The organism is Hoylesella pleuritidis, from assembly GCF_963541955.1.
GTDB lineage: Bacteria > Bacteroidota > Bacteroidia > Bacteroidales > Bacteroidaceae > Prevotella > Prevotella pleuritidis.
Map to the genome: position 1 here is coordinate 57,672 of NZ_CAUTUT010000009.1, position 56,735 is coordinate 114,406.

The 56,735-nt window shown below is 47.9% G+C and carries 47 protein-coding genes (1 of these 47 only partly in view); 33 read left to right on the top strand and 14 right to left on the bottom strand.

Translation table 11 applies throughout. The features are described from left to right. The 21 genes from RWY97_RS05280 to RWY97_RS05380 form a co-directional block, all read left to right on the top strand. Positions 1–293, top strand: partial view of a hypothetical protein gene (locus RWY97_RS05280; RefSeq protein ID WP_315565942.1) — the 3' portion only. 283 nt of this gene lie to the left of the window's left edge; only the last 293 of its 576 coding nucleotides appear in the window; the start codon falls outside the window, past its left edge; it ends in the stop codon at positions 291–293. 47 nt (positions 294–340) lie between these two features. Next, complete coding sequence (locus RWY97_RS05285; RefSeq protein ID WP_315565943.1) at positions 341–1,435, top strand: FlxJ family methyltransferase; 1,095 nt, start codon at positions 341–343, stop codon at positions 1,433–1,435. A 10-nt stretch (positions 1,436–1,445) separates the two neighbouring features. Next, positions 1,446–1,691: an acyl carrier protein gene (locus RWY97_RS05290; protein ID WP_021583943.1), complete on the top strand. Its 246-nt coding sequence runs from the start codon at positions 1,446–1,448 to the stop codon at positions 1,689–1,691. Next, positions 1,691–2,587, top strand: coding sequence for a lysophospholipid acyltransferase family protein (locus RWY97_RS05295; protein WP_315565945.1), 897 nt, complete (start codon positions 1,691–1,693; stop codon positions 2,585–2,587). The genes RWY97_RS05290 and RWY97_RS05295 overlap by 1 nt, the downstream gene beginning before the upstream one ends. Before the next feature lie 5 nt (positions 2,588–2,592). Then, the gene (locus RWY97_RS05300; protein WP_314739963.1) at positions 2,593–3,042 is read left to right on the top strand and encodes a hotdog family protein; all 450 of its coding nucleotides are present in this window, start codon (positions 2,593–2,595) and stop codon (positions 3,040–3,042) included. Between the two features lie 18 nt (positions 3,043–3,060). Next, positions 3,061–3,498 carry an acyl-CoA thioesterase gene (locus RWY97_RS05305; protein WP_314739913.1) on the top strand — a complete coding sequence of 146 codons (438 nt, stop codon included), beginning with the start codon at positions 3,061–3,063 and terminating at the stop codon, positions 3,496–3,498. Further along, on the top strand, positions 3,495–5,237 hold the full coding sequence (locus RWY97_RS05310; protein ID WP_315565947.1) for a beta-ketoacyl synthase N-terminal-like domain-containing protein: 1,743 nt from the start codon (positions 3,495–3,497) through the stop codon (positions 5,235–5,237). Before RWY97_RS05305 ends, RWY97_RS05310 begins: the two co-directional genes overlap by 4 nt. Positions 5,238–5,355: 118 nt before the next feature. After that, positions 5,356–5,613: a phosphopantetheine-binding protein gene (locus tag RWY97_RS05315; protein WP_021583934.1), complete on the top strand. Its 258-nt coding sequence runs from the start codon at positions 5,356–5,358 to the stop codon at positions 5,611–5,613. Then, positions 5,610–7,352 (top strand): beta-ketoacyl synthase N-terminal-like domain-containing protein, encoded by a 1,743-nt coding sequence (locus RWY97_RS05320; protein WP_315565950.1) that lies wholly within the window; start codon positions 5,610–5,612, stop codon positions 7,350–7,352. Before RWY97_RS05315 ends, RWY97_RS05320 begins: the two co-directional genes overlap by 4 nt. After that, on the top strand, positions 7,331–7,693 hold the full coding sequence (locus RWY97_RS05325) for an EamA family transporter (RefSeq protein WP_024992062.1): 363 nt from the start codon (positions 7,331–7,333) through the stop codon (positions 7,691–7,693). Before RWY97_RS05320 ends, RWY97_RS05325 begins: the two co-directional genes overlap by 22 nt. Positions 7,694–7,742: 49 nt before the next feature. Further along, the gene (gene lolA2 / locus RWY97_RS05330) at positions 7,743–8,375 is read left to right on the top strand and encodes a flexirubin biosynthesis/transport protein LolA2 (protein ID WP_311441445.1); all 633 of its coding nucleotides are present in this window, start codon (positions 7,743–7,745) and stop codon (positions 8,373–8,375) included. Beyond that, the gene (locus RWY97_RS05335) at positions 8,356–8,778 is read left to right on the top strand and encodes a hypothetical protein (RefSeq protein ID WP_315565954.1); all 423 of its coding nucleotides are present in this window, start codon (positions 8,356–8,358) and stop codon (positions 8,776–8,778) included. Before lolA2 ends, RWY97_RS05335 begins: the two co-directional genes overlap by 20 nt. Further along, positions 8,762–9,133 carry an ApeI family dehydratase gene (locus RWY97_RS05340; RefSeq protein ID WP_024992059.1) on the top strand — a complete coding sequence of 124 codons (372 nt, stop codon included), beginning with the start codon at positions 8,762–8,764 and terminating at the stop codon, positions 9,131–9,133. Before RWY97_RS05335 ends, RWY97_RS05340 begins: the two co-directional genes overlap by 17 nt. After that, positions 9,126–10,571, top strand: coding sequence for a glycosyltransferase (locus RWY97_RS05345; protein WP_390883263.1), 1,446 nt, complete (start codon positions 9,126–9,128; stop codon positions 10,569–10,571). The genes RWY97_RS05340 and RWY97_RS05345 overlap by 8 nt, the downstream gene beginning before the upstream one ends. A gap of 7 nt (positions 10,572–10,578) precedes the next feature. Next, complete coding sequence (locus RWY97_RS05350; RefSeq protein ID WP_315565959.1) at positions 10,579–12,075, top strand: phytoene desaturase family protein; 1,497 nt, start codon at positions 10,579–10,581, stop codon at positions 12,073–12,075. Then, on the top strand, positions 12,072–13,562 hold the full coding sequence (locus RWY97_RS05355) for a phytoene desaturase family protein (RefSeq protein WP_315565961.1): 1,491 nt from the start codon (positions 12,072–12,074) through the stop codon (positions 13,560–13,562). Before RWY97_RS05350 ends, RWY97_RS05355 begins: the two co-directional genes overlap by 4 nt. 86 nt (positions 13,563–13,648) lie before the next feature. After that, complete coding sequence (locus RWY97_RS05360) at positions 13,649–14,566, top strand: alpha/beta hydrolase (RefSeq protein ID WP_315565963.1); 918 nt, start codon at positions 13,649–13,651, stop codon at positions 14,564–14,566. A gap of 224 nt (positions 14,567–14,790) precedes the next feature. Continuing rightward, positions 14,791–14,970: a DUF8506 family protein gene (locus RWY97_RS05365; RefSeq protein WP_021583947.1), complete on the top strand. Its 180-nt coding sequence runs from the start codon at positions 14,791–14,793 to the stop codon at positions 14,968–14,970. 155 nt (positions 14,971–15,125) lie between these two features. Continuing rightward, a complete protein-coding gene (gene flxY / locus RWY97_RS05370; RefSeq protein ID WP_021583910.1) occupies positions 15,126–16,439 on the top strand; it encodes a flexirubin biosynthesis putative acyl-CoA ligase FlxY in 1,314 nt (437 codons plus the stop codon). Further along, positions 16,436–17,575 carry a 1-acyl-sn-glycerol-3-phosphate acyltransferase gene (locus RWY97_RS05375; RefSeq protein ID WP_315565967.1) on the top strand — a complete coding sequence of 380 codons (1,140 nt, stop codon included), beginning with the start codon at positions 16,436–16,438 and terminating at the stop codon, positions 17,573–17,575. The genes flxY and RWY97_RS05375 overlap by 4 nt, the downstream gene beginning before the upstream one ends. Before the next feature lie 8 nt (positions 17,576–17,583). Continuing rightward, a complete protein-coding gene (locus RWY97_RS05380) occupies positions 17,584–20,703 on the top strand; it encodes an MMPL family transporter (RefSeq protein WP_315565969.1) in 3,120 nt (1,039 codons plus the stop codon). Between the two features lie 485 nt (positions 20,704–21,188). On the opposite strand, the gene xerD is transcribed toward RWY97_RS05380, so the two are convergent. Then, positions 21,189–22,142, bottom strand: a complete 954-nt coding sequence (gene xerD, locus RWY97_RS05385) for a site-specific tyrosine recombinase XerD (protein WP_024992050.1) — start codon at positions 22,140–22,142, stop codon at positions 21,189–21,191. A 138-nt stretch (positions 22,143–22,280) separates the two neighbouring features. Between xerD and aroQ the strand changes: the two genes are divergently transcribed. Together aroQ and RWY97_RS05395 are read left to right on the top strand one after the other, a co-directional pair. Then, on the top strand, positions 22,281–22,718 hold the full coding sequence (gene aroQ / locus RWY97_RS05390) for a type II 3-dehydroquinate dehydratase (protein ID WP_315565971.1): 438 nt from the start codon (positions 22,281–22,283) through the stop codon (positions 22,716–22,718). Positions 22,719–22,757: 39 nt separating this feature from the next. Further along, complete coding sequence (locus RWY97_RS05395) at positions 22,758–23,429, top strand: O-methyltransferase (RefSeq protein ID WP_315565972.1); 672 nt, start codon at positions 22,758–22,760, stop codon at positions 23,427–23,429. 99 nt (positions 23,430–23,528) lie between these two features. Here RWY97_RS05395 and RWY97_RS05400 read toward each other — a convergent pair whose 3' ends face one another. The 5 genes from RWY97_RS05400 to RWY97_RS05420 form a co-directional block, all read right to left on the bottom strand. Further along, complete coding sequence (locus RWY97_RS05400) at positions 23,529–26,354, bottom strand: M16 family metallopeptidase (protein ID WP_314740819.1); 2,826 nt, start codon at positions 26,352–26,354, stop codon at positions 23,529–23,531. Between the two features lie 394 nt (positions 26,355–26,748). Then, a complete protein-coding gene (locus RWY97_RS05405; RefSeq protein ID WP_315565974.1) occupies positions 26,749–26,913 on the bottom strand; it encodes a hypothetical protein in 165 nt (54 codons plus the stop codon). Between the two features lie 135 nt (positions 26,914–27,048). Continuing rightward, positions 27,049–27,741 (bottom strand): 2,3-diphosphoglycerate-dependent phosphoglycerate mutase, encoded by a 693-nt coding sequence (gene gpmA / locus RWY97_RS05410; protein WP_314080266.1) that lies wholly within the window; start codon positions 27,739–27,741, stop codon positions 27,049–27,051. Between the two features lie 124 nt (positions 27,742–27,865). Further along, the gene (locus RWY97_RS05415) at positions 27,866–28,108 is read right to left on the bottom strand and encodes a DUF5117 domain-containing protein (RefSeq protein ID WP_315565976.1); all 243 of its coding nucleotides are present in this window, start codon (positions 28,106–28,108) and stop codon (positions 27,866–27,868) included. Between the two features lie 162 nt (positions 28,109–28,270). Next, positions 28,271–28,939: a Crp/Fnr family transcriptional regulator gene (locus tag RWY97_RS05420; RefSeq protein WP_024992047.1), complete on the bottom strand. Its 669-nt coding sequence runs from the start codon at positions 28,937–28,939 to the stop codon at positions 28,271–28,273. Between the two features lie 177 nt (positions 28,940–29,116). Here RWY97_RS05420 and hcp point away from each other — a divergent pair, with 177 nt between their 5' ends. The 4 genes from hcp (at position 29,117) to lipA (ending at position 35,425) form a co-directional block, all read left to right on the top strand. Beyond that, positions 29,117–30,766, top strand: a complete 1,650-nt coding sequence (gene hcp / locus RWY97_RS05425; RefSeq protein WP_315565977.1) for a hydroxylamine reductase — start codon at positions 29,117–29,119, stop codon at positions 30,764–30,766. Between the two features lie 422 nt (positions 30,767–31,188). After that, positions 31,189–32,877 (top strand): putative transporter, encoded by a 1,689-nt coding sequence (locus tag RWY97_RS05430; protein ID WP_315565979.1) that lies wholly within the window; start codon positions 31,189–31,191, stop codon positions 32,875–32,877. Between the two features lie 121 nt (positions 32,878–32,998). Further along, the gene (locus RWY97_RS05435; protein ID WP_315565980.1) at positions 32,999–33,925 is read left to right on the top strand and encodes a LysR family transcriptional regulator; all 927 of its coding nucleotides are present in this window, start codon (positions 32,999–33,001) and stop codon (positions 33,923–33,925) included. Between the two features lie 597 nt (positions 33,926–34,522). Further along, a complete protein-coding gene (gene lipA, locus RWY97_RS05440; RefSeq protein ID WP_273174953.1) occupies positions 34,523–35,425 on the top strand; it encodes a lipoyl synthase in 903 nt (300 codons plus the stop codon). Between the two features lie 61 nt (positions 35,426–35,486). On the opposite strand, the gene serB is transcribed toward lipA, so the two are convergent. Then, positions 35,487–36,722 (bottom strand): phosphoserine phosphatase SerB, encoded by a 1,236-nt coding sequence (serB, locus tag RWY97_RS05445; protein WP_390883264.1) that lies wholly within the window; start codon positions 36,720–36,722, stop codon positions 35,487–35,489. A gap of 785 nt (positions 36,723–37,507) precedes the next feature. On the opposite strand from serB, the gene RWY97_RS05450 reads away from it, so the two are divergent. The 6 genes from RWY97_RS05450 to RWY97_RS05475 all read left to right on the top strand — a co-directional run bounded on the left by RWY97_RS05450 (position 37,508) and on the right by RWY97_RS05475 (position 46,604). After that, positions 37,508–40,621, top strand: a complete 3,114-nt coding sequence (locus RWY97_RS05450; protein ID WP_315565983.1) for a SusC/RagA family TonB-linked outer membrane protein — start codon at positions 37,508–37,510, stop codon at positions 40,619–40,621. A gap of 34 nt (positions 40,622–40,655) precedes the next feature. Beyond that, complete coding sequence (locus RWY97_RS05455) at positions 40,656–42,212, top strand: RagB/SusD family nutrient uptake outer membrane protein (protein ID WP_315565985.1); 1,557 nt, start codon at positions 40,656–40,658, stop codon at positions 42,210–42,212. A gap of 27 nt (positions 42,213–42,239) precedes the next feature. After that, positions 42,240–43,340 carry a glycoside hydrolase family 18 gene (locus RWY97_RS05460; protein WP_021583862.1) on the top strand — a complete coding sequence of 367 codons (1,101 nt, stop codon included), beginning with the start codon at positions 42,240–42,242 and terminating at the stop codon, positions 43,338–43,340. A 19-nt stretch (positions 43,341–43,359) separates the two neighbouring features. Continuing rightward, the gene (locus RWY97_RS05465; RefSeq protein ID WP_315565986.1) at positions 43,360–44,523 is read left to right on the top strand and encodes a DUF1735 and LamG domain-containing protein; all 1,164 of its coding nucleotides are present in this window, start codon (positions 43,360–43,362) and stop codon (positions 44,521–44,523) included. 31 nt (positions 44,524–44,554) lie between these two features. Beyond that, positions 44,555–45,544: a discoidin domain-containing protein gene (locus RWY97_RS05470; RefSeq protein WP_315565987.1), complete on the top strand. Its 990-nt coding sequence runs from the start codon at positions 44,555–44,557 to the stop codon at positions 45,542–45,544. A 160-nt stretch (positions 45,545–45,704) separates the two neighbouring features. After that, the gene (locus RWY97_RS05475; protein WP_315565988.1) at positions 45,705–46,604 is read left to right on the top strand and encodes a DMT family transporter; all 900 of its coding nucleotides are present in this window, start codon (positions 45,705–45,707) and stop codon (positions 46,602–46,604) included. A gap of 388 nt (positions 46,605–46,992) precedes the next feature. Here the strand turns inward: RWY97_RS05475 and RWY97_RS05480 are convergent, their stop codons facing one another. The 7 genes from RWY97_RS05480 to RWY97_RS05510 form a co-directional block, all read right to left on the bottom strand. After that, a complete protein-coding gene (locus tag RWY97_RS05480; protein WP_273174940.1) occupies positions 46,993–47,850 on the bottom strand; it encodes an enoyl-ACP reductase FabI in 858 nt (285 codons plus the stop codon). Positions 47,851–47,937: 87 nt separating this feature from the next. After that, positions 47,938–49,797: a glycoside hydrolase family 13 protein gene (locus RWY97_RS05485; protein ID WP_315565989.1), complete on the bottom strand. Its 1,860-nt coding sequence runs from the start codon at positions 49,795–49,797 to the stop codon at positions 47,938–47,940. A 44-nt stretch (positions 49,798–49,841) separates the two neighbouring features. Beyond that, positions 49,842–51,767 (bottom strand): type I pullulanase, encoded by a 1,926-nt coding sequence (gene pulA, locus RWY97_RS05490; protein ID WP_390883261.1) that lies wholly within the window; start codon positions 51,765–51,767, stop codon positions 49,842–49,844. Between the two features lie 283 nt (positions 51,768–52,050). Continuing rightward, positions 52,051–54,753 (bottom strand): 4-alpha-glucanotransferase, encoded by a 2,703-nt coding sequence (locus RWY97_RS05495; protein ID WP_315565990.1) that lies wholly within the window; start codon positions 54,751–54,753, stop codon positions 52,051–52,053. A 393-nt stretch (positions 54,754–55,146) separates the two neighbouring features. After that, entirely contained in the window at positions 55,147–55,368 is a 222-nt protein-coding gene (locus tag RWY97_RS05500; RefSeq protein ID WP_004349202.1) for a DUF2795 domain-containing protein, read from the bottom strand. A 57-nt stretch (positions 55,369–55,425) separates the two neighbouring features. Continuing rightward, positions 55,426–55,980: a cob(I)yrinic acid a,c-diamide adenosyltransferase gene (locus RWY97_RS05505; RefSeq protein WP_315565991.1), complete on the bottom strand. Its 555-nt coding sequence runs from the start codon at positions 55,978–55,980 to the stop codon at positions 55,426–55,428. A gap of 9 nt (positions 55,981–55,989) precedes the next feature. Further along, the gene (locus RWY97_RS05510) at positions 55,990–56,574 is read right to left on the bottom strand and encodes a hypothetical protein (protein WP_314740841.1); all 585 of its coding nucleotides are present in this window, start codon (positions 56,572–56,574) and stop codon (positions 55,990–55,992) included. Between the last annotated feature and the right edge of the window lie 161 nt (positions 56,575–56,735).

Consider the following 56,735-nt stretch of genomic DNA (forward strand, 5'->3'; position numbering starts at 1 on the left):
CAGATCGCAAGAAACTACCGGTATTCACATCGAAGAAAGCCGATTATAAGTTGACTGTGGATTATAACAGATTGGATCGCAATGGACAGGCATCGGCAGAATATATCTTTACCGATAAAGGCGGCCGTAAAATCGCCGTCGTGCAATGGGATTCGCCTAAGGGAGGAACATTCGGAACCTTCAAGAATCTTATCGGAGATGCCGGTGAAAAGAATGGAAAAGATTTCGCAAAGTTCCTTTCTGCCAAGAAGGTGAAACGTGAATCAAACGACGATGTATTTAATCGCGAGTAATCGACTCATACCGGTTGAACAGACATTATTCCTAAACGGCAACACCAATGAATCTATTTCCTCCCATCGCCGACGCCTATACGCGAGAGCATCTGTCAGCGCGTGAAGCGCAACGGCAGGCTGAACTCATCGCGTGGGGACCTATTGTGTTTCAAGTTTCACGCCTAATGGTGAAGTTGGGCATACTCGATCTGCTGCGCGATAACCGTGACGGACTCACCGTGAGCGACATTTCGAAGCATACGAAGTTGTCAGAATACGCCGTGAAGATACTTACGGATGCCTCACTGAGTGCAGGAACAATTCTCGTAGACGCTGAAACCGACCGCTTCACATTGTCGAAGACGGGCTGGTTTTTACTCACCGACCCTGCCACACGCGTCAATCTCAATTTCAATCACGATGTCAACTACCGCGGAATGTTCTATTTAGAGGAGGCGCTTCGCCGCAGTAAGCCTGCCGGTTTGAAGACTTTAGGCCAATGGTCGACGATTTACGAAGGGCTGTCTCATTTGCCTAAGCAAGTGCAAGAGAGCTGGTTCAGCTTCGATCATTTTTACAGTGATCACTCGTTCGACGAAGCCTTGCCCATCGTTTTCACTCGAAAGCCCAAGCGTTTGATGGATGTCGGCGGTAATACGGGACGTTTCGCGCTGCGCTGTGTGGGCTTCGATGCCGACGTGCAGGTGACAATCGTCGACCTGCCCGGGCAAATCAAGATGATGAAGAACAATGTTTCAGAGTGTGCCGGAGCCGATCGCATCACCGGTTTTGCCACCAATCTGCTCGATGAGGGTAGCGAATTGCCCCGCGGCCAGTGGGATATCATCTGGATGAGTCAGTTTCTCGACTGCTTTTCCGAGGCCGAAATCAGCAGTATCCTGCGTCGTGCAGCACAGGCAATGACAGCCAATACGCATCTGTTGATTATGGAAACGTTCTGGGATCGACAGCGTTTCGAACCTGCCTCACTGTGTCTCACGATGACAAGCGTTTATTTCACGGTAATGGCCAACGGCAACTCGAAAATGTATCACAGCGATGATATGATCCGATTGATTGCTGATGCGGGTCTCCGAGTAGCCGAAGTCCACGACGGATTGGGCCAAGGACATACAATATTAGATGTTACATTAAAATAAAACAAATATTATGACACGTGCAGAAATAGAAGAAAAGGTACGTAATTTTTTGATTGAGGATCTCGAAATCGATGAAGAAAAGATCAAGCCCGAGGGCAAACTGAAAGACGATCTCGGCATCGACAGTTTGGATTTTGTAGACATCGTGGTGATCGTCGAGAACAACTTCGGCTTCAAAATCAAGCCCGAGGAGATGTCGGGAGTTGTCACCCTTAAAGACTTCTGTGATTATATCGAGCGCAAAGTGAACGCCTGATGCAGCAAGAATGGCAAGGATCGACCGACGGCAACAGGTGGATGCAGCAGCAACTCATCAACTGTTTCCGGTTTCTTAACCTCCGCATCTATTACGCGGGAGTAGCGGTTGTCGTGCCGTTCTATATGATTTTTGGACGCGGATTCCGTTCATCGTATAACTTTTTCAGGCATCGTATCGGCTGCGGAAGATTCTGTGCGTTTGCAATGACCTATCAGAACTTCTTCCGTTTCGGGCAAGTGATGATCGATCGGTTTGCTACTTACGCCGGCAAAAGATTCCGGATAGACGTCGACGATTATGAGTCGTTTGCCAAGTTGGCCGCACAGCCGGATTCGTTTATGATGCTCAGCGCCCATACGGGTAATTACGAGATGGCCGGTTACAGCCTTGTCTCCGAGCAAAAGCCGATTAATGCCATTGTCTTTGCTGGCGAAACAGAGACTGTTATGGCCAATCGCACGCTCCAGTTCGGCCGAACCAACATCCGGATGATTCCCATTCGCCCAGATATGAGTCATCTATTCGCCATCAATCGGGCGTTGCGCGACGGCGAAATAGTAAGTATGCCGGCCGATAGATGCCACGGGTCAGAGCGCACGGTGCCGTGTATGTTCTTCGGACAGACGGCCAAATTCCCGATGGGACCGTTTGCAACAATCGCCCAACGCAATGTTCCGGCCCTCGCCATCTTTGTTATGAAGGAGTCTATCAGTCGTTATCACGTTTTCGTTCATCGTCTTTCGATGCCCGAAAAGGACGTCTCCAAGCACGAATTGATCGAAAATATCGCACAGCAATACGCCGCTTGGGTAGAGAAAACCGTGCGGGCGTATCCCACGCAGTGGTTTAACTTCTTCGACTTTTGGGCCGATCCCAATGCTAAAAATAAATGAATCAGATGCAACCGAATCATTTTCCGCCTTTCAAGAGCATTGACATACACACGCTGTTGCCGCAACAACCGCCCTTTGTGATGATCGATCGCTTGTTGCATTACGATGAGACGCGCACAGTTTGCAGTTTCACCGTTCCGGAAGACAATCTGTTTTGCGAAGCAGGTGTGTTCAAAGCAGCAGGCCTGATCGAGAATATCGCACAGTCATGTGCCGCTCGTCTGGGTTTCATCAACAAGTATATTCTTCGCCATTCAGTGCAGATCGGCTACATCGGAGCCGTGCGCAATCTCGTGATTTCTCGCGAACCGCGTGTCGGTGAAACGCTCATCACCACCGTCGATGTCGAAGAAAGCGTAATGGGAATGACCTTGGCGTCGGCCGAGATACAAGTAGATGGTGAGCAAATTGCCACGACACAGATCAAAATTGCACTCGCCGAACAAACCATCTGACCCGTAAACGCATTGCAAATGGCAACATTGACAGCATCCAAAGAGTTTGAAATACGTTTCAGCGAGGTTGATTCGATGAACGTAGTGTGGCACGGTTCGTACGCGCTTTACTTTGAAGACGCCCGCGAAGCATTCGGAGCAAAATTCGGATTAGCGTATATGACCATCGCCGATAACGGCTGTTTCGCTCCACTTGTCGACCTTTCTTTCCAATATCTCAGGCCTATTCGCTACGGAATGAAGTGTCGCGTAGATATTATTTATCGCCCTACCGAGGCAGCAAAAATAGTCTTTGATTACGAGATTCATAGTTCAGCCGATGACGAGTTGATGGCAAAAGGCCATAGCGTGCAGGCGTTTATGGACAAGCAATACCGCCTGATGTGGTATCGTCCCGACTTTTACGCCGCATGGCAAACCCGTTGGGACGTCTTCAATAATAGCAAACAACAATGATTGAATGTATTAGCGATAATATCACTTCGCCTCTCGGCTGGACGACCAATGAGAATTTCGAGCACGTAAAACGTGGAGATACACGCTTGAAACGATATGACAGCCTATGGGGATTGCCAGAATCGTTTGTCGGTTCGATGTTCGACGACGGAGCCATTGAGGCCCGTTTCGCCGCCATCAGCCCTGACGGCGACGCTTATACACGGTTTGAGAAACTCGCCATCTTGTCTATTCGCGAGGCCATCGACCGACTTTCATTCAGCGTTATCAATGCAAAGACGGTCTTGATTTTATCTACCACCAAGGCCAATGTCGAACTCCTCGACCCCGATCAGCAGCCGAACATCCCCCGCGAACGGGCTTCTATCTGTGCGGCTGCACAACAAATCAACAACTTTTTCGGCTTTCACGCCCCCGTAGTAGTCGTTTCCAACGCCTGCATTTCGGGTGTCTCGGCTCAGGTTATAGCCAAAAGACTCTTGGAACGTGGCTATTATCGTCGTGCCGTTGTATGCGGATGCGATATCCTTTCCAAGTTTATCGTGTCGGGATTTCAGTCGTTCAAGGCGCTGTCCGACGCCGAATGCCGACCTTTCGACAGCGAAAGGCGCGGGCTAAACTTAGGCGAAGCCGCTGCAACCATCGTCCTGCAAGCCTGCGGAACAAAACGAACGAGACCGCAAAGTTGGGTCATCCAAAGCGCAGCTGTTCGTAATGATGCCAACCATATATCCGGTCCTTCACGCACAGGAGAGGGCAGTTACCGGGCGTTGAAGTATGTCTTACCACGCAACAAGGCGCAACTCGCCTTCGTCAATGTGCACGGCACGGCCACGCCATATAACGATGAGATGGAAGCTATCGCCCTTTCGCGCGCCCGTCTCACATCAGTTCCAGTCAATGCAATGAAAGGTTACTACGGACATACATTGGGAGCGGCCGGCGTTTTAGAGACGATCCTTTCAATGAAAGCCGTCGAAGAGGGTGTCATTCTGCCCACGCGAGGGTTCCGACAGTTAGGAGTGACACACCCGGTAAACATCGTTCACAACCTTGAAGCTACCAATCAGCACCAGTTTATCAAGCTCCTCTCGGGTTTCGGAGGTTGCAATGCCGCCGTAAGATGGACCAACGGACCGGCGAAACGCATACAGGAACCGGTTAAAAGTATGCGAGACCACATCTCGCACACCGTTTACCTCAGTGCGACCCATATCGTCCGCGACCACAAACCAATACCGAACGTACCCGAAGGAGCCACTCGTCTCACCTATTTATATAAGACCTACATCGGCGATTACCCAAAATTCCACAAGATGGACGGATTAAGCAAGTTGGGATTCATCACTACTGAGCTCCTACTCACCACGATCGACCCTGCGATCGACATCTCCAACAGCGCTATCGTACTCGTAGGCAACACCGGATGTCTAGCTACTGACAAGCGCTATCAACGTACGATACAAGACCAACAGCAGTTTTTCCCCAGTCCGGCCGTGTTCGTTTACACCCTGCCCAACATCGTAACGGGCGAGATTGCCATTCGACACAAGATTCACGGAGAGACAGCTTACTATGCACTTAGTACTTTCAACAAGACGCTTTTCCACCGAATCATCACGTCGACATTCGATGACGCCGAGACAGATAAAATCATCGGTGGGTGGATTCAATATGATAATGACGACAATTTCGAGGCTTCGCTCGGATTATATACAGTAAATAAGGAGATAAGTTAACGAGTAAACAAGGAGGCAAGGAGAAGTAAATGAGTAGACAAAGTAAACAAGTTAACAAGGCGGAAGCCTCTCGTCAACTTGCCAACTCGTTCACTCGTCAACTATAAACAAATAAAATATGGACACATTAAAAGACACTTTAAAGGCGCAAATCATTGAAGCGCTGTCGTTAGAAGAGATGACTCCTGCCGACATCGACGATGAAGCACCGCTCTTCGGTGAAGGTTTAGGCCTCGATTCAATCGATGCACTCGAGCTGATTGTATTGATGGAGAAAGAGTATGGTATACGACTCGACAACCCGAAAGAAGGAAAAGCCATCTTCACTTCCATCAATTCGATGACCGATTACATAAAAACCCACAGCAAACAATGATCGTTATCACCGGCGCCGGCATCGTTTCAGCCATCGGCAACAATCAGACAGAGGTTTGCCAGGCCCTACTCGAAGGTCGGGAAGGCATTCGTGGCGTGCGATTTTTAGCTACCGAGCACCGCGAATATCCTGTCGGCGAAGTGCAAATGAGCAATGCGGAAATCAAACAACGGTTAAACGCATCGCAACTAACTGTTAGTCGCACGACGATTAACGGTATATTGGCACTCAAAGAAGCGTTAAACGCAGCGTCATTAACGGTTAATCATTTAGCAACTACGGCTTTGATCTCCGGCACGACGGTCGGAAGTATGGATCTGACAGAACTTAGTTACGTTGCCGGTCAGGACGAATCGGCCATCGGAGACTGTGGAAAGACTACGCAAGATATGGCCTCCTATTTCGGCGATTGGGGCTTGGTTACGACGTGCAGCACAGCTTGTTCGTCAGCTGCCAACAGCATTTTGGTGGGCGCCAACTTGTTGCGTAGCGGCCGATTCGAACGTGTTGTGGTCGGCGGCAGCGAATGTTTATCGCGCTTCCACTTCAATGGCTTCCGCACGTTGATGATTCTCGACAAGGCGCCTTGTCGTCCGTTCGATGCCGATCGGGCCGGTCTCAACTTGGGCGAAGGCGCTGCTTTCCTCGTGATGGAGACCGAAGCGAGCGCCCACCGACGCGGTGTGAAGCCCTTGGCAGTACTCTCAGGTTGGGGCAATGCGTGCGACGCATTCCATCAAACGGCCTCATCGGATGAAGGCGAGGGAGCCTTTCGGGCTATGACAAAGGCGCTCGAAAGGGCCAGTTTGACCCCATCGGACATCGATTACATCAATGTTCACGGTACGGGAACGCCTAACAACGATGCCAGCGAGTGTCGGGCGTTGCAACGGATATTTGCAAACGCAATGCCACCCATATCGTCTACCAAGTCGATGACGGGTCACACCACGAGTGCTTCGGGGGCTATCGAAGCGGTAATTTGCCTTTTGGCCATTCAGAACAAGTTCATTCCGCCTACACTCCATTGGCAAACGCCGATGCCGGACGGCATTATACCCGTGACGAAAACCATCCGCAACCGACGCTTACAGCACGTTCTCTGCAACTCGTTCGGGTTCGGTGGCAACGATACTTCACTCATTCTCTCCGATTATGAGCACGCGAAAGCGATACCTCAAATGGTCGAGCGCCGCCCTGTTTACGTGAAAACGGTGGTAAAGTATCAAGATATTGCCCCCGAAACAATGCCTAAGATTCCGCCGATGGTGGCCCGTCGATTGAGCAGTTTACTGAAACGCGCCTTGCTGACAGCACTTGTCACCTTGCAGAGAGTGGGTATATCAAGTCCAGATGCCATTGTTACGGGCACGGCGATGGGTTGTGTTCACGACACAGTTTGCTTCTTGAAAGAGATCAAGGAACGCGGAGAAGAATTGCTGAAACCCACTCATTTTATGCAGTCTACACACAATACGATCGGTAGCCTCATTGCAATCTACACGCATTCGCACGGTTATAACAACACGTTTTCTCACGGACGGGAGTCGTTGCACAGTGCGTTGCTCGATGCCCAACTGCAAATCGAAATGGGAGAAAGCCGTAATGCACTTGTAGGTCTATATGACGAGCAAGACGAAACAAGCTTATGCATCTTCCTGAGTGGTGATAACAACGGCCAATCAGTCGTTCTTGACGACGCGAAAATTTGTGAATTATGTGGGGATTATTGCCATTAGCCTTACTGCAATCAGCATTGTTGGCCTTGGGTCAAGTAACGTTGAAGATCTCATTACAGCAGATCGGCACGTTCAGTTGGTCTTGGCAGTTTTTCGCGCGCACGTTCACCAATGTGTGGTTTGCCCTCTGCGGACTTTGTTTCGGTGTGTCATCGCTCCTTTGGATGTACATTATCAAGCACTATCCATTAAGTATGGCCTACCCGATGATTAGTCTCAGCTACGTGATGGGGATGCTTGCCGCCGTACTGATATTCCACGAACACGTACCCGTTACACGTTGGATCGGACTTGGATTGATAATCATCGGAGTAGTATTAGTTGTTCAAAAAGGCTATTAAAGCATAATTCACAAACTTAAAAACTGATAAACTCAGAAACTCAAACAGTATGAAACAAGTTCTTTTGATAGTCTTCATACAGTTTCTCACTGTGAGTGCAACTGCGCAGACACCTGTCAATGAAGCGCAGGCACGACAGATGACGGAGCAAGTAAATAAAGCCGCACAGGCGATGAAGACGTTGCAATGCACCTTCCGACAGACAAAGACGTTACGAATACTGAAAAACAAGATGGTAGCCAAGGGCCGGATGTGTTACAGCCAGCCCTCGCAACTGCGCTGGGAATATACGAGTCCTTATCAGTATGTATTCATTGTGAACGGCAACAAAGTACTGATGAAGAACAGTAAACGTACCGATGTCATCGACGCGAACAAAAACAAAGTGTTCAAACAGATAACATCCATAATGATGAGTAGCGTTACCGGCAAGTGTTTAACAGATCAGCAGAACTTCAAAACGCAGATGTCGACGAGCGGAACAAGCTGGATTGCACGCCTCACACCGGTTAAAAAGGAACTGAGACAGCTGTTTTCACAACTCCTCATCACGTTCGATACTAAGCGGATGGTGGCCGTTCGCGTTGAGATGATTGAAAAAGGAGGCGACAATACAGTGATAGAACTGCTCGACCCAATTAAAAATGCATCTGTCAACGGCAATGAATACAAGATTGATTAAGTGTCTCTTACTGAGCATCTGCTTGTTGGTCAGTCTCTCGACAGCGGCTTCCCGGCAAGACACTTTGCAGCTTTCGGTGCAGATCGGAATGAAAAAAGCAGTACTTTCGGGCATCTGTATAATGGCTATCGATAGCAATCGGATGGTCAAAGGAGCCGTTATCAACGAGTTCGGAGTGAAAGCTTTCGATTTCATTTACAACGAACGGAAACACAAGGTACGCCTAATCGATATAATGCCGATGCTCGATAAGTGGTACATCCGTCACATTCTGCGTCGCGATCTGCGGAAAATCATTCCGCAACTCATCACCCGCGGGTCATGCGAATACACTGATCTAAAATACGGGATCGACTATATCTTCAAACCCTTAGAACAAGAACACAATGCGATTAGCGAATGATTTCTACCGTATCGAGACTTACGAAGAGTGTAAAAGTGGTGCTGTAGCCCGACTGAAACTCAACAGCGAGCACGTGATTTACCGTGCTCACTTCCCCAATCAACCCGTAACGCCGGGAGTATGTATGATCGAAATGCTTACGGAATTGATGGAGAAACGTATCGGGAAACCGTTGTTCCTGTGTAAAGTAAGGAACATCAAGTTCCTGAATAAATTGAGTCCGGCTGCCGTTCCGGTTATTTCGATATCTTTTTCCTATCAAGTCGAAACCGGAGAAACCGCAAAATATGCTGTGAAAGGCGAAATCTTCGGCGATGAACAAGTATTTGCCAAACTGTCTGTTACATATGAATAAACGCGTGTGTGTAGTCATTCCTACCTTCAACAACGCCCGAACGTTGTCCGAGGTGATTCAGGAAGTAAGCCGATATGTGGCCGATATTATCGTGGTTGACGATGGTTCGACCGACGCTACGGCTCAACTGCTTGCCGACTGCACGTTACCCATCACCGTGATCACGCTTCCGCGTAATGCAGGTAAGGGCCGAGCGCTTTGCAAAGGATTTGAGGAAGCACGCCGACAAGGCTTCGATTATGCCATTACTATCGACAGTGACGGACAGCATTACGCATCAGATATCCCCAAATTCATCGCAGCCATCCGCCGATATGCGGGCTATCTTATCGTCGGTAACCGTTTCGACCCATCCCTTTTCAATGAAACCACAGGCCGAAATATGAATACCGAGAGCCGATTTGCCAATAAATTCAGCAACTTTTGGTTCCGTTTGCAGACCGGTATACGGTTAGACGACACGCAAACAGGCTTCCGCGCTTATCCGCTCAGGCAGCTTCGCTGGCTGAATGGCATCACTTCGCGTTACGAAGCCGAGTTAGAGCTGCTGGTGTTTGCCGCTTGGCACAACGTCGGCATCCGCAGTATTCCCGTTCAAGTGTACTATCCGCCACAGTCGGAGCGCGTCAGTCACTTCCGACCTTACTATGACTTCGCCCGCATCTCTGTATTGAATACCGTGCTGTGCGGCATTGCCCTCGTGTACGCTTGGCCCAAACGACTCATCCGAACGGTGCTCACCGTGGGTATGTTGTTGCTTCTTTTCATTGTGATGTTGTTCGTCCAGCTGGCCCTTTTCATCTTCTTCAACTCGCATCGGGTAACCGAACACCAGCGACTTCGTTATCATTCGTATATCCAAAAAGTATCGCGTTGGTTGCTGAAACACGTTCCCGGCGTTACGACACGCGTCCTCAACGAAAGTGGAGAAGACTTTCTCCGCCCCGCAGTCATCATCAGCAACCACCAGAGTCACCTCGATTTGCTGTGTATTATGATGCTCACACCTCGCTTAGTCATAATGACCAAACGTTGGGTTTGGCGCAATCCGCTCTACGGTTTGGCCATTCGCTACGCCGAATATCTACCCGTAACACACGATTTCGATACGAACGAGCGACTGCTTCGGCGTCTTTCCGAGCGCGGTTATTCGATAATGATCTTCCCAGAAGGCACTCGTTCGGCCGATTTAGACGTGCATCGGTTCTCGCAAGGAGCGTTTTACTTAGCACAAAAGTTCGCTCTCGACATTGTACCTGTCGTACTTCACGGTACCGGAGTGGTGCTCAACAAACGGGCAAAGCACATCACTCCCGGCGAGATTACGGTCGAAATCAAGCCCCGAATACGCATAACCGACTCTGAATACGGCTCGACACCGATGGAAATAGCCAAGACTTTCCGTCGGAAATATATCGAATGGACTCAAAACGAATGATATTTCAATGAAGCGTTGCATTATTATTGGCAGTGGATTAGGCGGTCTTTCGTGTGGCGTTATCCTCGCTCGGAACGGCTATCAGGTAACGATTCTCGAACAAGGAACACAAATCGGCGGTTGTCTTCAATGTTTCCGGCGAGACGGAGTGAAGTTCGAGACAGGGATGCATTTCATCGGAAGTGCCGAAAGAGGGCAGACTTTGCACCGTCTGATGCACTATCTTGAAATGGATAATATACCTTTGAGCAGGCTCGACAAGCACGGTTACGACGTTATTTCACTGTCAGGCGAATGCTTCCGGCTGGCTAACGATCGGGGGCCTTTCATCGAACAATTATCCGAAAGATTCCCGCACGAAACCGATCACATTGTTAAATACTACGATTTAATTGAAGAAATTGCCCGCGCCTCATCGCTCCACTCCCTGCGACAAGCCGACAGCAATGCTGCCATCAATACCGAGTACCAGATACGGAGTATCGACAACGTCGTCGATTCGATCATTACCGACCCAATGCTTCGCAATGTTCTCGTGGGAAATTTGCCGCTCTACGCTGCCGAAAAAGGTAAGACTCCCTTTGCCACTCACGCCTTTATTACCGACTTTTACAATCAAAGTGCCTTCCGAATACCTGGCGGAAGTGATGCTATTGCACATTCGTTGACCGACACTTTGCGACGTTATGGTGGCGATGTGATGACTCGAAAGAAAGTCACCCGCATTCTTTGCAATAGCGAAAAAGCTACGGGTGTGGTCACAGAAGACGAAAGCCATTATGCAGCCGACCTCATTTTAGCCTCTGTTCATCCCTCCCGATTAGTAGAAATGCTACTTGATATTCCACTGATACGTCCTGCTTACAGGGCCCGTATACATCAGTTGCCCAATACCACGGGTGGTTTCGCAGTCTATATGAAGTTCAAACCGGGTACAATGCCTTATTTAAACCACAATTATTACGGCTATCGCGATCCCTCGCCGTGGGCTTGCGAGCAATACACCGACGACGATTGGCCCCGCGGATTCTTATATATGCATATGTGTCCGACCGTAACTGACGGTGCGATTCCGCGTTTTGCCGAGTGTGGCGAACTGCTGAGTTATATGCGATTCAATGAAGTAGAACATTGGAAAGGCACCCAAGTGGGACATCGCGGAGCAGATTATGAAGCCTTCAAACAGGCTAAAGCCGAGCGGCTTATCGATGAAGCGAATCGCCAGTGTCCCGGTTTGAGGGCGGCGATAGCGGCTTATTGGACATCTACTCCACTCACTTACCTCGACTATACAGGTACGGAAGCAGGCTCGATGTACGGTGTTGCCAAAGACATTAACAAGGGAGCGGCCTGCCACGTACAGCATAAGACGAAGATTCCGAACCTTTTACTCACCGGGCAGAACATCAATTCGCACGGAATGTTGGGCGTACTTGTAGGCACGATTGTCACTTGCAGCGAGCTACTTACGGCCGAAACCATTTATCAACAGATAAAAGAATGAATGCAGACATTATTATAATAGGTGGCGGTTTGGGCGGACTGACAACCGGAGCGTTGTTAGCCAAAGAGGGATTACGCGTTATCGTCTTAGAGAAAAACGCCGTTATCGGCGGTGGTTTGCAGACTTTCAGACGCGGAAACGTCGAGTTCGAGACCGGAATGCACATACTCGGAGGATTCCGAAAGGGTGGAACCCTGCACCGAATCTGCACGTATCTCGGTATCATCGACCGTCTTCGGCTGCGCGATATGGACGAGTGGTGTATGGATGAGATTACTTACGGCGAGGATAACGTCACTTATCGCATTGCGTCTGGCAGACAAGCATTTGCCGAAAGTCTTGCAGTCTACTTCCCTAAGCAGCGCGAACAGTTGCACAATTATGTCGAAGCGCTCTACAAACTCACTGATGAGATCGACATATTTCATCTTCGTCCCGCCCGTGAAGACATCATTCAGCACAGCGAACAGTTTTTTTGGCCGGTCGATAAATGCATTGCCCACTATGTCACCGACCCAAAACTGCGCGACCTTCTGGCGTATATGAATCCGATGTATGGCGGTATTGAGGGACACACACCTGCTTACATACACGCACTGATCAATGTTCTCTACATCGAAGGACCGTCTCGTTTCGAGGGCGGAAGTCTGCAAATGGCCCTGGCTTTACAGTCGGTTATCGAGCAGGCAGGCGGTCGTGTCATTGCCAATGCACCCGTAGAGCATATCGAAGTGCGTGAGAAAGCAGTGCAAAAAGTGGTAACACACGACGGAACCGAATATCAAGCCGATCGTTATATAGCTGCTATTCATCCATCAGAACTATTCCGTATCACCGACGAAAACGCTTTCCCGCGTGCTTATCGCAATCGTTTGGAGAGCCTTCCGAATACTTATTCCACCTTCAACTTATTCATTGAGCTGCACGAAGGAGCGTTCCCCTATATCAATCACACGTGTTATTACGAGCGCGATTACCGTCATATCTGGCGCCTCGGAGAGTATGTGGAGGGCCAATGGCCTGTCGGTTTTATGTTTATGACGCCCACTTCGGCCTGTCAAGGACCGTTTGCCACGCATATGATCATCAACAGTATTATGCCATATGAGGCCGTGGCGCAATGGGAAAATACATTGACGGGTCGGCGGGGAGCCGATTATGAGGCGTGGAAAAAAGCCCGGCAGGAAGATATTATCCGGCTGATGGAACTGCGTTATCCCGACTTTCGCCGTGCCATCAAGCACATTTACACAGCTACACCGCTTACTGTTCGCGACTATTTCCACACCAAACACGGCTCGTTGTACGGTTATGAGAAAGACTGCGAGAACTTTCTGCGCTCGCAAGTACCGATATTCACCAAAGTAAGCAACCTCTTGTTGACGGGCCAGAATATCGGACTTCACGGCATTTGCGGCGTTCCTCTCTCGGCGATTAACACCGCCGAGGCAATCGTGGGAATGAATCAGATTATCCGAAAAATGTAAAGTGAGGCAATGAGTTGGTAAGTTTTTGAATTTATATGGATATTAGTTACATTATCAGATCGATGCTAAAAACCATTATTTTATGGATGTTGATCCTTTCAGCCACCGCCGCTCGCGCCCAAATTCGTATTTGGGCGGATACTGACGAACGTGCACCGAGTGTGACGCTAACGCCTTATCTCCCAGCCACGGGCGATAAACACGTGGCCGTAATCATCTGTCCAGGCGGCAGCTATCACTGGCTCGACCGTCAGGCAGAGGGTATAGACGTGGCGCATTGGTTGCAGTCACAAGGCATTGCGGCCTTTGTATTGAGCTATCGGACGGTGGGCATCATCCCGTTTATCACCCATTCGCGCCTCCTTTTCAGAGGAGTGAGACATCCGGATATGTTCCGCGACGTTCAGCGTGCCATCCAATTGGTGCGCGAAAGGGCACAAACGTGGAACATAGCAACCGACAGTGTAGGCATGATGGGCTTCTCGGCAGGGGGACATCTGGCAATGGCGGCGGCCGAATTTGCCGCAACCGACTTCCTGGCTCCAATCGGAATACACGCCAACGTGTCGTTACGGCCCAACTTTGTAGCCGCTCTTTATCCCGTGGTTACACTCTCTGACAAGCGATTCGTGCACAAACGGTCGCGCAAGGGACTGCTCGGTGAGTGGGGAAAGAACAATAGACAAATGCGCGACTCACTCTCGTTAGAGCGTCACGTGCCATCAGACTGTCCACCGGCATTCATTGCTTGCTGTGCTGACGACCCTGTCGTGCATCCCGCAAACGCCGCTTTGCTCGACTCGGCACTCACTGCCCGCCATATCGATCACCGTTACATCCGCTTCAATACGGGCGGACACGGCTTCGGAGCAAGTGCCACGCGTGGCACAGAGGAGTGTCGCCGATGGAAAGAAATGTTCCTGTCGTGGTTGCAGGAGATTTTAAGCCGCCAAGCGCAACACGACCTTTCGACTCGCGATACAACACAACACAGCAATGAATAAAAACGACTCACTTTATTCGCGAATGTAAAAACAAAGTGTTACTTTTGCAAAGAAAGATATGCTATGACGCGAATGCAGAGCGACTATAATCTGCAAACGGCAAGAAAAAATGGGAAAATCGCAGGTCGTTTTGCCGAGATTCGAAAGATTGCAGCATTGTTCTAATGATATAGAAAATGCTTTTAACAGAAAAGAAAAAGAGAAAAGCGAGAAAGTAAAGCGTTATGTCGGATAAAGAAATAGAATTATATCTCAAAACACTCGATGAAGGGTTAAAGGCTGCCGAACGGCAAATGTTGGAAGAAGAAACCCTTTATAACGAGTCGGTTACGATTAGAGATGAGAACAATCAGATTGTAAACATTCCGGCAAAGGATCTACTTGCCAAACACTTCTATAATTAACTGATTGACAATAAGATAGAAACAGCATTACAACTAACGGTTAATCACTGTGCATCTAACGGTTAAACGTACGACAATTAACCGTTAACCGACGTGCGAAAAGCCGTTAATTAAAATGCAATGAATATCAACGTATAAGAAAACAACCAATAAGTATGTCACAAGACATCGAATTTCAATCGCCTGAAGCCATCAAATGCTTTCAAGAAAAGCTGCTTCATAAACAGTTGGCGTACCTCAACACACATTCAAAATACTACCAACGGATGTTCGATCAGCACGGTATCGACATCGCAAAGGTGCGGTATCTTGAAGACTTAACACGTCTCCCCTTCACCGAAAAACGCGACTTACAGCTCTTCAACGACGACTTTTTGTGTGTCGCGAAGAATGAAATCATCGACTATATTACCACTTCCGGCACCTTGGGCGACCCAGTAACATTCGGCTGTACGGATCAAGACCTGGATAGATTGGCCTTCAATGAGGCCAAGTCTTTTGAATGTGCGGGACTCAAAAAGGGCAATATCGTGCAACTGATGACCACACTCGACAAGCGGTTTATGGCCGGAATGGCTTACTTTCTCGGGCTACGCAAGTTGGGTGTAGGCGTTATTCGCGTGGGCAACGGCATTCCCGAACTGCAATGGGACACCGTAATGCGCATCCATCCGGACACCATTATGTGCGTGCCTTCATTTATTTTGCGGCTCATCGAATATGCAGAAGAACACGGAATCGATTACCGACACTCCTCCATCAGGCGCATTATCGGTATCGGCGAGGGACTTCGTGAACAGGATTTCACACTCAATCTGCTTGGCAGGCGCATTCAAGAGAAGTGGCCCGAAGTACAACTCTTCGCCACTTATTCAAGTACTGAGATGGGTGCAACGTTTTCCGAGTGTGCGTTTGGTTGTGGCGGACACGTCCATCCCGAGTTAATCATTGTCGAAATCATTGGCAACGACGACCAGCCTGTGGCTGACGGCGAAGCGGGTGAGGTCGTCGTGACCACGCTCGGCGTGCAAGCAATGCCGCTGTTAAGATTCAGAACAGGTGACATTGCAGCCAAACGTGTGGACAAATGCGAGTGCGGCAGGTGGGCATATCGGCTTACTCCGCTCGTGGGTCGTAAAAACAACCTCATCAAACTCAAAGGAACCACGCTCTATCCGCCCGCTATCAACGACGTACTTGACAATACTTCTTACATAGAGAACTATGTGGTCATCGTGCGAGAGTCGGCGGCCGGTACCGACGAAGTGGTTATTCGCGTCGGAATCAAGCCCACCGCAACAAACAAGTCGGCCGAAAATATCGTCAAAGACCTTAAAGATCACTTCCGTTCACGCATTCGTGTGGCACCGATTATCGAACTGTTGCCGGTCGGAGAAGTGCAAAAAATCAACTTTCCGGCCAAAAGTCGCAAGCCCATTAAATTCATCGACGAACGCAAAAAACAATGACACACACCGCAGAAAACCATTATTCGCCCAGCTTTTTCGATGATATCCGACCCTATAACAACGCAGAAATACCCGCAGCAATGCACCGGATTGCCGACAGCGAACTGTTGCCGAAGTTGGCAGCGTTTATCTTTCCCGGCGTTTCTGTCGACGAAATCCGAGCCCTGTTGCGTGAAATCAAGACATCGGACGAGTTTCAACACAAGGTGATGTACGATTTCAACGTACAGGTAATCAAACATTCGGTAACGCAATTCACCTGCAACGGCTTGCAGAATTTATCGCCGTCGCAGTCTTATATGTTTGTAAGCAACCATCGAGACATCGTTCTCGACGCATCACTCTTGCAAATGGCACTCACCGATGCGGGATTTCCGACCAGCGAAATCACGTTCGGCGCCAATCTGATGTGCCATCCATTGCTCATCGATATAGGTAAAAGCAACAAGATGTTTCGTGTAGAACGCGGTGGAAATGCACGCGAGTTTTATCGCAGTTCGCTGCATTTATCGCAATATATTCACTATGTTTTGACGCACAAGAAGTCGTCAGTTTGGATCGCACAGCGCAACGGGCGCACCAAGAACGGCATCGATGCGACCGACCAAGGACTAATTAAGATGTTCTCGATAGCAGGCGGACACGATAAGATGAAAGCACTTTTGGAACTTCACATCGTGCCCGTTGCCGTGAGTTATGAGTGGGAACCCTGCGACATCTTAAAGGTTCGAGAACTTCATCGGGCACGAACCGAAAAGTATGTAAAGCGTCCCGGCGAAGACATCGACAGTATTCTGACGGGCATTTTACAGCCGAAAGGGCGCGTACATTTTGAGGTTTGCGAGCCTTTAACGGCCGATGAGCTGTTCGCTTACCGTTCGTTGCCGGCCCACGACGCCGTAAGCAGCGTGGCAAAGCTCATCGATCGCCGTATCATCAGCAATTATCGGTTGATGACAAACAATTACATTGCCTATGATTTGGTGAACAATGCACCCAAACCGACTGCTCCTTACACGGTAGAAGAGCGCTCGGCGTTCGTCGACAGAATGAATTCGCTGTCCGACTCGGCATTGCGCGAAATCTTTCTGGGCATTTATGCCAACCCCGTTATCTCTCAACGAACGCTCAAATAAGTAGGAAGATGACGACCTTTGTACTGCGTTTGTACGACTATCTGCATCGAAACCGATGGCTATGTTACGTTCTTTTGACCGCGATTGTCGTTGGATCAGTATTGCTCACGCTGCGTCTTCGTTTCAATGAAGACATCAGCGACTTTCTGCCTAACGATGAGGCATATCAGAAATCGATGTCGATTTATCGGCAAATCAATGCGGCCGACCGCATCTTCGTTGTCTTCCAGTTGCGCGATTCATCGCAAACCGACACCGAAAAGCTGATCTCTGCCGTCGAGTTATTCAGCAAACAGACAGCCGGAGAGCATTGGAAAATAACGGCGCAAGTAGACTATGACAAGCTGATAAACATTGCTTCGTTCGTTTATCGCAATGCACCGCTCTTCCTGACAGCGGCCGACTACAAGCGAATGGAACGCCAACTGGCACCCGACAGCATTGCTTCGGCCCTGCAACGAGCCCAAGAACAACTGCTGTTTCCGACCGGCAGCCTTGTAAGTAACAACATTCAGCGCGACCCTTTGGGACTGTTTACCCCCTTGATAACTCGACTTCAAACTGCCAATAGCAACATTCGCTATGCGCTCAACGACGGTTTCATCTTCACGCCCGATAATAAACGCGCCATCATTATGATCGATTCGCCTTACGGGTCGAGTGAAACCAGCAAGAATACGGCGCTGATCAATCGGGTAAACACCGCTGCCTCGGCTGTTGAACAAGCCATACCGGGCGTGCAGATACAAGCTACCGGCGCCCCCGTTATCGCTGTTCAGAATGCCCGACAGATCAAAACCGACAGTCTTTGGGCCGTGAGTATCGCTGCCGTTCTTATCCTTTCGCTGCTCTTTTACGCATTACGCAGCCTCCGCAAGATGTTATTCATCGTGGTTTCGTTGGCTTTCGGCTGGCTCATTGCTATGGCAGGGATGTCGGTTCTGCACCAACACGTGTCGGTAATCGTGCTCGGCATCGCCTCGATTATCATCGGCATTGCTGTCAATTATCCGTTACATTTTGTCTCGCATCTATCTCATCAACCTTCGCCTCGCGCTGTTTTGCAAGATATTGCCGAGCCTTTGGTCATCGGAAACATCACTACCGTGGGAGCGTTTTGCGCCTTGATACCGCTCGATTCTACCGCTTTGCGCGACTTAGGTATATTTGCTGCGTTGATGTTAATGGGCACAATCCTCTTCGTTATGGTCTTTTTGCCCCACCTTTGCAAGCAAAACGCAGTGCAAAAAGTGGTCGGCCAGCTGCAGGAAGAGACAAACGAGACCGCGGAATACACCCCTACTTATCCCCGCAACAAATGGGTAGCCGGCTCGCTCATCGTTATCACGCTCGTGTTGGGCTATTTCAGTCTTTCCACGTCGTTTGATACGAATATGCAAAACATCAACTATCTCGATCCCAATCAGCGTGAGCTGCTGGCCGGTCTCAGCAAAATGCGCAACGAGACACCCAGCGAAACACAACTATATATCGCTTCCGAGGGCGCGACGGTTAATGAAGCGCTCACGCGGAGTGAGCAAGACAGTGCTGATGTATTTATCACCAGCCGGCGCGAACAGCAACGCCGAATCGACCGATGGAATGCTTTCGTGCGCCGACATCACGCCGAATTCTACATCCATCTTCCTCAAACAGCTGCCCGAATCGGCTTCTCGACCGAGGCTTTCACCGATTTTTATTCCCTTTTAAACACTCCGTTTCATCCCCAAAACATCCGTTTCTTTGCACCGCTCACGACCAACGGAATCGGGACTCGTATCATCGGGCGCACCGCCGTGCGTGTAACGAACGTGCCGACAGCTGTTGCCGACAGCCTCATTACAGCCTATGCCGACCAAAATAACGGCCGTTGGGCTTTCGATGTACAGTCGATGAACAGCACGATAGCCGTTTCTTTGTCCGACAACTTCAATTACATCGGTTGGGCCTGCGGACTGATCGTGTTCGTATTCTTATGGCTTTCGTTCGGCAAAATCGAACACGCACTCGTCGCTTTCTTACCGATGGCGGTATCGTGGATATGGATTCTTGGCACGATGCACCTTTTCGGAATGCGCTTCAACTTGGTAAATGTAATTCTGGCAACATTCATCTTCGGTCAGGGCGACGATTACAGCATCTTCATTACAGAAGGTTTGATTTACGAACGCACGCACCATCGCCGGATGCTTGCCTCTTATACACGCAGCATTTTGCTATCGGCCGCGATAATGTTTATCGGTATGGGCACACTGATTGTTGCCCGCCACCCGGCGCTTCATTCGTTAGGCGAGATTACGATAGTGGGTATGGCCTCGGTGGTTGCAATGACTTACGTGCTTCCTCCAATAGTTTTCGGATGGCTGTACACACGTAGCGACGGCAGCGACAGGCCATTCCCCGTCACCGTCCGGCGACTCGCGGCTACGTCGTTTGCCACTATGGTCTATCTCGGGCAGATATTTTACGGGTTGTGTCTGAGCACGTATCTCTTCAAGATTCGCCGCAAAACGCCGGCTCGGGTACGCACGCTTCATAACCGGATGTACCGCTTTTTCAAATTCGACATACATCGGATTTCCGGCGTAAAGACCACCATTCTAAACCCCGATAACGAAGACTTCGAGCGTCCGGGCATTATCATCTGCAATCACCAGTCTATTCTCGACCCCGTTTGTTTGATGGCCCTGTCGCCCAAAATCGTGATTATCACGGGAAAAAAGGTGTGGCATAATCCTGTGGTTCATCGTATCTTAAAGTTCGCCGACTTCCTTTCGATAGAGCAGGGAGCAGATGTTCTACTGACCCAATGCCGTCAACGCATAGCCGAAGGATACAGCATTGCGATCTTCCCCGAGGGCGAACGGCCACTGACCGACGGCATCGGGCGTTTCCACAACGGTGCTTTTCTGCTCGCACAGCAACTTAATGTCGACCTCATTCCGGTCTATTTATACGGCTTGCGCACGATAATGCCCCGCGGTTCGATGCTCTGCGACCGCGGCGATATTACCGTCAAGATCGGTCGTCGGATAACGATTGCCGAACAAAAGACGATGGGCAGCACCGCGTTGGCACTCAAAAAGGAAGTTTATCGCAGGTTTGTTGCGGAGTACTTTTCCAATTGAGAAATGATGATTGACAGTTGATCATCCTTCTTAGCTCCCGAAGTTAGGGGGCTGGGGATATGTAATCAAACACTCATTGATAATTGAAAGTTCTTCGGTCAGTATTCAAGTAGAAAAGCAGAAAGTCACAAATAAAAATAGATTTGTATGTCATTGATTTTTAATGACATACAAATCCCTTTCCAAATAGTGGCTGCTTGCACGCTGATTAACCGTTAAACGGCGAGCGTTTAACGGTTAGTTGCAAGGTGATTAACGGTTAAACGCACGATGATTAACGGTTAGTTGTAAAGCGTTTTATATGTTGTTGATTTTCAGTAAGATACAAATCTTCTTTCTCTTGCACCCTTTTACGCTCTTACTTGAATGTCAGTCCAAGGATTCTTAATTGTCAATCACCAATTGGGTACATACTCTTAACTGGCTCCTTCGGGCTCATCCCGAAAGGGAGAGAGGTGAGAAGAAAAACGATTAACAGTTCATGATCAATGATCTATTGGCAAATCAGCCTTTTGTCCGCGTATGATTTCACGGCGATTGCGGGGATGATGCTCAAGGATTTCTTGTCGGAGGGTGTGCGTGTCGATGTGCGTGTAAATCTCGGTAGTACTGATATCTTCGTGACCGAGCATCGCCTGAATGGCGCGCAGGTCGGCTCCGCCTTCCAAAAGGGCCGTAGCAAAAGAGTGACGGAGCGTGTGCGGGGAGATGGTTTTCGTGATTCCGGCCTGCAAGGCTTGGCGTTTGATCATAATCAGAATCATTGTTCGAGTGAGATGTGAGCCTCGGCGATTGAGGAAAACATAGTCTTCTTCACCGGGTTTGATATCCATTCGGCGACGATCTTCAAACCAGAGGTCAAGCTCTTTGATGGCTTTGGGCGAGATGGGGACGAGTCGTTCCTTGTTGCCCTTACCCAAAACACGGATGAAACGATCGCTCAGAAAGAGATCGGAAAGGCGAAGATGGGTGAGCTCAGATACGCGCAGGCCGCAGGAAAACAGTACTTCGATGATGGCTCGATTGCGATGCGACTCGGGTTTAGACATATCCAAGCTCGCTTCAAGGGCATCTACCTCGGCGGTTGAGAGCACTTCGGGCAGATGTTCACCCAAAGTGGGCGATTCGAGAAGCTCCGTCGGATCAGCCGTGAGATAGCCGTCGAGCAGCAGGAAACGATAAAATGCGCGGATGCCACTTAATATTCGTGCCTGCGATGAGGGACCGATGCCGAGTTCGTGAAGCGTAGCGGCAAAGTGTTGGAGGTGTTCGAGCTTGACATCAAGCACGGAAACAGTTTCCCGATGGAGATAATCGAGCAGTTTTCGAAGGTCTCTGTGATAGCCATCGACGGTATTCGGCGAATAGTTTCGCCCGAGTTTAAGATAGCGTAGATAGTTTTTGACAATGCTGTCGGGAGCTGAATCCGTTTTCTTCATTTGCGTTTCGTGTTGCAATGCAAAGTTACGGATTTTCTTGAAGACAGTCGTACGGCGCACGAAAAAGTGCAAATTGGAGAGCGATTTTTGAAAAATTGTGGTATATTTGCGCTGCAAACGAATCATCCATACAGTGAAATGAAAATACAGATTATCAACGGCCCCAATCTGAATATGCTCGGAAAGCGCGAGCCGGAGATATATGGCAGCCAGTCGTTCGAGACCTATCTCGCAGCGTTACGCAAGCAATTTGCAGGCGTTCAGCTTGATTTCTACCAAAGTAACATCGAAGGCGAACTGATCGATAAGATGCAAGAAGTAGGCTTCGAGTATAATGGCATCGTGCTGAATGCGGGCGCTTACACCCACACGAGCATCGCTTTGCAGGATTGTATTCGGTCGCTGGCGTGCCCGGTGATTGAAGTTCATATCTCGAATGTGCACAAGCGCGAGGAATTCCGGCATCATTCAATGCTCAGTTGTGCCTGCATCGGCGTGATTGCAGGATTCGGATTGGAGTCTTATCGACTGGCAATCGAGTATCTGACAACAGGCTTCCTACGTCCTTTTCAATAGGAAAGGAGACACGATCTCAGTCTTAAAGTAAGTAGAAGTATGATAAAACCAACGAAGATCTCCCCACTTTCGGAGAGCCCGGAGGAGACTCTCGACGCCTATATCCTTGCTCACAGCGACCCCGAGGGCGATTATCTGCATCGTCTTTATCGTGCAACGAATATCCATACGGTGCACGGACGAATGGCGAGCGGGCATTTGCAGGGCCGCGTTCTCAAAATGTTGGTCACGATGATCAGGCCTAAGAACATCCTCGAAGTAGGTACTTTCAGCGGCTACAGCGCCATTTGCCTGGCCGAAGGACTGCCGGAGGGAGGCCGAGTGTGGACTTTTGAAGTGAATGATGAGATGGAAGACTTCACGCGTCCGTGGTTAGAAGGAAGTCAATTTGCCGACCGCATCAACTTCATTATCGGTGATGCAAATGTCGAAGCGCCTCGATTGGGCATCACATTCGATATGGTTTTCATCGACGGTGACAAGCGAACGTATCTCGAAACCTATGAAATGGCACTCTCTGTCACCCGCAGTGGCGGCTACATCTTGGCCGATAACACGCTTTGGGACGGTCATGTAATTGATCGTTCGTATGACAACGACCGGCAAACAAGCGGTATCGAGCGTTTCAATGACTTCGTTGCAACAGACCGCCGGGTAGAACGCGTCATTCTTCCGTTGCGCGACGGACTGACGATTATCCGTAAATTATAAGATAAAAGACTTACGAATAAAAGAAATAAAGGAGTTAAGCCTGGCGTAAAAACGAATAGCTTAACTCCTTTATCGTTGTATTCTTAATTCTCAAAAGAATTATTTCTTGCTTTCATCCGGCAACATCGTCACGGTGACTCGGTTGTTGACGTTAAGGAACTCTTTGACAAATGCGGAGATACTCTGTGGCGTTTGCGCCGTAACAAGGCGTTTGAAGTCGGTGTGCATATCGATTCCATACTTGCGATACATATCGATCACGCCCATCCAATAGCCGTTGGTCTTGATCTGATCATCGTTTTGTTTGAGCAGATATTCCTTTACTTTGGTGAGCATTGACGCATCGCAGCTCTGTGCTAAGGCCGGAACCTCTGCACGCATAATGTCTAATGCCAATTGTTTTTTCTCCGGTTTCATCGGGCAATAAGCCAAGATGACAATATTATGGTAGGCATTTTGAATAGAGGCCGAACCCCGGGCGCCACACGAATAAGCTGCACTGGCATCCTCGCGAATCTTTTTCAGATAGACCATATTGAGCACTTGACCGGCAATGTCGGCCTTAATGGCATTTTCAAGTGTATAAGGCAGTTTCTCGTTATGCCACACCATATACGACGTTGCCTTAGGAGTCTCCATCTTGCGGACGAACTGATTGTCGATGATTCCGGCCTGCATCGTTTTCGTGCGATGACCTTTGACAACCTTACCCTTGGTCGGAAGTGCCGCAAGATACTGACAAATGAGCGGTCGAATGGTCGCATCGTCATAGTTTCCGATAATAGTGAAAGTCCAACCGGCAGCATTTGCCGTACGCTCTTGGGCCATTTGGAGAATCCGATCGTAGTTGATGGATTTCAGAGAAGCCGTTGTCAACGGCACCAAACGCGGATTGTGGCCATAGATTGTGGCCGTAAGCGAGTCGCTGAAAGCTGCATCCGGCGAGATAGAACGGTTCTTCAAAGATACTTCCAATTGACTGATGAGATTGTCATAAGCCTTCTGATCTTTGTTGATCTTGGTAAAATAGAGATAGACCATCTGCAACATTGTCTCCACATCCTTAGGAGTTGAACTGCCACCGATATCCATATATTCGTCGCCCATTAAGAGATTGGCATTCGCAATCTTACCGGCGAGCGCCTTTTCGAGTTCTGTACTTGAGAAGTTTGCAAGTCCGCTGATGCCGATTACATTGTCGAACACTTGCGCATTGACATAGTCTGCGGGTCCGTAGAGCGAGCTTCCGCCTTCTCCTTGACCCGAAAGCAGCACCTGATCTTTCTTATAATCAGTCTTTTTCAATATCACCCGTGCACCATTCGACAGTGTAAGCTCCGTGTAATTGAATTTAGCATTCTTCACCTCCTTGGTAATTCGACCTGCTTTTGGCATCGTAGCCATCAGTGGTTCGTCCTTCACGTTGTCTACATAAGCCTCAATTTGCGTTGTACGCGCTTCTTTCACAGCCTGCAACAAACCGGCTTTCGTAGGATAAACATTACCTTCTTTCTCGTTGTTGAAGTTGATAATGACCATATTACTGTCGTTAGCAGGCAACAGTTCTTTTATATATTCATTGATGGCTTCAAGCGGAATGTTAGGCACGAGTTGCTTCATCGTCGTATAATAATAATCGATCGAAGGCATCGGCTCATTGGAAAGGAAGTTGCCTTTACATTCGGCGTAGAACTGAGAACTGTAACGCTTGTCGCGATTGCTGTACATCTTGTCGAGCGAACTCAGCATATTAGCCTTATAACGACTGTATTCCGTCGGTGTAAAGCCAAATTCGGCAGCACGGCGAGCTTCGATCATTGCAGCTTTCAACGATGAAGTTACCTGTGAAATATCCTTAGGCGTGGTTGAAACAGTAAAAGCATCTTTGGTTTTAGCAAAGATATAATTGCCGTCCGATGCCGAAGCATTCACGTACGGGCAGTCGGCTTTCTGTGCGGTTTCACTGAATCGGTCGTTAAGCATACTCATTGCGGCATTCTTCACATAATTGTTGACCAGATAAATCATTGAGTTTTTCATCGAGTCGGGGAACACATCGTGTTTAAATAGCACATCAACGCCGCTGGTAGTACACTCTTTATCTTTGTCGATAATCACAATCGGGTCGGCCGTGTCGGGCACAGACTCGTTCACAACAGGTGCTGCATTCGCAGGATTTTTAATGCTTCCGAAAAGCTTTTTAATTTCAGCCTCAACGTGATCGACATTCACATCGCCAATGACAATGATCCCCTGATTAGTGGGATGATACCATTTCTCATAATAATCACGCAGCTCTTTCGGTTTGAAATTATCCACAACGCTCATCAATCCGATAGGATAACGAACGCCGTATTTAGAGTTTGGATAGAGTGTCGGTAAGTTTCGCTCGAACATTCTGCTGCTGGCACTGGTACGCAGACGCCACTCTTCGTGGATCACACCGCGCTCTTTGTCAATCTCTTTGGGATCGAGTGTCAGCCCATTGGCCCAATCGCGCAGGATAAGCAGACACGAGTCGAGTGCGCTCTGGCGATTGGTGGGTACATTATCTATATTATATACCGTCTGGTCAATGCCCGTATAAGCATTCAAGTCGCGGCCGAACTGCACGCCGATCGACTCGCAATAACGGATAAGTTCATTGCCTTTGAAATGGTCTGTACCGTTAAAGCACATATGTTCAAGGAAATGTGCCAGTCCGCGTTGTGCCTCTTCTTCTTGTATCGAACCCACTTTCTGGGCAATATAGAAGTTAGCACGGTGTTCAGGCCAATTATTGTAACGGATGTAATAAGTCAATCCATTGTCTAATTTACCGATGCGCACGGCCGTATCTACGGGTATCGGCGGCATCTCCATCTGTGCCCGGGCCAGCGAAACCACCGCCAACAGGACCACAATAAGTAGCTTTCTTAATCTCATAGCTTACTGTTTTATAAGTTTATACATATTGAATAATTGTCGTTTTCATCTTTTCTCTCATTTGTTCCGTCTCTCTTGACCTTGCTTCCGCAAATGAGCAATACGTCCGCAAAGTTAAAAATATTTTCCGAAAAAGTCTCTATTATAGTACGGAAAATCATTGATAATTTTTCTTGGCACCCTAAGTTAGAAGCTGGTGGGCTGTACCTAATTGATGATTGACAATTGCTCATCCTTTAATTGATATCCAAACAGGAAAATAGAGGAATAAGAATTAAACGAGAATCACATCTCATTGAAAATCAAATAGATATAAATCTATTTCCAATTAACAGTTAATCACCTTGCAATTAACCGTTAAACGGCGTGCGTTTAACCGTTAATCGCACGCCGTTTAACGGTATTTCAGAATGGAAGAAACGACTGCATACAAAATCGTTCCATCTTTCCCGTCTTTTAAGTCATCAAACCGTGCAATGCCGATGGTGTTGACTCGGTTATCGACGCACAAGCATAATTGAATGTCGAAGCGGATAATCGTACCTCCTGAACAGTGCATTTATTTTGCAGATAAGAAAAAAATCGCGCCCCACTTTTAATAAAATGGGGCGCGATCAATATAAAAATGGAAACGACTGAAGCATTACTCTTCCTTCTTCTCGAAAGAAATGGAGAAAGAAGTAAGAACGTCTTGTTATTTATCCAGGTAGTATTTCTTCACGACATTGAAGTCGTCGTCGAATTCATAAACCAACGGTGTGCCCGTGGGAATCTCCACATTGATGATCTCTTCATCGGAGATATGCTCGAAATACTTGATGAGTGAACGCAGCGAATTACCGTGGGCGGCAATCATTACACGCTTACCGGCCATTACAAGCGGCTTGATTTCTTTCTCGAAATAGGGCACAGTGCGGGCTATTGTGTCTTTGAGACTCTCGCACATAGGTACTTCCTGTGCCGGCACATCACGATAAGCGGGATTCTTCTGAGAGTTATACGGGTTATCATCTTCCATCTTCGGGGGACGAACATCAAAGCTTCGGCGCCAGATATGCACCTGTTCATCGCCGTATTTTGCAGCTGTTTCTTTCTTGTTCAGGCCCGACAGCGCACCATAATGACGTTCGTTGAGTTTGAACGACTTGTAAACGGGTAGCCACTCGCGGTCCATCTCTTTCAAGATAATCTGCTGCGTGTTGATGGCGCGGCGCAGATAAGAGGTGAAGCAGATGTCGAAGTCGATGCCGGCAGCACGCAATGCCTGTCCGGCACGCTTGGCTTCAACGCGCCCTTTGTCTGATAACTCTACGTCAACCCAACCTGTAAAGAGGTTTTTCTGATTCCACTCACTCTCCCCGTGGCGGACAATTACTAATCTTTTCATACGTTTGAATGATTCTGTTTATTGTAATTTACTCACTTTGCGTGCAAAAGTAACTATATTTGCAGACACTCGCAATACCTAAAAATGATGGATTTATTTACCTGATTTGTATTTCTCGCGAATCTTACTGACTGTCATTGTGAAACCAACAGATATGACTTTCGATGACCTCTCCACTTCGAGTGGCCGGTGCTTTATCCGGATTGGCACTGTAAATGCGTAGTGTTTGCATTTCGATATTGGTGGAATAAGTGCGCATACTGTCGATAAACGTGCGGTCGGAAACCAGAGTTCCGACTTTAAGTCGGATACAGTCAGAAGACGAGAGACTCATCATCTTATTATCGGAAAGGAACAAACGTGACACGTTTATCTGTTAATTGCATGTCTTCGAATTGCGACCGATAAACTACTCACGTCAATTTGTATCATCGCCAAAGCCCTGACAGCTATCAACAAAAGTCTTTTCATTTCTTCTTCTCTACCTGTCTATACACCTATCGGGAGTAAAACAAAAAACAGCAAACCGTCACATCTTCCCTCGATCGATAATCGTGATGGTCTTTCCATCCACTTGAATGGCGCCGGCTTCTACCAGTTCGGACATCGAACGTAGCAAAGAGAATTTCTGAATACCGAACGAATCGGCAATCTCTTGTCGTGACTTGTCTAACCGAATCGTGTCAGATCCTTGCTCTTTGGCGGCTGTCAGAATAAAGTAAGACACTTTCTCGCGCACCGTCAACAATGAAAGGATACGCATTTTACGGGTAAGAAAGACATCGATGTCGCACAAAGACTGAATAAAATTCATCCGAATCGTCTCCTCGGTATCGATAAGTCGTTTCAACTCTTGCGGTGACATACGCAGCACTTGAGTATCAACATCAGTCTCAACGCTTACAGGCAGCCGTTTGTCTTGCGCAAAGATGAACGCGGGTGCAATGATATTGCCCGGCACCAAACGGCTGACCTCAACCGATTTACCCGACAATCCCGCCATTCTTGCTACCATTTCACCGCTCACAATGATGTCGGCATAACGACAAGGATAGCCTGTCAATGCATAAATATCTTTCTTTTCAAAAGCCACGAGACGATAAGCCACACCCTCCATCATCGTCTCTATCTCTGCTTGAGTCAGTCCCCTGAACAGTGGACAACGACCCAAGGCATTCAATATCTTAGTTGTCATCATCGCAATCGAGAATGAATTTGAGTGAATCCGTGCCACAAAGATACGCCGAATCGGATGAAGCTGTATCAAAGTTTAACGTTTTTTATCGTGTTGTCGGCACAATTGTTACCGGTCGCTCACGGTGAAGACGATAATTTTGCACGTGAAATTGAATAACGGTATTATACAAAAACGATTATGGAAAATCAAATGTTTTGTTTCCAATGCCAAGAAACGGCAAAGGGAATAGGTTGCACTGTCAAGGGTGTTTGCGGCAAACTGCCCTCCACCTCTAAGTATATGGATTTGCTGTTAAGTGTGGTTCGTGGCGTCGGAGCCATCGACACGGCGCTCCGAAAGGCCGAAGTGGAAAGGCCGCAAGGTGTGGGCGCCTTCATCGTCGACGCGCTTTTCTCGACTATTACTAATGCAAACTTCGACGATGCGGCCATCTTGCGGCGTGTCGATAAAGGCATTGTACTGAAACGCGAGTTGTTAAACACGGCACAAAAGGCGGGTGTCGAGTTGCCTAAATATCACGAAGTGGAATGGGGCGGAGAGAAAACCGACTATGATGCAGAGGGCGAACGCGAGACGATTTTACGCAACACCGACGCCGATCTGCGCTCGCTCAAAGAGCTAACCGTGCTCGGACTCAAAGGAATAGCAGCTTACTACGAACACGCTTCGCGTCTGGGCTACGAGCAACAAGATATTATTGACTTTATGTGCGAGGCTCTTTCGACCATCGCCGATCCTGATGCCGACCTGCAAACATTGCTCAATACCGTGCTCGCTACGGGTAAATATGGTGTAGATGTGATGGCTTTGCTCGATCGGGCAAACACTTCTTCATACGGCAATCCTGAAATAACGCAGGTCAATATCGGTGTAGGCACGCGGCCGGGAATCCTTATCAGCGGTCACGATCTACACGATATAGAAGACCTCTTGAAGCAAACCGAAGGCACAGGTATCGATGTTTACACCCACGGCGAGATGCTTCCGGCACACTATTATCCGCAACTGAAAAAGTATAAACACCTTGTCGGCAATTACGGCAACGCCTGGTGGAAGCAGAAAGAAGAGTTTGCCACCTTCAATGGACCTATCGTTTTCACCACGAATTGTATCGTTCCGCCTGCACCTAACGCTGTTTATAAAGACCGAGTATTCACGATGAACTCCACGGGTTACCCCGGATGGAAACACATCGAAGCAGGAACCGACGGACATAAAGACTTCTCAGAGGTCATCGCTCTGGCCAAAACATGCGACGCTCCGACTGAAATCGAGACCGGCCATATCGTTGGCGGCTTTGCACATAACCAGGTTTTCGCCCTGGCCGATAAGATTGTAGAGGCTGTGAAACGTGGAGACATCCGCAAATTCGTTGTCATGGGCGGTTGCGACGGCCGTATGAAGAGTCGCAATTACTATACGGAGTTTGCGCAACAATTACCCAAAGACGTGGTCATTCTTACTTCGGGGTGCGCCAAATTCAAGTATAACAAGTTGAATTTAGGCGACATCAACGGAATCCCTCGCGTGCTCGACGCCGGCCAATGCAATGATTCTTACTCGTGGGCAGTGGTTGCTTTGAAGTTGAAAGAAATCTTCGGGGCTGCCAATATCAATGATTTGCCCATCGCTTTCAACATTGCCTGGTACGAGCAAAAGGCCGTTATCGTTTTACTGGCGCTGCTCAATCTCGGTGTGAAAAACATTCACATCGGCCCCACGTTGCCCGCCTTCGTCTCTCCGGCCGTGCTCAAAGTACTTGTAGAACAGTTCGGTTTGGGCGGCATCACAACCGTTGAAGAAGACCTCAAAACGATGATTGGCTGAGCCGATGTATTTTAAATCGGGCAACAGAAGAGCCTACATAAAGAGCGATTTGTAAGTGCCTGATTCCTACGCACATACAAATCACTCTGCGTTTAACCGTCAATCGCCGTGCAACTAACGGTTAAACGGAGGGTGATTAACCACTAATCGCCGTGCGTTTAATGGCTTTTTGCAGAGCAAGTAACCATTAATTGAAATGAGATTTGTATCTGATTAAAAATCAACCAGATACAAATCTATTTTTATTTGTGTTCGTTTGCCGTTTTATCCGAAAAGTAATCGACAAGCAACCGGTCGTTCATCGCCCGTTATCCGTTGAATATCGGAAATACTTATAGCCGGTATCGGCTTTATCCAATGCCGATGTTTTTCTGCATTCCGGATTCTCCGTACCTTTGCAAAAGAAATCAAATTACTGTCATATGGATATAATAGAAAACCTTTTCCGTGGTTTCCCGGAGTTGTGGGGAGGTGGAGTTGCCCACTCGGTGATGATACTTTCTTTGGTCATCACCATCGGATTGTGTCTCGGAAAAATCAAAGTGAAAGGCGTTTCGTTAGGAATGGCGTGGATATTATTTGCCGGTTTGGTATTCGGTCACTTCCATTTCGATCTGAACGAACATCTGCTTCATTTCCTGAAAGAATTCGGACTGATTCTGTTCGTCTATTCCATCGGACTCGAAGTGGGACCGGGCTTTTTCTCATCATTCAAAAACGGTGGGCGAACTCTCAACGGATTGGTGACGATGGTGGTTGCATTCAGCATCATCATAGCATTGATTATTTTCTATATAACGGACATTCCGATAACGACTATTGCCGGAATGCTATCGGGTGCGGTGACAAATACACCGGGACTCGGGGCCGCCCAGCAGGCATTCAGCGACTTGCGCCACATCGATGCACCTGAGATAGCCACAGGGTATGCCGTTACTTACCCGATGGGTGTACTTGGCGTGATTCTTTCTTTCATCCTTCTGCGTTATGTACTCAGGATAAACCCCAAAACGGAAGAGGCTGATGCGCAACGCGGGCGCGGCTATTTGGAGGCGATGACAGTGAATACTTTCTCCGTCAAAGTCAGCAACGAGATGGTGGATGGCGATAAAGTGCAGCACATTCAGAAGCTACTCAAGCGCGATTTCATCATTTCCCGTATCCGAAAAGCAGATAGTGAGCATCCGTATGGGGTCGTCGACGGAAACACTCAATTGCATTTGGGAGACGTTTTGATGATTGTTGCCCGTCCGGCAGACCAAGATTCCATCTGTGCTTTGCTCGGAACACCAGTCGAAGAAGATTGGACGAAAGCCGGAAAAGAGTTTATTTCTCGCCGAATCTTGATTACCAAGCCCGAGGTGAACGGTAAATCGCTGGCCCAGTTGCGCATACGCTCTAACTTCGGAGCCAATATCACGCGGGTGAATCGCTCCGGAATAGAACTCGTTGCAGCACCGAACCTACGGCTGCAAATGGGTGATCGCGTGACGGTTGTAGGCAATGAGCTGGCCATCAGTCATACGGAGACAGTGCTCGGAAACTCTATGAGACGGCTCAATAACCCCAACTTGATTCCTATTTTCCTCGGAGTTGTGTTGGGATGTATCCTTGCCAACATTCCGTTTAGGTTGCCATTCATTTCCGAACCGCTGCGACTGGGCCTGACAGGAGGGCCTTTAATCGTGGCTATTCTTATCGGATACTTCGGTCCGAAATATAATCTCGTGACCTATAACACCATCAGTGCCAATCTGATGATTCGTGAAGTGGGCATTTGTATCTTCTTAGCCTGTGTGGGATTAGGTACCGGTCGCGACTTCGTAAGCACAGTTGCCTGCCAGTCGGGGCTCATTTGGGTGGGCTACGGACTGCTGATTACAATCGTTCCTGTACTATTGGGCGGTCTGATTGGTCGTTATGTGTTCCACATTAACTACTATACGCTGATGGGAGTATTGGCCGGTTCCAACACGAATCCACCCGCTCAAGCCTATGCGGGAGATATGACACAAAGCGATTCGCCTGCTGTTGGCTACTCGACTGTTTATCCTTTCGCGATGTTTTTACGTATTATCACGATTCAGATAATGATTTTCGCCCTTGGATAAAGGGACGAATTAAGCCGCGTAATACAGTTGCTCCCGATCCGAAAAACGACAAGGCAAAACGGCGGAATACAAGAAATAATCCGTAACTTTGCCCCGGAACAATGTTAAACAACGTGATGTTATGGAAATCAGACAACTGAAATACTTTCTGAAAGTAGCCGAAACGCTCAACTTTTCAGAGGCAAGTCGCAGGCTATATATCACTCAAAGCACGCTCTCTCAGCAAATCAGCCACCTCGAACAGGAATTAGGCATACCGCTGTTTAAGCGAAACAGTCATAAGGTTTGCCTCACCGAAGCAGGCAAAGAGTTACTGCCTTACGCACAAAAAACAATCATTGCGGCTGACTCTTGTCTCAATCACATCGAGAATTTGAGACAAATGCTCACCGGTGAACTGCATATCGGCGTCACCTATTCATTCAGTACAATTCTGTCTGAGACGTTGATAGACTTTCTTCGGGCACATCCCGGCGTGAAACTCAACATCTATTACCAAACAATGGAGGATCTGATGGAAAAGCTGAAAGCACGAGAACTCGACTTTGTCTTGGCTTTCAAGCCGATCGTAACGGATAAATCAATCGACAGCCGCACAATTTTCAGCAATCGATTGGCAGCAATCGTCAACGCCGGACATCCATTGGCACGACAAACTTCGGTGCAACTGACCGACTTAGAGAGGTATGAACTGCTGCTGCCTTCACGCGGATTGCAGGCGCGGAATACGTTCGAGAAACTGGCAGAAGCTGCAAATCTCAACTTCAAAATCAAAGTTGAGGTTAACAATGTAGACATAATATTCCATCTTTTACATCGAACCAATTACGTAACCGTACTTTCCGAATCGACAGTTGTACGTGAAGAGGGTCTCAAAGCAGTGCCCATCGCGTGCAACGACAATGAGATGGTAGGCTGCATTCACCTTTTGAAAGACTCATATATCAAAAACTCAGCACAGGAATTCATCCGAATGCTCAGCCATTCGACATCGGTCTTTGCCAACTTTGCCCTCAAAGATATCTTATCTTCATCTTCACGCCATTGAGATTTCATATTAATTGTTATGAATTTAATTGACAAAAGACACTCGAGCAAATGTTATCATCCAGAGCGGAAAATTGCATTTATCAACTCAGAAAACGCCTATCAGACATCCGTCAAATACCTTTTCGATTGCAAAAGACAGCATTTGATCCTATGAAAAACCGTGAATGAGCACGCAAAAGAGCCTTATCCGAAAGGCGATAAACACCTTTTCGCCTCATTTTCATAGTCATTTGAATAAGCAGCAGCATTCAATCATCTGATAATCAGCCTGTTCTATTTTCGCCAAAACTCGCATATTTCCAACCGAGTGATTGTTTGTTGAGAAATATCGAAGTATCAACACCACTTTATCATCATAAATTTTGACAATCGGCCGACATTCTTTCTTCTTTCAAAAGATATCATACAGAGTAAAATTCGAAAGTTAAACTCGTGCCCGATATGTATTTCTTAACTGTCACCGATATGTTTTTCGCCATGTGAATAGATATGAAGCTCCTCTCATTTGCTGCAGAAAAGGCAAACGAATCTATGCTGTTTCTCAGATTTTAGTTGTAACTTTGCAAGCAGAGTAACGTTGTTAAGTGTAATCACAATGGAAGACAAGACTGGCGGGAAACGGCCGATATTAAGAAAACCAAGATGGCTTTACACCACGATTGAGAGCGGAGAGAAGTACGGTTTCGTAGAAGAGACGTTGGAAATGAACCATCTTCACACGATATGTAGCAGTGGGAAATGTCCCAATAAAGGGCATTGCTGGAAGATGGGAACAGCTACTTTTATGATTCTCGGCGACAGATGCACTCGCGCTTGCAGGTTCTGTGCCACACAAACGGGGCACCCTCTACCCCCGAATCCTAATGAACCGATGAAGATTGCACGCAGTATCAAAGCGATGAAGCTGCGTCATTGCGTCATCACTTCGGTCGATCGGGATGATCTTCCAGATAAAGGGGCTGCCCATTGGGCCCGAACCATCCGCGAAGTGAGACTTGCCAACCCCGACGTTATCATCGAAATACTCATCCCCGACTATCGAGGAACGAACCTGAATGTCGTTCTCGACGAGCAACCCGACATCGTAGGACATAACTTGGAGACCGTAGAGAGACTTACGCCGAGCGTTCGCAGTAAGGCCACTTACCGTAACAGTATGGGCGTTTTGCAGGAAATCGCCCGACGGAGAATCATTACCAAGACCGGCATAATGGTGGGATTAGGCGAGAAGCAGGATGAAGTCATCACGCTGTTGCACGAGGCTTACGATGCAGGTTGCCGTATGATCACCATCGGTCAGTACCTGCAACCAAGCGAAAAGCAACTCGATGTGCAAGAGTATGTGCATCCTGACGTCTTCGCTTTATATAAAAAGGAGGCGCTACGGATAGGCTTCGACAATGCCGAAAGTGGTCCGTTGGTTCGTTCTTCGTATATGGCCGAGCAATCGTTTATCAGTATGCTGATTCATAAAAAGAAAAAAGCACAAGTTGTTTGACATGTTTATAAAGCACGGAGAGATAAAACTTACCATATCAAACATTGTCCGCATTTCGGCATCAGAGTTTTCCCTGCTCGCCTAAATAACTGTCTTTAAATCCCAAGAAGTAAAGAATGCCGTCGAGACCGATGGTATTGATGCTCTGTTCTGCATTGGCCACGACACGCGGTTTGGCGTGAAATGCAATGCCGAGACCAGCTTCCGCAATCATCGGAAGGTCGTTGGCACCGTCCCCTACGGCAATAGTCTGCGCGAGATTCACCTTCTCCACCTGCGCCAAAAGCCGCAAAAGTTCGGCCTTGCGATGGCCGTCCACGATTTCACCGACATAATTTCCTGTCAGTTTTCCATCTTCATCGATCTCCAACTCATTTGCATAGACATAGTCAATACCGTATCTTCGTTGCAGGAATTCACCAAAATAAGTAAAGCCTCCGCTCAAAATAGCGATCTTGTAACCACATCTTTTAAGCACAGACATCAACCGATCGGTTCCTTCCGTTATGGGAAGATGCTCTGCTATGTCCTGCATCACGCTCACATCAAGTCCCTTTAACAAGGCCACTCGCTCTTTAAAACTCTCCTTGAAGTCTATTTCGCCACGCATAGCACGTGCTGTAATGGCAGCCACTTGCTCGCCAACACCGGCCCGTTTGGCCAATTCGTCGATACATTCTGTCTGTATCAGCGTCGAGTCCATATCGAAACAGATGAGCCGACGCATACGTCTGTACATATTATCTCTTTGGAACGAGAAGTCGATTCCTAACGAAGTAGACAACTTCATCAGCTCGGCCTGCAAGTCGGAAGGCGCGTGCGGCGTGCCACGAAGCGAAAACTCGATACAGGCTCGCACGTTACGTTCAGGACGTTTGATGCTCATCCGCCCCGTCAGTCGAAGTATCGAGTCGATATTCAACCCTTGATCGGCAATCACTTTGGTTGCAGCCGCAATCTGTTTAGCCGACAGACTGCGCCCGATAACGGTCAGAATATATCTGTTTTTGCCCTGTTGATTTACCCAATTTTCGTAGTTATCGTCGGTGATGGGGGCAAACCCGATGTTCACTCCGAGTTCGCTGGTCTTAAAGAGCAACTCTTTCATCACATCGCCCGACTGTTTATCGTTGATACGAATGAGCACTCCGAGCGACAGCGAACTGTGAATATCGGCCTGTCCGAGATCTAATATCTGTGCATCGTGGTGTGCAAGAATCTCCATTATCGATGCAGTGAGTCCCGGGCGGTCCTGACCGGTAATATTAATCAGTATTTGTTCTTCTCTATTATTCATCTTTCCCATATCTGCTTTGCTTTTAGTCGCGAAGTTAATGGATTCTTGTAAAATATCCAAATAATAATTCTTAATTCGCGTTTCAGCATTTATAATTCTTCTTCGCCCCCTAAATTAAGGAGACAAGGGGCTGTAATCAGAGAGTCACTGTGGTTTAAGAGGGAAGCCAAAAGAATATAAATAAATTTAGCTTTGTATATAACTAATTCTCAACTACATACAAATCTATTCCTATTTAACGGTTAAACGCATTATGACTAACGGTTAAATGGCGTGCGTTTAACGGCTTTTCGCAGTGTGACTAACGGTTAATTGCACGGTGATTAATGGTTAATTAGGAATAAATCTATATCTATTTGATTTTCAATAAGATACAATTCTCATTTAATTCTAATCCTATATTTCCCCGTTTGAGATGCAACGGACCTGCATCTTACTGTGGACCGATACGCCGAATTAGGGAACAATAAAACGCAAATAATTGAAAAACTATTTGGTACATTTACATTTTTGTCGTACTTTTGCACAAAGATAACTAAAAGAGGGTATAATAAATAAACCAAATAACGATAACAAACAAGCATCTATATATACTAATAAGGGTATTTAGGAGCATTAAACTTTAAACCGCAATCAGCCTAACTGAGTTACATTTGACAGACAACAATAATCGTGTTTTGTGAGAAACGTATGCCGGCAGACAGTTTGCCGACTGCGAAATCAGTGCGGCACGCGTAAAAAGAGATATCTTAAACAACATTACATTACATTCACTAACATCATTTATGAAGAAGGAAAAGATCCTAACATTAGCCGTTCTTTTGCCTTGTCTGTGCATAAATGCATCGGCCAAAAGTTCTGCCCACATCAGTGGCAGCAACTCGGCAAGATACGTTTTGGCACTGGCGGCGAACGGTCCTCGCACTACTGCGAGCGGAATGCGTATGCTGCCGGCAGACGGCAACGTAAAAGTTACGGGTGTGGTAACGGACAACACCGGTGAGACTGTCATCGGAGCGACCGTCAGAGTAAAAGGAGTACAAGGCGGCACTGTGACCGATCTAGACGGGAAATTTACCATTTCAGCCCCCGCAGGAGGCGTCCTCGTAGTGAGTTATTTAGGGTATAAGACCCAGGAAGTGACTGTTCCGGCTAACGGCCGACTCTCAATCGTCCTGCAACCCGAGTCTCGTCAGATCGAAGAAGTGGTGGTAACGGCCCTCGGTATCAAGCGTTCAGAGAAGGCGTTGAGTTACAATGTACAGAAGGTTGGTGGCGAAAGCCTCACCACAGTGAAGAGTGCCAACTTTATGAATTCGCTTTCCGGCAAGGTGGCCGGCGTCAACATCAATGCTTCTTCGGCCGGAATGGGTGGCGCAACACGCGTCGTTATGCGCGGTCCGAAGTCGCTTACGCAGAGCAACCAGGCGCTGTACGTCATTGACGGTGTGCCTATCACCAACACGTCTCAGGGTGACAAGTCAAGCAATATCTATGCAAACCAACCGGGATCAGAGGGTATTGCCGACCTGAATCCGGAAGACATCGAGTCTATCAGCGTATTAAGCGGTCCGGCCGCAGCTGCTCTTTACGGTTCGGCCGCAGCTCAGGGCGTGATTATGATCACAACAAAGAAAGGTAAAGAGGGGAAGGTGAGCGTAACGATCAGTCATAGTTCGCAGTTCGCCAATCCGTTCAAGATGCCCGAATTCCAGAATGAATACATCAACAGACCGGGTGAAGTGAAGTCTTGGGGGCCGCGTACGGCATCGGCTTACGGCAAATACGACCCGAAGAATTTCTTCAATACGGGTACCAACATACAGAATAATGTAGCCTTGACAACGGGTACCGACAAGAACCAAACCTATCTTTCGGTGGGTACGACGAACGCTTCGGGAATCATTCCCAATAACAAATACGATCGTTACAACTTCACTTTCCGTAACACCACATCGTTGCTGAAAGATCGGATGACTGTCGATTTCAGTTTCAACTACATCAAAGAGAACGACCGTAACTTAACGGCGCAGGGCCAATATTTCAACCCGCTGACATCGACTTATCTTTTCCCACGCGGCGAGAGCTTTGATGCCATCCGCACATTCGAGATTTTCGATCCTGCACGCGGTATCCACGTGCAGAACTGGAACTATGGAGATGCGCTCAAAATGCAGAACCCTTATTGGGTGGCTAAGCGTATGAACCGCACCAACCAGCGCAATCGCTATATGGTAAGTGGTAGTATTAAGTACAAGATTACAGATTGGGTGGACATCACCGGACGTCTGCGTTGGGACGATGCAGCTACCAAACAGGAAGACAAACGCTATGCTTCAACTATCGATTTGTTTGCACACTCGAAGTACGGATTCTATGGTTACGATAAAATCAACGACCAGTCGCTCTACGGCGATTTGATGTTCAATATCAATAAGTCGTTCGAGACTTTCTCTATTGCATCCAACTTAGGTGGCTCTTTTTCACGAACCAAATATGATGTAACCGGTTTTCAGGGTGGTTTGAAGGCTCCGTCGAATATCTTCACGCCTAATTCCATCGATTATGGAACACCTACCAATGATAACCGTCCTATCTATGATCACAACAGGCACTATATTAACTCGCTCTTTGCAAACGTCGAATTGGGTTGGCGCAGTATGCTTTTCCTCACGCTGACAGGTCGTAACGACTGGGATTCGGCACTCGACGGCACCTCGCACGAGTCGTTCTTCTATCCTTCTGTGGGTGCTTCGGCTGTCATCTCATCAATGGCGCAGTTGCCGGAGTTCATCAATTACTTGAAAGTTCGCGGCTCGTGGGCATCGGTTGGTTCAGCTATCAAGCCTAATATCACGTCTAAATGGCGTTACGAATACGACCCGAGGTCGGGCACTTACAGGACAGTGACTTACAAATTCCCTAAAACTTTCTATCCAGAACGTACCGATTCGTGGGAAGCCGGTATCACAGCACGCTTCTTTAAGAATGCTTTGACGTTGGATCTGACGCTCTATCAGTCGAACACTCGCAAACAAACGTTCCTCCGTTCCATTACAGCGGCCGAAGGTTATAATGCAGAATACATCCAGACCGGTAACGTACGCAACCGCGGTATCGAGCTAACTATCGGTTATAACAAGTCTTGGGGTGAGTTTGATTGGAGCAGTTCGCTGACTTACAGTGCCAATCGCAACAAGATTATAGACCTTCTTGACGATCCCAATGAGGTAGTAAAGCAAGGCGGTTTGAGCGGAGCCGAAGTCATTTTGAAGAAAGGCGGCACAATGGGTGACATCTATACGAGTACTGATTTCAAGCGCGATGCAGAAGGAAATATCGCTCTCGACTCAAAAGGTAACGTCATTCAGGAGAACCTTTCCAATCCGCAATATCGCGGTTCAGTATTACCGAAAGGCAATATAGGCTTCTCCAACGATTTCAGTTGGCGTGGTTTCAACCTTGGTTTCGTCATTACAGCTCGGTTCGGAGGCATCGTTCTCTCGCAGACACAGGCTCTTCTCGACGCTTACGGTGTATCTAAAGCTTCAGCAAAGGCCCGTAATGCCGGCGGTGTTCCCGTCAACACTGGACGCATTCCAGCCGAAAACTATTACTCGGTAGTAGGTGGCGACAACCCAATTTGGTCTGAATACATTTACAGTGCCACCAATGCACGCCTGCAAGAAGCACACATCGGCTACACATTCCCGCGCAAGATGCTCGGTGGAACAGAGTTGTCGTTGGGCTTGACGGCTAACAACCTCTTTATGATTTACTGCAAGGCACCGTTCGATCCCGAGTCAACTGCGTCCACAGGAACCTACTATCAGGGTTTCGACTACTTTATGCAGCCGAGTCTCCGCACGTTAGGTTTCAACATAAAGTTGAAGTTTTAAGCAACCACATATATAATGTATAGACAAGATTGATATGAAATACAACAATATAAGCAAAGCTTTCGCCTCTTGTGCAATCATTGCTGCGGGTTTCGGAGCATTGACTTCGTGCACCGACGGCTTTGAGTCGGCCAACCGACCGGGTACAAAAGCGTCGGCCGAAGAGCTCAAACGAGACAACTATATCACAGCATCCTTCATCACACAGATGCAGAATGAGGCGTTCCCCGAGCAGGAAAACGCTTACCAAATGAATATAGACCTCATCGGAAATTACCTGGGTCGCTATATGACTTACGCCAACAACGGCTTCGCCGAGAAGAATTTCGCACGCTTCAATGCCCCCAACAGTTGGGTGCGTTACCCTTTCAAGGATGCAATGCCGAAGGTAGTCTCAGCCTTTAACGAGGTTGCCCGCCTGACCAATCGCCAGGGAATCAACTACGCTTGGGCACTAATTCTGCGTAGTCAGGAGTTTCTTCGCCTGACGGATATGTACGGACCACTACCCATCGGAGCCGAAAGCGACCCCAATGCGTATTCTTCTCAGGAGAAAGTTTACAAGCATTTGATTGCTTGTCTCGATACGGCCACTACGATTTTACAGCCTTTATTGGCTGCAAATCCTGACTTGAAGTCGAGCGAAGAGTATGATAAAGTATACGGAGGAAAGTTCAGTAGCTGGCTCAAATTTGCCAATTCGCTGAAGCTCCGCATTGCAATCCGCATCCGTTACGTTGATCCAGCGCTCGCAAAGCAGGTCGGTGAGGCTGCCGTTAAGGCCGGCGTGATTACGGAAAACGCCGAAAACTGTGCCATCACATATATTCCCAACGGACAATATAAGACTTCCGTAGAGTGGGGTGACAGTCGGGCGTGCGCTGATTTGGAGAGTTTTATGACAGGATTCAAGGATCCTCGCATCACGAAATACTTCAATACGCCTGCCACTTCGGGCTCGCGCGAAATTATCGGATGCTTAGCCGGTGCCAAAATCGGTAACAAAGCTAATGCCGATAAACTCTATTCGGCAGCCAATGTCAAGCAGAACACGCGCGGCGTGTGGTTAACCGCAGCTGAAATGGCATTCTGCCGCGCCGAGGGTGCATTGATCGGATGGAGCGGAATGGGCGGAACAGCCCAGTCGCTGTATGAAAAAGGCGTGAAGCTTTCATTCGATCAGTGGGGTGCTTCAGGTGCAGATGCTTACCTGGCAGATGCTACCTCTACCGAGGCTAACTATCAAGACGCCAACGGCGGATATGGACATGACGAATCGGCAGTGAGTACCATCACCATCAAATGGGATGACTCGGCATCCGACGAGGTGAAACTCGAGCGTCTGATTACGCAGAAATGGATTGCACTTTTTCCCGAAGGACAAGAGGGATGGAATGAAATTCGCCGCACAGGTTACCCAAAAGTCTTCCCCGTTGCACAGAGTACGGGCAGCTATAACATACGCGTGCCGAACCGAATCCCATTCGATAACGATGAGACCATCAACAATGCGGCCAACTATGTCAAAGCAGTCGAACTCTTGGGCGGTGCCGATGACTATGCAACCAAAATGTGGTGGCAGAAGAAATAATTGTAAAACGTAAAACGAATATACACAATGAAGAATATATTGAAGACGTTTCTGTTATCTGCCTGCGGCGTAATGGCCCTATCGTCTTGCAGCGATTGGACCGACACAGAGATTAAAGACCCGGCAGATTTAACAAAAACCAACAAGAGCGAAGCCTACTATGCGCAGCTTCGCGAATACAAAAAGAGCGATCACCAGATGTCGTTCGGCTGGTTCGGAAACTGGACCGGTAGCGGCGTTGTACTTGAAAACTCACTTGCCGGACTGCCCGACAGCACCGATTTCGTTTCTCTTTGGGGCAACTGGAAGAATCCGTCGGAGGCCCAATTGCGTGATCTTCGTTTCGTACAACAAACCAAAGGTACGAAAGCTCTTATCTGTTTCCTCGTCTTCGACATAGGAGATCAGATCACACCAGAGATTCCCGCAGATAAGAAAGCAGCCGGAATGACTTTTAAGGAATGGCGACACAAGTTCTGGGGATGGGGTAAAGACGAAGCATCTCAGCTCGCAGCAACCGAGAAGTTTGCAAATGCCATCTGCGATACGATTGACAAATACAACTACGATGGTTTCGATATTGATGCCGAACCCAGCTATGCGCAACCCTTTGCAACCGATAGAGAGCTTTGGGAAAACAAGAAGGTAATGACCAAGTTTGTGCAAACGCTCTCGAAACGAATCGGTCCCAAGTCGGGCACTGGCCGTTTGTTGGTGGTCGACGGAGAGCCCGAAGCATTCTTAGATTCACTCGGTTCGCATTTCGATTACTTCATTTTGCAGGCGTATGGCGGCAGTTCTAACAGCGGTTTGAATGGACGCTATGCCCGACAAGTCGAACATTTCAAGGCATATCTTACTCCCGAGCAAGTAGCCAAGAAGCTGATCGTCTGTGAAAACTTCGAACGTTACGCCAGCTCCGGCGGTGTAAACTTCACAACTCCGGATGGAACTGTGGTGCCGTCGCTGCTTGGTTTCGCTTATTGGAGCCCCGAATACAACGGTAAGTCTTATCGAAAAGGAGGCGTAGGAACCTATCATATGGAATATGAATACGGTTCGTCAGCAGCCGTTACTTATCCTTTCCTGCGTCGGGCCATTCAAATTATGAACCCGTCTGTTCACTAATCACTAAACAACAAACAAAATGAAACACAACATAGCATCATTGATACTGTGCGGAATGACGGCCGGAACCCTTGCGCTCTCATCGTGCAACAACGCCGAATATTCCGTATTGACCAATCAAGCCTATATTGCACAGACGCAGACAGATGGTAATACGTCTGTCAAAATCACACTCGGTAAAGAGGCAGTGACACAAGAACTGAACGTGCGTCTCTCTGATCCGACCGACGAAAAATGCACGTTTGAGATTGCAGCAGACACTGCCGCCGTCACGGCTTTTAATCGACGCAACGAGACATCGTACAAAGCGCTGCCCGCAGATCAGTTCAGTCTCTCTACAAGCGAGATTTCGATCGAGCCCGGACAGTCTGCTTCGCAGGCGCTGAAACTCACCGTTAACCCGCTGAGTGCTACTTTAAAGAAAAGCGGAGAGAAGTATGCCGTAGCGCTGAAACTCGCAAGTAAGGACGGTCGTAAGAACGTCTTGGCATCCGGGAGCACCATTGTCTATATCTTAGATCAAGTTGTTATCCAGCCCGTTCCTGTCATCAACAGCACCCATAACATCCATTTCACGATGCGAACCGAACTCGCCCTCACCGAGTGGACATTGGAGATGTGTGTTAATATGAGTCTGCTGGGTAAGACAATCGGCGCCTATAACAACCAAGCTTTATTCGGAGGATGGGCTCCCAAGGGTAAAGACGGCGAGATTTATACTCGCTTCGGCGATGCCCCCATCGAAGGAAACCGACTCCAAATCAAGACACAGGGCACACAGATGAATAGTAAAATGCTCTTTGAAGAGAACAAATGGTACCACTTGGCATTTGTTTGCGAAGGCAAAAAACTTTCTCTTTACGTCAACGGTGCGCTCGACTCGTCGATGGATTTACCCGGAAAGGTGACCAATTTGGCTAAGAATATCAACTTCGGTAACACCGATTACCTCAGAGCCAATGTGAAAGTGAGTGAATTAAGACTATGGACCAAGGCCCGCACACAGTCTGAGATCGTCAACAATATGTATTCGTGCACTCCGAAAACGCCCGGACTCGAGGCTTATTGGAAGATGAACGAAGGCAAGGGCGACATCATTAACGACGCTACCGGACACGGGAACACGGGTAAAGTGGTATCTGTTCCCGAATGGATTCAGGATGTTCGCATCGACGGCAAGTAATCAATCAACAAACCATTAGATGAAAATGAAAATGATAAAACAGATCATAAAGAAAACAACTCCCGCCCTGTTGGCACTGCCCTTACTGTTAGCGGCCTGCCAGAGCGACCCCGAAGTGGGCAGCACACTGTATCCCACGCCGGCCGAAAACTATGATGCCAAGGCATATATCAATACCAATACGCCCAAAGGCAACAACTTCTCGCTCCGTGTTTTCCAGACACCCGCAGGGCCAATCGTGCCTAACGACACCGCCGTTTTTTATGTAAAGCTGAACAAACCGGTAGCACAGGACGTGAAAGTAACTGTCAAGGAAGCGCCGTCTGCGGCTGTCAAGAAAGATGGAGCAGTCGTAATGGATGCCGGTTCCATCGACATTCTCAACGCCACCGTTACCATAGCCAAAGGTGAAATGCGATCTGCGGCTCCCGTAAAAGTGGTGATCAAGAAAGGAAAAAGCATTGACCAATTAGCAGCCGGCGGCAAAAATGGTGTTACGGCAGTGATGATCGAGTCGGCCGAAGGTGTTGCTGTGGGCACAAATTATAATAAAGTGCAGATCAATGCTGACGTACGGTCTACCAATATCGTACCAAACGGCAAGATGGACGGTCTCACCGAGATTCCCGCTTCGTCTTTCGGACTCTATGATACCTATAATCGCTCGCTCAGTCAGCTGGTCGACGGCGATATGGAAACCTATTATTCCATCTATCTCAGATACAATCCCAAGTTGATATTCACCTTCGGAAGCGGTGTGTCTGTGGCCGGAATCACCATTTATCCTACGACATACGGGAGCTATTCAGAGTATTTCCTGACACAGGTACGGGTCGAAACGAGCAAAGATTGGAAAACGTGGACCGACCAAGGAACCATCACACTCTCCGGAGTTGATGCGCCGACACCGCTCCATATTCGCTTTTACAATCCTGTAACGGATCCTTATATCCGTGTAATTCCACTTAAAACTTATACCGGTGGATATATGGCTATCGGTGAAGTGAAAGTCTATCGATAAACGTATGCGGCCCAATGGCCACACCATTTATGATCCCCCGCACTGCTTTCGAGCGTGCGGGGGATTTTCGTTTATCGTTTTCGGCAGGGATAATAGCACTTACAACTTGTCGTTCTCATAAAAAAGCAATACCTTTGCAGGCATTTAAAACAAAACGAAAATGGACAAAACAACCATCAAGGGATATAGTAACGCAATTCTCTCGGCCGCCTCTTTCGGTCTGATTCCACTCTTCACGATTCCCATTCTGAATGAAGGGATGGGGTCGTCATCCGTTCTGATGTATCGATTTGCATTCGGATGTCTGATAATGTTGGGCGTATTAATGTTCAATAAAACGCGAATGTACATCGGCTTCGGCGATTTCCTGCGCATTCTCTTTTTATCATCCCTCTATGCAGTGTCGGCTATTGCCTTGCTCGAAGGTTACAAATATATGCCCGGCGGCATAGCTACCACATTGCTCTTTTCCTATCCCGTATGGACGGCTTTACTCTCGATAGCTTTTCTCCACGAGCATCTCTCTCGGCGAACAACTATTGCCATCATCCTTGCCGTAGGCGGGGTGGCATTACTTTCGGGGTTAGGCGGAGGCGGAGAAATCAAGTCTTTCCTCGGACCTGTATTTGAAATGTTGGCAGGATTGCTATATGCCGTCTATATGGTGACATTTCCTGTGATAAAAGTTCGCAAGATGCCATCGTTGAAACTCACATTTTACATCTTCTTTTTCACGATGATTTTGATGCTGTTTTACACCTCGTTCACCACAGGTCACATCCAACCCATCTCCTCACCACAAGCTTTTTTCAATCTTGTAATGCTCGGTTTGTTCCCCACGGCAATCAGTAACGTTACACTGATTATCGCCCTTAAACAGACAAACAGCACAATGGTAGCGGTTCTTGGAGCCTTTGAACCGATGACGGCAATGGTTATCGGCATCCTCGTTTTCAACGAACACCTCACCGTTCCCATCGTTTTCGGTTTCCTGCTCATCATTATTTCCGTGCTGCTTTTAGTGTTACGCAAACGCGTTGCATCTCAAACAAGGAAATAATAGAATCAGAATTGGATGGAACTTATATTGCATTGAAAATCAAACAGATATAATCCCAATTACAACTAACGGTCAATCATCGTGCATTTAACTATTAATTACCGTGCGAAATACCGTTAAACGCACGGCGTTTAACCATTAATCAGCGTGCAAGTAACCGTTAATAGAAAAGGGATTTATATGTAGCTAAAAATCAAGCACATACAAATCCCCTTTTATTTATGGTTTTAACGGATGAATGATAAGAGATAAGAGATGAGTGTTTATATGCTTTTTTGAGAGTGGATATACCGATCCGCCCCTACAAGTTAGCTATGATATCTTTCTGTTTAAAAGATAATCAAAGTCCTCTCAACTCTCGATTTTCAATTCTTAATTATCACTTAACTTATCCGTAGATAATCTTTCCTTCTTCGTCTTTATAGGCATCGAAATCTTTACTGTACTGATTCATCGCTCGAAGACTCATTCCCATATTCGAGAAACCACCGTCGTGGAACAGCGTTTGCATCGTAACCTTACGCGTCAAATCGCTGAACAGCGTTACGCAATAGTCTGCACAGTCGTCTGCCGAGGCGTTACCTAACGGCGACATCTTATCTGCAAAGTCCATCATATTATCTATATCCTTGATTCCTTTGCCTGCTGTCGTGGGCGTGGGAGACTGCGAAACGGTGTTGATTCGCACGCTTTTCTCACGACCGTAGATGTAACCGAAACTGCGGGCAATGCTCTCCAAGAGGCTCTTTGCATCCGCCATATCGTTGTATCCGAAGAAAGTGCGGTGCGAAGCAATGTAAGTCAGCGCCACAACAGAACCGTATTCGGCAATGGCATCCGTCTTTTTGGCTGCTTGCAACATCTTATGAAATGAGATAGCAGATATGTCTAACGTCTTGTTCAGCCAGTTATAATCAAGGTCATCGTATGTTCTGTGCTTCCGAACGTTAGGACTCATCCCGATGGAATGTAGTACAAAATCGACTTTTCCGCCCAAAACGTCCTGCGCTTTGACGAAAACGTTCTCCAAATCATCATAGTTCGTGGCGTCGGCAGCGATAATCGGTGCATTGATCTTATCTGAAAGCTCGTTCAACTCGCCCATTCGGAGCGCCATTTCAGTGTTACTCAAAACAATCTTGGCACCTTCTTCGGCACAGCGTTCAGCTACTTTCCAGGCGATAGACATATTGTTCAATGCGCCGAAGATGATACCTCTTTTACCTTTTAATAAATTGTAAGCCATAATCTTCTTATATATTATCCGCTGCAAAATTACCTCTTTTATGGCGAAATACCAAAAAAGAGGAAATATAAAACAATATGTCGGCCATCAATACGCTACAACCAACGTTTGGCGCGGCTGTAAACGGATGTCTCGGTCTAAGCGGATCGAGGTGCCGGTGAGAATATCTGTGCCTTCGGTGGCGGCTCCGATGACTTCTGCATAACGCACCACAGGCATCACTGCAGCCTTATTTGTACCGTTGAGAATGGTCAGAACAGTACGCCCTTGATAACGACGTGCAATGACATAAACGCCCTCATAGGGAAGAAACTGCGTCTGTCGGCCTCGCGAAATTACATCATTTCCCTTGCGCCAATGCAACAATTGGCTCAACCAAGAGAACATTTCGTTCTCCGCTTCGGTGCGACTGGCAGCGGTGAAAGCATTGCGCTTATCGCCCGGAAAGCCTCCGGGGAAGTCTTTACGCACGTTACCGTCGGTCACTTCTTTCGTTCCATTCATCAAGATTTCAGTCCCGTAATAGAGCTGGGGAATGCGATTCATCGTGAGCAAGAGCGCCAATGCCTGTTTCAAAGCAGGCACATTCTGTCCCGATCCGAGGAATCTGTCGGTGTCGTGGTTCTCTATAAAGGCCATCACCGATGATGGATCGGGATAGAGATAATCGTAAACCAGACTATTATAAACACGGTTATAGCCCTTCCACCAGCCGTCGGTCTCTTCGTATTTAGCTTGATTCAGCTTATCGAAAAAGCTGAAATCCATCACTGTTTTGAGGTAACTATTGATCGTGGATAACCGCGAATCCTTTTGCCAAGCAGCTGTATATGCAGGCTCGGTAACCCACGTTTCGCCTACGGTATTAAAGTTGGGATACTCCCAATCAATAGCTTTCATCCACTCAGACATTGCTTTTCGGTCGGCATAAGGATAGGTATCCATTCGTATTCCGTCAATTCCTGCGGTCTCGATCCACCATTTACTATTCTGAATCAGGTATTTGATAACGTGCGGATTACGCTGGTTGAGATCGGGCATTGTGGGTACAAACCAGCCGTCTACGGTCTCCTGTTTATCTATTTGGGATGCATACGGATCGAGTACAGGCGTCAGTTTGTAACTGGTTTGCGAGTATTTGCCGCCTTGCAAATACTCGGGCGAATTGAACCAATCCTTCGATGGAACATCAACAAGCCACGGATGGTCTTTCCCGCAATGGTTAAAGATCATATCCATCACCACTTTCAAGCCCCGTTGATGGGCTTCGTGAATGAGATTTCGATACTCTTCGTTGGTTCCGAAACGCGGATCTACCCGATAATAGTCGGTCGTTGCATAGCCGTGATAGGTGCTTTGCCCATCGCGATCGGGTGAATTGTTTTCCAAAACAGGCGTAAACCACAGCGCTGTTACACCCAGTTCGTTGAAATAATCGAGGTGTTTGCGAATGCCTTCAAGGTCGCCTCCGTGTCGTAAACTGGGCTGATTGCGATCCACACGATAGGGCTTCAGCCCTTTGATAGGATCTTTCTGTTTGCCGCCTCGCGCAAAACGGTCAGGCATCAGCATATAAAGCACGTCGGCATTGGTAAATCCGCGACGGTCTTCTCCGCTCATCTCGCGGGCCCGAAGTTCGTATTTCACTTGCCGTTTAGCACTTCCCGAAACAAAATTCAACGGTACAACGCCAGGCTTGGCAGCACTTACATCGAGGTAAACAAGCAGATAATCGGGGTTATCTAAACGTACAACGCTGTCTACTTTAACACTTTGGTTACCTGCCGTTACCGTGCAATTGCGAATATCTTTGCCGTAAACCATCAGCTGTAAAGACGCATCTTTCATTCCCGCAAACCAATAGGCGGGATCGATTCTATCGATATTTACAGCAGCCTTAGCCATCATATTCATTGCTATGAGGGCAGAAAGAAAAAGCCATTTCATTATTTTAAGTTTATAAGTCTACAAGTTTATAAGTTAGGAAGGGGCTACATTCGATAGAGAATCAGCGCCGATTGCGGATCAACTTCTACTTTTCCACCTTCCATTTCGCCTAAACCGCGCTCGTCTATCACACCATCGCAGGCCACGACTGTATACTGACCGGCCGGAATCTCGATCATCTTTGCATCCTTATTAGCATTCAGAATGACGATGATATCACGCCATTCATCGCCGCCGGCATTATCTTTTAGTCGGAAACCGACCACACATGGCTGCGTGGGTAAGAACTCTAAGTGACGCTGAACGAGGTCTGCATTGCCCAACCGAAAGGCCGGATGGTGCTTTCGAAGCTGTATCAGCGACTTGTAATAACGGAAAACCTGTGGGTATTTTGCCAAGTTTTGCCAATCGAGCCGGTTGATGCTGTCGGGCGAATTGAAGCTGTTGTGTACGCCTTTCTTATCCCGAAGCATCTCCTCTCCACACAAAATGAAAGGCACTCCTTGTGAAGTGAGCACGGCAGTCTGCGCTAACAGATCCAAGCGAATCAGTTCGTCGTCGGTGATTTTGGGCACACTTGCACGCAGCCTGTCCACAAGACACATATCGTCGTGACAACTTACGTACGCTATCATTTGTGTAGGCGATGTGGCCCAAGGTGCTTTTGTGTAGTTGACTTGCGCATAATCGACCTGCGGATGACGAATAACACCGACGATTCCGGCCTTGATACTTTCCTCTGAACCGGCTAAACCGGCCAGGAAAGCACCCTTGTGATCGTCCGAGAAAGGTCCTCTCAGGGCATCGCGAAGCTCATCTGAAAAGGCTGCGATGCCCGGAAGCTGACTGATATGTGCTTTGACGGCCAATTTTTCGATGGGAAGTGCACAGCCTCCGGCGCTCCATCCCTCGCCATATATAAATAAGGTAGGATCTATTTCACTGGCAGCGCGGCGCACGGCATTCATCGTTTCGATGTCGTGAATACCCATCAGATCGAACCGAAAACCGTCGATGTGATACTCTTTGGCCCAAAAACGTACCGACTCTATCATAAAGCGGCGCATCATTTCACGCTCGCTGGCAGTCTCGTTGCCACATCCCGACCCGTCAGAATAAATGCCGTCGGTACGCTTGCGATAGTAGTAGTCGGGGTAAGTACGCTGAAAACCGCTGCCATTTATATCGAACGTGTGGTTATAAACCACGTCTAAGATAACGCGAATACCGGCTTTATGCAAAGCCTGCACCATCTGTTTGAACTCACGGATACGCACGGCGGGGTCGTAAGGATCAGTAGAATACGAGCCTTCGGGCACGTTATAGTTGAGCGGATCATAGCCCCAGTTGTATTGAGGAGTATCAAGTCTCGTTTCGTCAACTGATGCATAGTCGAACGAAGGCAGCAAATGAACGGCGTTAATGCCCAACTCCTTTAAATGATTGATGGCTTGTGGTTCGGTCAAAGCTAAGAATTTACCCTTGTGTTTGATGCCCGACGTAGGCGAAATAGAGTAGTCGCGGTGGTGCATTTCATAAATAACGAGGTCGGCGGGCGACTTCAATGCCGGTCGAACATCGTGTTCCCAGCCCACAGGATCAGTCTCTCCGAGCGGCAAAATAGCACCACGCTTACCGTTGACACCTACTGCACGGGCAAAGACTCCGGGTGTTTCACCTCGTCCGAGACTTGGAATCTCAAACGTATAAAAGCGATTTCGCCAGTCGCCTGGTACTGAAACTTCCCATCGATCAGCACCAGTCGATTTCATCTTAACGGTTTTCAACGGTGTGCCAGTGAGTCCATCGGCATACAATCTGACCACAATACGCTTGGCATTCGTGGGTGCGAAGAGTCTGAAAACAGTCTTTTTCTTACTGTATATCATCTCTTCAAAGGGCTGTCCGGCCGTCGTCTGGCCGATGATCAGCGACAAAAGACCCGTGAAAAACATTTTTCTTATCAGCATCGTTATATCTGTTTAAATTCTCCGTTACCGTATATCCTCCAACGATTAACCGTTAAACGCACGATAATTAACTGTTAAACGCAAGGCGAAAAGCCGTTAAATGGCGTGCGAAAAGCATCTAATCGCAAGGCGAAAGACTGTTAGTTGCAATGCTGTGGACGGATAAGCGATGAGAGATAAACGGTGAGAGGGGTGTCTCTTAACAGCGAGAGAACACGCCGACGCGCCCCGACAAGAAGTCAAAAGCAATGGCTCAACTCCTTAATTTCCGATGTCTTAACTCCTAATTACTTCTCCCACTCTGCTCCACCAACTCTGAGATGTTGTCGCGGAAATCGCGATCGGCAATAAGATCCTCGATGTTTACATGCATCCGATAGCGCCAATAGTGCTTCGGATTGGCCGGAATATTGATGCGTTCGGCATCAGGATCGGCAATGCGTAGCCGTTCGTCAATGGCCATCCAGTCTTGGATGCTGAAAATGCAAAGCATTGACGGAGAGGCGAGATGGTTTGAAAGGATGTCGCGTGCAAGCCAACCGGGCAGCGGTTGAGGTGCGGCACCCCCGCGATAGAGCATCGAATTATAGTAGATTTGCGTGCGCTCGCGGTCTTCTTGCCACCATTGGCGCAGCGTCGGGGTGTCGTGACTGCTGATGGTACATACACTTCGGTATGGGTTATGCGCCAAATTGCCGAACCGAACACTTGAATCCTTGGGCATAGATTGCAATTCGAGGCTGAGAATGCGCAATTTATTCATCACCCACGACACACAATCGGGCACCATTCCAAGGTCTTCGGCACACACCAACATACGTGTTGCCTCAACGAGTCGCGGTAGTTTCTTCATCGCTTCATAGTACCAGAACCGGTTGTTACGCCTATAATAATAGTCGTTATAGATGCGATTGAAGATTGTTTTATCACTGTCGTAAAGAGCTTCGTAAACAAAACTGAACTGAACGGATATGCGGGGATGGAACTTATCACGGTCTTTGCGGTCGCGAACGAACAGCACATCGCTGATGAGTGCATACAAACCGTCGCGAATCTGAATGTCCGTTGCCGACAACTTACCCTCGAACGCAGCCTCGACTTTGCGTTGCGTGTCGTATTCCGGCCGTAAATCGTAGATGTCATCGTGTGTATGAACGAGGTACTTTGCTTTTACTTCGGCAGCGTGCCGACCGAAAACGCGATCTAAAACCCAGTCGGCAATGAAAGGTTTGGTAAACTGTTGTTCCTGGAAATACAGTCCGTAAGCCTCTATCTCATCACGAGTCATTCCCAACGAGGGTGAGAACTGACCCAGTAAACCGTGTACCGAGTCGATAGGTATCTCCCAAATGCGGAAAAATCCGAGTACATGGTCAATGCGATAAGCATCGAAATACTTGGCCATTGCTTTAAAACGGCGCACCCACCAGCGGCAGTTGTCTTTCAGCATAGCATCCCAATTGTAGGTAGGGAAGCCCCAGTTCTGTCCCATTACAGAGAAATCGTCAGGTGGGGCACCTGCTTGTCCGTTGCAATTAAAGTATTTCGGCTCCATCCAAACATCGCAACCGTAACGGCTCACACCAATAGGAATATCTCCTTTAAGGATTACTCCCTTGGCACGTGCATACTGGTGTACGGCCGACATCTGCTCACTGAGCACGTATTGAATGAAATAATAGAATGCCACTTCTTTGAAAACCTTGGTCGAAGCGGTTGTAAGCACCTTGCGATCGGCCTCATCCCACGTGTTGTGTGCAGGCCATTTGTCAAACTCTGCGGTACCATATGCATCGCGAAGGCTGCAATATCGGGCATAAGGAACCAGCCAACGACCGGACTCTTTGAGGAAAGTTTTGAAACCGGAAGACTTCAACACCTTCGTCTTTTCCTGTTCATAGACGGCACGCAAGTAGGCCGTCTTAGCTTCGTTAACACGTTCGTAGTCGATCTGCGGCAGCGAATTGAGTTCCGTTCTCAATTCCTCAAAATGCGTTCTTACGTTTTCGTCTTTGAGCGTAGGTAGCTGTGTGAGGTCGACATACTGCGGATGAATAGCGAAAATACTGATACAGCTATACGGATAAGAGTCTGTCCACGTGTGGGTAGTGGTAGTATCGTTGATGGGTAACACCTGAAGCACGCGCTGACGGGTAAGAGCTATAAAGTCGATCATCTTTTTCAGATCGCCGAAATCACCCACTCCGAAACTCGTTTTCGACCGAAGCGAGAATACGGGAACCATCGTTCCGGCCAGTTTAACATCGTACAGCGGGAAGAATGCTTGTGAAAGACTATACACCACGACATCACCTGCGCTCATCCGAGGTACTTCCGCCGTTCGATTCATTCCCGTTTCCCATAGCACATCAGCCTTATCAGTGGCGTTGAAAGCAATGAATTTGAATTCGATTTGATGACTTTCAAGTTCCGAAGCATCGAGATCTACCACCCACTCATTGTAATGGTGCTCGCACATCGGAATCATCCGCGCAGGATTCCACGCTCCGAGTGCCTCACCCGCACCCACAATCGCCAGACGATGAGATGTCCTGAGCTGTGGTGCCCGCACCGCCAGACGCAACGTTTTACCAAAACGAGTAACCTTGACATCGGTTTCTCGCCGATGATGAATACACTCCGTAAAAGCCGAACTATACAAATAGGTGTCCTCGGGAATATCGATCCAATGGTCGTAAACGACATAATGCGTGCCGTTGAGCGCAGAGAAATCAAGCCGATGAGCCTCTGTGAGCCATTCGTGAGTTGTTTCTCCGTCAGCATTGAACACGGAGTAATAATAATCTAACCGCGGTTGTAGATCCGCCTGTTTGATATTCATTCGGCAAGTCCAATGCAATCCGTCGGTCGTTACCATTCTATACGCGGTTGTTTCCGCCGTTTCGGCAGTCTCATCAGCCACGACATTGAGAACGAGTTGCTCTCCATAGACTGTTTTATAGTCAATACTGAAATCTAAAATCATTGGTTTAAGTTAGTGAATATGCCGTAAAGTTACACATTATTCACACAGAATCGCTACGCAAAAGCTCTCTAATTGCATCCAGACAGTGTGCAAACGATTGCACGAGTAAGTAACCGACATTGCTTTTTAGTTCCCTAAACTCCGAACTGAGAGATATATTCGGCCTCCCAACTCAGAAATCCAAGAGGACAGCTGATGCCTATTTACCCAACCCACAATCAAAGAAAAATGGCTGAACGTTCTCTCAACGTCCAACCACCAAAATAAATTAGAGAGTTATAATATTCTTTATACAGTGTTTTTTCATTCAAATTCCCACAAAGAAAAGCAGGGTATGCACAAATTAACAGCATACCTCACACTCGGCGAAACAACCGACTCGCCGGTTATTCGTCAGTATTCATCCTCATTGAAAAGGAAGTCCTCCTTAGTAGGATAATCGGGCCAGATGTCTTCGATACTGTCATAAACATCGCCTTCGTCTTCAATTTCCTGCAAATTCTCTAACACTTCAAGAGGTGCACCCGAACGAATCGCATAGTCAATCAACTCGTCTTTCGTTGCAGGCCAAGGTGCATCTTCCAACTTTGAAGCTAATTCCAGTGTCCAATACATATCTCTCGGTTTTCTGATTTATCATTAATTGTGCGTGCAAAAATAAACAATTTTGCGCTATTTGCAAGTACTTTGCCACTTTTTTTCTACTGTATGGGCAACAAAATTCAATTTTCTTGCCAAGACAAACAAATAATCGGAGAGCCGATTCATATAATGGAGAATCTGAGGAGAAAGGCAGACATCCTTGCCACAATCTACCATCCGACGCTCGACTCGCCTGCAAACAGTTCGACAAACGTGAGCCCACGCCGCCTCACGACAGCCTCCGGGAATGATAAAGCTGGTCTGTTCAGGAATTGAGAACACCATCGCATCGATCTGTTCTTCAAGTCTCCGGACGGCACCGTCATCAATAACGGAGACACCCCGACACAGGTTTCCCGGCTGATCGGCAGCCAGATAACTGCCAACGGCAAACAGATCGCACTGAATCTGTTCAACAAACACCCTCACATCTTCATCGGCTGTCAGCGAGACAAGCATTCCAAGATGAGCATTGAGCTCATCCAACGCACCGTAAGCCTCTATTCGTTTGTCACATTTAGCCACCCGTCGGCCCCCGATCAGGCTCGTTGTACCACTGTCGCCAGTCTTGGTATAAATCTTCATCGACACGTCTCAATAATTGATTTTATAATTCCGTTTGTGCATTTTCAAATCGAAAAACACGATTCCGCAGTCTAAAAGGTCGAAAGTAACGCCTGTCCGACTGTCATTCATTATTCGCCGCCACGCCTGCCCCGTTTCCCTCGTGACATCGATATTCATCACCAGCAAAACGGATCGGGATGTAGCTGTTTCGACAAAGGAATCGAACATCGGTCTCCAATCGTCCAGCAATGTCATCAATAACACTTGACAACTGCCAAGTTCAGATCTTCTGTCAGCAGAACAACCCGTCAGCACCTTCGTCTTTCGGCATCCGGCATTGATATACTTCTCATATCTTTGGTTTTTCTCCTGTGCAATCCCCCAACTGCTTGCCTGTATATAGTTCGCCAGCCGCAAACAAAGCCGGCAGCGCTTCAGCTCAGTCTTATCTCTTACGGCCTCTCTATCGTACAACTCCTCATAGGCATAATAAGGATATTTCTCATTGACCACACATCGCACGAACTCGTAGGCAAAGGGAGACTGCACACCGAAGCCATACGAACGAGGAATCCGTAAAAGCCGCCGGAAAGTTTGCCCAAAAATGTTCATACTGCAAAGATACCATAATCCCTGCACTTTACCAAAGGCAACAAATACAAAAGAGTATAAATAAGGAAGGAGAAACGGGATAGAAAAAGGTATAGGGAGGCTTGGTTTGATTCATAGATTCAGATTCATTGTGTCAATAGAATCAGGCTGACTGTGTCAAA

Bases quoted from the DNA above. Each gene is read 5' to 3' on its own strand.
- RWY97_RS05485 (WP_315565989.1), bottom strand. From the start codon at position 49,797: ATGAAATGGCTTTTTCTTTCTGCCCTCATAGCAATGAATATGATGGCT.
- RWY97_RS05465 (WP_315565986.1), top strand. From the start codon at position 43,360: ATGAAACACAACATAGCATCATTGATACTGTGCGGAATGACGGCCGGA.
- RWY97_RS05505 (WP_315565991.1), bottom strand. From the start codon at position 55,980: ATGAAGATTTATACCAAGACTGGCGACAGTGGTACAACGAGCCTGATC.
- RWY97_RS05510 (WP_314740841.1), bottom strand. From the start codon at position 56,574: ATGAACATTTTTGGGCAAACTTTCCGGCGGCTTTTACGGATTCCTCGT.
- RWY97_RS05460 (WP_021583862.1), top strand. From the start codon at position 42,240: ATGAAGAATATATTGAAGACGTTTCTGTTATCTGCCTGCGGCGTAATG.
- RWY97_RS05450 (WP_315565983.1), top strand. From the start codon at position 37,508: ATGAAGAAGGAAAAGATCCTAACATTAGCCGTTCTTTTGCCTTGTCTG.
- RWY97_RS05470 (WP_315565987.1), top strand. From the start codon at position 44,555: ATGATAAAACAGATCATAAAGAAAACAACTCCCGCCCTGTTGGCACTG.
- RWY97_RS05325 (WP_024992062.1), top strand. From the start codon at position 7,331: ATGTGGGGATTATTGCCATTAGCCTTACTGCAATCAGCATTGTTGGCC.
- RWY97_RS05430 (WP_315565979.1), top strand. From the start codon at position 31,189: ATGGATATAATAGAAAACCTTTTCCGTGGTTTCCCGGAGTTGTGGGGA.
- flxY (WP_021583910.1), top strand. From the start codon at position 15,126: ATGTCACAAGACATCGAATTTCAATCGCCTGAAGCCATCAAATGCTTT.
- RWY97_RS05360 (WP_315565963.1), top strand. From the start codon at position 13,649: ATGTTGATCCTTTCAGCCACCGCCGCTCGCGCCCAAATTCGTATTTGG.
- RWY97_RS05350 (WP_315565959.1), top strand. From the start codon at position 10,579: ATGAAGCGTTGCATTATTATTGGCAGTGGATTAGGCGGTCTTTCGTGT.
- RWY97_RS05480 (WP_273174940.1), bottom strand. From the start codon at position 47,850: ATGGCTTACAATTTATTAAAAGGTAAAAGAGGTATCATCTTCGGCGCA.
- RWY97_RS05400 (WP_314740819.1), bottom strand. From the start codon at position 26,354: ATGAGATTAAGAAAGCTACTTATTGTGGTCCTGTTGGCGGTGGTTTCG.
- RWY97_RS05285 (WP_315565943.1), top strand. From the start codon at position 341: ATGAATCTATTTCCTCCCATCGCCGACGCCTATACGCGAGAGCATCTG.
- RWY97_RS05365 (WP_021583947.1), top strand. From the start codon at position 14,791: ATGTCGGATAAAGAAATAGAATTATATCTCAAAACACTCGATGAAGGG.
- RWY97_RS05345 (WP_390883263.1), top strand. From the start codon at position 9,126: ATGAATAAACGCGTGTGTGTAGTCATTCCTACCTTCAACAACGCCCGA.
- RWY97_RS05305 (WP_314739913.1), top strand. From the start codon at position 3,061: ATGGCAACATTGACAGCATCCAAAGAGTTTGAAATACGTTTCAGCGAG.
- RWY97_RS05380 (WP_315565969.1), top strand. From the start codon at position 17,584: ATGACGACCTTTGTACTGCGTTTGTACGACTATCTGCATCGAAACCGA.
- RWY97_RS05290 (WP_021583943.1), top strand. From the start codon at position 1,446: ATGACACGTGCAGAAATAGAAGAAAAGGTACGTAATTTTTTGATTGAG.
- RWY97_RS05475 (WP_315565988.1), top strand. From the start codon at position 45,705: ATGGACAAAACAACCATCAAGGGATATAGTAACGCAATTCTCTCGGCC.
- pulA (WP_390883261.1), bottom strand. From the start codon at position 51,767: ATGCTGATAAGAAAAATGTTTTTCACGGGTCTTTTGTCGCTGATCATC.
- xerD (WP_024992050.1), bottom strand. From the start codon at position 22,142: ATGAAGAAAACGGATTCAGCTCCCGACAGCATTGTCAAAAACTATCTA.
- RWY97_RS05395 (WP_315565972.1), top strand. From the start codon at position 22,758: ATGATAAAACCAACGAAGATCTCCCCACTTTCGGAGAGCCCGGAGGAG.
- RWY97_RS05315 (WP_021583934.1), top strand. From the start codon at position 5,356: ATGGACACATTAAAAGACACTTTAAAGGCGCAAATCATTGAAGCGCTG.
- RWY97_RS05435 (WP_315565980.1), top strand. From the start codon at position 32,999: ATGGAAATCAGACAACTGAAATACTTTCTGAAAGTAGCCGAAACGCTC.
- serB (WP_390883264.1), bottom strand. From the start codon at position 36,722: ATGAATAATAGAGAAGAACAAATACTGATTAATATTACCGGTCAGGAC.
- hcp (WP_315565977.1), top strand. From the start codon at position 29,117: ATGGAAAATCAAATGTTTTGTTTCCAATGCCAAGAAACGGCAAAGGGA.
- RWY97_RS05405 (WP_315565974.1), bottom strand. From the start codon at position 26,913: ATGCACTGTTCAGGAGGTACGATTATCCGCTTCGACATTCAATTATGC.
- aroQ (WP_315565971.1), top strand. From the start codon at position 22,281: ATGAAAATACAGATTATCAACGGCCCCAATCTGAATATGCTCGGAAAG.
- gpmA (WP_314080266.1), bottom strand. From the start codon at position 27,741: ATGAAAAGATTAGTAATTGTCCGCCACGGGGAGAGTGAGTGGAATCAG.
- RWY97_RS05500 (WP_004349202.1), bottom strand. From the start codon at position 55,368: ATGTATTGGACACTGGAATTAGCTTCAAAGTTGGAAGATGCACCTTGG.
- RWY97_RS05420 (WP_024992047.1), bottom strand. From the start codon at position 28,939: ATGATGACAACTAAGATATTGAATGCCTTGGGTCGTTGTCCACTGTTC.
- RWY97_RS05375 (WP_315565967.1), top strand. From the start codon at position 16,436: ATGACACACACCGCAGAAAACCATTATTCGCCCAGCTTTTTCGATGAT.
- RWY97_RS05340 (WP_024992059.1), top strand. From the start codon at position 8,762: ATGCGATTAGCGAATGATTTCTACCGTATCGAGACTTACGAAGAGTGT.
- RWY97_RS05310 (WP_315565947.1), top strand. From the start codon at position 3,495: ATGATTGAATGTATTAGCGATAATATCACTTCGCCTCTCGGCTGGACG.
- RWY97_RS05320 (WP_315565950.1), top strand. From the start codon at position 5,610: ATGATCGTTATCACCGGCGCCGGCATCGTTTCAGCCATCGGCAACAAT.
- RWY97_RS05495 (WP_315565990.1), bottom strand. From the start codon at position 54,753: ATGATTTTAGATTTCAGTATTGACTATAAAACAGTCTATGGAGAGCAA.
- RWY97_RS05455 (WP_315565985.1), top strand. From the start codon at position 40,656: ATGAAATACAACAATATAAGCAAAGCTTTCGCCTCTTGTGCAATCATT.
- RWY97_RS05355 (WP_315565961.1), top strand. From the start codon at position 12,072: ATGAATGCAGACATTATTATAATAGGTGGCGGTTTGGGCGGACTGACA.
- RWY97_RS05335 (WP_315565954.1), top strand. From the start codon at position 8,356: ATGAATACAAGATTGATTAAGTGTCTCTTACTGAGCATCTGCTTGTTG.
- RWY97_RS05300 (WP_314739963.1), top strand. From the start codon at position 2,593: ATGCAACCGAATCATTTTCCGCCTTTCAAGAGCATTGACATACACACG.
- RWY97_RS05295 (WP_315565945.1), top strand. From the start codon at position 1,691: ATGCAGCAAGAATGGCAAGGATCGACCGACGGCAACAGGTGGATGCAG.
- lipA (WP_273174953.1), top strand. From the start codon at position 34,523: ATGGAAGACAAGACTGGCGGGAAACGGCCGATATTAAGAAAACCAAGA.
- lolA2 (WP_311441445.1), top strand. From the start codon at position 7,743: ATGAAACAAGTTCTTTTGATAGTCTTCATACAGTTTCTCACTGTGAGT.